The sequence below is a fragment of the Streptomyces sp. NPDC051582 genome, from assembly GCF_040681715.1.
Taxonomy (GTDB): Bacteria; Actinomycetota; Actinomycetes; order Streptomycetales; family Streptomycetaceae; genus Streptomyces.
This window is the reverse complement of the sequence record NZ_JBFAZJ010000017.1, coordinates 1-57671: the sequence shown is the minus strand read 5'-3', so window position 1 is coordinate 57671 and position 57671 is coordinate 1. Positions and strand designations below refer to the sequence as shown.

The 57671-nt window shown below is 70.5% G+C and carries 44 protein-coding genes and 1 pseudogene (1 of these 45 running past the window's edge); 15 read left to right on the top strand and 30 right to left on the bottom strand.

Going from position 1 to position 57671, the window contains the following annotated elements; all coding sequences use genetic code 11:
• Positions 1-636 carry the final stretch of a radical SAM protein gene (locus AB0M92_RS22335; protein WP_366104019.1) on the top strand. 813 nt of this gene lie to the left of the window's left edge, so 636 of the gene's 1449 nt are visible here — the last part of the coding sequence; its start codon lies off the left edge, out of view; its stop codon occupies positions 634-636.
• Positions 633-1718, top strand: coding sequence for a DUF1152 domain-containing protein (locus tag AB0M92_RS22330; protein ID WP_366104018.1), 1086 nt, complete (start codon positions 633-635; stop codon positions 1716-1718). Before AB0M92_RS22335 ends, AB0M92_RS22330 begins: the two co-directional genes overlap by 4 nt.
• 14 nt (positions 1719-1732) lie before the next feature.
• On the opposite strand, the gene AB0M92_RS22325 is transcribed toward AB0M92_RS22330, so the two are convergent.
• The 4 genes from AB0M92_RS22325 to AB0M92_RS22310 form a co-directional block, all read right to left on the bottom strand.
• Positions 1733-2047 carry a hypothetical protein gene (locus tag AB0M92_RS22325; protein ID WP_366104017.1) on the bottom strand — a complete coding sequence of 105 codons (315 nt, stop codon included), beginning with the start codon at positions 2045-2047 and terminating at the stop codon, positions 1733-1735.
• A gap of 134 nt (positions 2048-2181) precedes the next feature.
• Positions 2182-2583, bottom strand: coding sequence for a cofilin family protein (locus AB0M92_RS22320; protein ID WP_366104016.1), 402 nt, complete (start codon positions 2581-2583; stop codon positions 2182-2184).
• Between the two features lie 91 nt (positions 2584-2674).
• Complete coding sequence (locus AB0M92_RS22315) at positions 2675-2950, bottom strand: isoamylase early set domain-containing protein (RefSeq protein ID WP_366104015.1); 276 nt, start codon at positions 2948-2950, stop codon at positions 2675-2677.
• Positions 2951-3167: 217 nt separating this feature from the next.
• Positions 3168-3902, bottom strand: coding sequence for an SDR family oxidoreductase (locus tag AB0M92_RS22310; protein WP_366104014.1), 735 nt, complete (start codon positions 3900-3902; stop codon positions 3168-3170).
• 71 nt (positions 3903-3973) lie between these two features.
• On the opposite strand from AB0M92_RS22310, the gene AB0M92_RS22305 reads away from it, so the two are divergent.
• From AB0M92_RS22305 to AB0M92_RS22290, 4 genes are all read left to right on the top strand, one after another.
• The gene (locus tag AB0M92_RS22305) at positions 3974-4918 is read left to right on the top strand and encodes a LysR substrate-binding domain-containing protein (protein WP_366104013.1); all 945 of its coding nucleotides are present in this window, start codon (positions 3974-3976) and stop codon (positions 4916-4918) included.
• Between the two features lie 492 nt (positions 4919-5410).
• On the top strand, positions 5411-7006 hold the full coding sequence (locus AB0M92_RS22300; protein WP_366104012.1) for a prenyltransferase/squalene oxidase repeat-containing protein: 1596 nt from the start codon (positions 5411-5413) through the stop codon (positions 7004-7006).
• A complete protein-coding gene (locus AB0M92_RS22295; protein ID WP_366104011.1) occupies positions 6990-8282 on the top strand; it encodes a cytochrome P450 in 1293 nt (430 codons plus the stop codon). Before AB0M92_RS22300 ends, AB0M92_RS22295 begins: the two co-directional genes overlap by 17 nt.
• A 50-nt stretch (positions 8283-8332) precedes the next feature.
• Positions 8333-8926 carry an HAD family phosphatase gene (locus tag AB0M92_RS22290; RefSeq protein WP_366104010.1) on the top strand — a complete coding sequence of 198 codons (594 nt, stop codon included), beginning with the start codon at positions 8333-8335 and terminating at the stop codon, positions 8924-8926.
• Positions 8927-9579: 653 nt separating this feature from the next.
• Here the strand turns inward: AB0M92_RS22290 and panD are convergent.
• From panD to AB0M92_RS22275, 3 genes are all read right to left on the bottom strand, one after another.
• Positions 9580-10023 carry an aspartate 1-decarboxylase gene (panD, locus tag AB0M92_RS22285; RefSeq protein ID WP_366104009.1) on the bottom strand — a complete coding sequence of 148 codons (444 nt, stop codon included), beginning with the start codon at positions 10021-10023 and terminating at the stop codon, positions 9580-9582.
• A gap of 402 nt (positions 10024-10425) precedes the next feature.
• Positions 10426-12393 carry a B12-binding domain-containing radical SAM protein gene (locus AB0M92_RS22280; RefSeq protein ID WP_366104008.1) on the bottom strand — a complete coding sequence of 656 codons (1968 nt, stop codon included), beginning with the start codon at positions 12391-12393 and terminating at the stop codon, positions 10426-10428.
• An 816-nt stretch (positions 12394-13209) separates the two neighbouring features.
• Positions 13210-15558, bottom strand: a complete 2349-nt coding sequence (locus tag AB0M92_RS22275; RefSeq protein ID WP_366104007.1) for an amino acid adenylation domain-containing protein — start codon at positions 15556-15558, stop codon at positions 13210-13212.
• A 581-nt stretch (positions 15559-16139) separates the two neighbouring features.
• Between AB0M92_RS22275 and AB0M92_RS22270 the strand changes: the two genes are divergently transcribed.
• From AB0M92_RS22270 to AB0M92_RS22260, 3 genes are all read left to right on the top strand, one after another.
• Positions 16140-17348 carry an aminotransferase class I/II-fold pyridoxal phosphate-dependent enzyme gene (locus AB0M92_RS22270; RefSeq protein WP_366104006.1) on the top strand — a complete coding sequence of 403 codons (1209 nt, stop codon included), beginning with the start codon at positions 16140-16142 and terminating at the stop codon, positions 17346-17348.
• Positions 17349-17764: 416 nt separating this feature from the next.
• A complete protein-coding gene (locus AB0M92_RS22265) occupies positions 17765-17887 on the top strand; it encodes a hypothetical protein (protein WP_366104005.1) in 123 nt (40 codons plus the stop codon).
• On the top strand, positions 17880-19184 hold the full coding sequence (locus AB0M92_RS22260) for a condensation domain-containing protein (protein WP_366104003.1): 1305 nt from the start codon (positions 17880-17882) through the stop codon (positions 19182-19184). The genes AB0M92_RS22265 and AB0M92_RS22260 overlap by 8 nt, the downstream gene beginning before the upstream one ends.
• A 251-nt stretch (positions 19185-19435) precedes the next feature.
• Here AB0M92_RS22260 and AB0M92_RS22255 read toward each other — a convergent pair whose 3' ends face one another.
• The 23 genes and pseudogenes from AB0M92_RS22255 to AB0M92_RS22145 all read right to left on the bottom strand — a co-directional run bounded on the left by AB0M92_RS22255 (position 19436) and on the right by AB0M92_RS22145 (position 45672).
• Positions 19436-22090, bottom strand: coding sequence for an amino acid adenylation domain-containing protein (locus AB0M92_RS22255; protein ID WP_366104002.1), 2655 nt, complete (start codon positions 22088-22090; stop codon positions 19436-19438).
• A 4-nt stretch (positions 22091-22094) separates the two neighbouring features.
• Positions 22095-22347, bottom strand: a pseudogene (locus AB0M92_RS22250) (hypothetical protein); the annotation flags it as partial.
• Between the two features lie 73 nt (positions 22348-22420).
• Complete coding sequence (locus tag AB0M92_RS22245) at positions 22421-22996, bottom strand: cysteine dioxygenase family protein (RefSeq protein WP_366104001.1); 576 nt, start codon at positions 22994-22996, stop codon at positions 22421-22423.
• A 25-nt stretch (positions 22997-23021) separates the two neighbouring features.
• Positions 23022-26462 (bottom strand): amino acid adenylation domain-containing protein, encoded by a 3441-nt coding sequence (locus AB0M92_RS22240; protein ID WP_366104000.1) that lies wholly within the window; start codon positions 26460-26462, stop codon positions 23022-23024.
• 56 nt (positions 26463-26518) lie between these two features.
• Positions 26519-27271: an alpha/beta fold hydrolase gene (locus AB0M92_RS22235; protein WP_366103999.1), complete on the bottom strand. Its 753-nt coding sequence runs from the start codon at positions 27269-27271 to the stop codon at positions 26519-26521.
• Positions 27268-27483 carry an MbtH family NRPS accessory protein gene (locus AB0M92_RS22230; protein ID WP_366103998.1) on the bottom strand — a complete coding sequence of 72 codons (216 nt, stop codon included), beginning with the start codon at positions 27481-27483 and terminating at the stop codon, positions 27268-27270. Before AB0M92_RS22230 ends, AB0M92_RS22235 begins: the two co-directional genes overlap by 4 nt.
• Before the next feature lie 36 nt (positions 27484-27519).
• Positions 27520-28908, bottom strand: a complete 1389-nt coding sequence (locus AB0M92_RS22225) for a condensation domain-containing protein (RefSeq protein ID WP_366103997.1) — start codon at positions 28906-28908, stop codon at positions 27520-27522.
• A 92-nt stretch (positions 28909-29000) separates the two neighbouring features.
• The gene (locus AB0M92_RS22220) at positions 29001-29702 is read right to left on the bottom strand and encodes a 4'-phosphopantetheinyl transferase superfamily protein (RefSeq protein ID WP_366103996.1); all 702 of its coding nucleotides are present in this window, start codon (positions 29700-29702) and stop codon (positions 29001-29003) included.
• Positions 29699-29920, bottom strand: a complete 222-nt coding sequence (locus AB0M92_RS22215) for a hypothetical protein (RefSeq protein WP_366103995.1) — start codon at positions 29918-29920, stop codon at positions 29699-29701. Before AB0M92_RS22215 ends, AB0M92_RS22220 begins: the two co-directional genes overlap by 4 nt.
• Positions 29902-30630 (bottom strand): hypothetical protein, encoded by a 729-nt coding sequence (locus AB0M92_RS22210; protein ID WP_366103994.1) that lies wholly within the window; start codon positions 30628-30630, stop codon positions 29902-29904. Before AB0M92_RS22210 ends, AB0M92_RS22215 begins: the two co-directional genes overlap by 19 nt.
• The gene (locus AB0M92_RS22205) at positions 30630-32342 is read right to left on the bottom strand and encodes a non-ribosomal peptide synthetase (RefSeq protein ID WP_366103993.1); all 1713 of its coding nucleotides are present in this window, start codon (positions 32340-32342) and stop codon (positions 30630-30632) included. Before AB0M92_RS22205 ends, AB0M92_RS22210 begins: the two co-directional genes overlap by 1 nt.
• A complete protein-coding gene (locus tag AB0M92_RS22200) occupies positions 32342-32521 on the bottom strand; it encodes a hypothetical protein (RefSeq protein ID WP_366103992.1) in 180 nt (59 codons plus the stop codon). The genes AB0M92_RS22205 and AB0M92_RS22200 overlap by 1 nt, the downstream gene beginning before the upstream one ends.
• A 34-nt stretch (positions 32522-32555) precedes the next feature.
• On the bottom strand, positions 32556-33755 hold the full coding sequence (locus AB0M92_RS22195; RefSeq protein ID WP_366103991.1) for a cytochrome P450: 1200 nt from the start codon (positions 33753-33755) through the stop codon (positions 32556-32558).
• Positions 33752-33886 carry a hypothetical protein gene (locus AB0M92_RS22190; protein ID WP_366103990.1) on the bottom strand — a complete coding sequence of 45 codons (135 nt, stop codon included), beginning with the start codon at positions 33884-33886 and terminating at the stop codon, positions 33752-33754. The genes AB0M92_RS22195 and AB0M92_RS22190 overlap by 4 nt, the downstream gene beginning before the upstream one ends.
• On the bottom strand, positions 33880-34575 hold the full coding sequence (locus AB0M92_RS22185; RefSeq protein ID WP_366103989.1) for an alpha/beta fold hydrolase: 696 nt from the start codon (positions 34573-34575) through the stop codon (positions 33880-33882). Before AB0M92_RS22185 ends, AB0M92_RS22190 begins: the two co-directional genes overlap by 7 nt.
• Positions 34572-36239: a non-ribosomal peptide synthetase gene (locus AB0M92_RS22180; protein WP_366103988.1), complete on the bottom strand. Its 1668-nt coding sequence runs from the start codon at positions 36237-36239 to the stop codon at positions 34572-34574. Before AB0M92_RS22180 ends, AB0M92_RS22185 begins: the two co-directional genes overlap by 4 nt.
• 32 nt (positions 36240-36271) lie before the next feature.
• Complete coding sequence (locus AB0M92_RS22175) at positions 36272-37045, bottom strand: alpha/beta fold hydrolase (RefSeq protein ID WP_366103987.1); 774 nt, start codon at positions 37043-37045, stop codon at positions 36272-36274.
• A 47-nt stretch (positions 37046-37092) separates the two neighbouring features.
• Positions 37093-38850 (bottom strand): ABC transporter ATP-binding protein, encoded by a 1758-nt coding sequence (locus AB0M92_RS22170; RefSeq protein WP_366103986.1) that lies wholly within the window; start codon positions 38848-38850, stop codon positions 37093-37095.
• A complete protein-coding gene (locus tag AB0M92_RS22165; protein WP_366103985.1) occupies positions 38847-40583 on the bottom strand; it encodes an ABC transporter ATP-binding protein in 1737 nt (578 codons plus the stop codon). Before AB0M92_RS22165 ends, AB0M92_RS22170 begins: the two co-directional genes overlap by 4 nt.
• Positions 40584-40794: 211 nt before the next feature.
• Positions 40795-42060 carry a condensation domain-containing protein gene (locus tag AB0M92_RS22160; protein ID WP_366103984.1) on the bottom strand — a complete coding sequence of 422 codons (1266 nt, stop codon included), beginning with the start codon at positions 42058-42060 and terminating at the stop codon, positions 40795-40797.
• A 17-nt stretch (positions 42061-42077) separates the two neighbouring features.
• Positions 42078-43226, bottom strand: coding sequence for an acyl-CoA dehydrogenase family protein (locus AB0M92_RS22155; protein WP_366103983.1), 1149 nt, complete (start codon positions 43224-43226; stop codon positions 42078-42080).
• Between the two features lie 80 nt (positions 43227-43306).
• Complete coding sequence (locus AB0M92_RS22150) at positions 43307-44518, bottom strand: pyridoxal-phosphate dependent enzyme (protein WP_366103982.1); 1212 nt, start codon at positions 44516-44518, stop codon at positions 43307-43309.
• A 221-nt stretch (positions 44519-44739) separates the two neighbouring features.
• Positions 44740-45672 carry a TauD/TfdA family dioxygenase gene (locus AB0M92_RS22145; RefSeq protein WP_366103981.1) on the bottom strand — a complete coding sequence of 311 codons (933 nt, stop codon included), beginning with the start codon at positions 45670-45672 and terminating at the stop codon, positions 44740-44742.
• Positions 45673-45982: 310 nt separating this feature from the next.
• Between AB0M92_RS22145 and AB0M92_RS22140 the strand changes: the two genes are divergently transcribed.
• The 6 genes from AB0M92_RS22140 to AB0M92_RS22115 form a co-directional block, all read left to right on the top strand.
• Positions 45983-46222: an acyl carrier protein gene (locus AB0M92_RS22140; protein ID WP_366103980.1), complete on the top strand. Its 240-nt coding sequence runs from the start codon at positions 45983-45985 to the stop codon at positions 46220-46222.
• Between the two features lie 320 nt (positions 46223-46542).
• Positions 46543-48534 (top strand): carbamoyltransferase C-terminal domain-containing protein, encoded by a 1992-nt coding sequence (locus AB0M92_RS22135; RefSeq protein WP_366103979.1) that lies wholly within the window; start codon positions 46543-46545, stop codon positions 48532-48534.
• A gap of 227 nt (positions 48535-48761) precedes the next feature.
• The gene (locus AB0M92_RS22130) at positions 48762-49325 is read left to right on the top strand and encodes a class I SAM-dependent methyltransferase (protein WP_366104130.1); all 564 of its coding nucleotides are present in this window, start codon (positions 48762-48764) and stop codon (positions 49323-49325) included.
• A 64-nt stretch (positions 49326-49389) separates the two neighbouring features.
• Positions 49390-51948: an amino acid adenylation domain-containing protein gene (locus AB0M92_RS22125; RefSeq protein ID WP_366103976.1), complete on the top strand. Its 2559-nt coding sequence runs from the start codon at positions 49390-49392 to the stop codon at positions 51946-51948.
• Positions 51941-56554 carry an SDR family NAD(P)-dependent oxidoreductase gene (locus AB0M92_RS22120; protein WP_366103975.1) on the top strand — a complete coding sequence of 1538 codons (4614 nt, stop codon included), beginning with the start codon at positions 51941-51943 and terminating at the stop codon, positions 56552-56554. The genes AB0M92_RS22125 and AB0M92_RS22120 overlap by 8 nt, the downstream gene beginning before the upstream one ends.
• On the top strand, positions 56554-57671 hold a 1118-nt coding region (locus AB0M92_RS22115; protein WP_366103974.1), incomplete at its 3' end, for a polyketide synthase. The genes AB0M92_RS22120 and AB0M92_RS22115, both read left to right, overlap by 1 nt.

Genomic DNA, 57671 nt, shown 5'->3' with positions numbered 1-57671 from the left:
GAGCTGTACGAACGGTACGACTACGCGCGCCAGGTCTTCCTCGACCACGGCTACGTCCAGGAGGGCTCCGTCCGCTACAAGAAGCCCGGTCGCGGCGGCTACGTCCAGAAGGTGCTCACCTTCCACGGCGTGCCCCTGCTCGGCCTCGGTGTCGGCGCCCGCTCGTACACCAGCGTGCTCGACTACATGTGCGGCAGCGTGAAGCCCTCGACGGCCGAGGTCGCCGACTACATCAAGAGGGCCGGGAACCACGAGCTCGGGCCCGTCACCGGCTTCGAACTGACCGATGAGGAGACCGTGCGCAAGCGCCTCGTCCTCGACACGTTCGACCTCGACCTCGCGGAGCTCGACCGCTTCGGGTACCAGAAGCACGCCGCCGAGTTCGAACCCGTCCTTGAGGCGGCCGAGTCCAACGGGCTCGTCCACCGCCTCGGCCGGCGCGTCCAGTTGACCCCCAAGGGCTTCAAGTACCGCGACGTGCTGTCCTGGATGTTCTATTCCGGGACCGTCAAGGACCTCGACCGCGAGTACTACGAGAACCTCCACGCGGCGAACAAGCGCGCCCGGAAGAACATGGGGGCGACGCCGGTACGGATCACCGGCGTGGACCTGCGCGAGCGCGAGGGAGCCGCGTGAGCGATCTGTACATCGCGGCGGGCGGCGGAGGGGATCCGGTCGGGACCCTCATCGCCGCCCGCACCCTCGCGGCGGGCCCGGCGGGCCCGGCGGGCCCGGCCCGTCCGGCCGATCCGCCGCTGATCGCCACGTACGCGTGGGAGCGCCCCGAGGTGGACCCCACCTCCAGTCCCCTCGGAGAACGGAACTTCGACGGGCTCGTTCACGAGCGGGGCGGCTTCGCGGCCTTCACCCCCGCCACCCGGGCCCGCCCGCCGGCCGGGTCCACCATGCCCGGCCTCGCCCGGGACCTGCCGGCCCGGCTGCTGCTCCTCGACCCCGCCCGGGGGCTCCCCTCCCTGGCACGGCAGATCGCGTCCATGGCCGAAGCCGCGGGCGCCGGCCGGATCCACATCGTCGACATCGGCGGCGACATCCTGACCCACGGCGACGAGCCCGGCCTGTGCAGCCCGTTCGGGGACGCCCTCACCCTCGCCGCGTGCCGGCTCACCGGCGTTCCCACCACCGTCCACATCGCGGGGCCCGGTCTCGACGGGGAGATCGGCGAACAGCCCCTCCTCGAACGCCTCGCCGCGAGCCGCCCCCGCGTCCCCGACCGGGACGCGGCGGCGGCGGCCTCCCGCGCACTGGCCTGGCACCCCTCCGAGGCCTCCGCGCTGTGGGCCGCCGCCGTCCGCGGCGCCCGCGGCACGGTCCGTACCGTCAACGGCGTCATCCGCCTCACCGACGCCTCCGCACGGCTGTACCCGCTGCCGCTCCACGAGGCCATCGGCCACAACCCGGTCGCCCGGGCCCTCGTGGCCGAGCGGCCGGCGACCCTGAGCGCCGCCGCCGACGTCTCCCACCGCCTCACCGGCATCCCCGGCCTGGCGGGCGAACGCACCCGTGGGCCGCAACCGCAACGGCCCCGGCGCGTCTGCCCCGACCGGGACGAGGCCATGAAGACCCTCCGCGAAGCGGCCGACGGAGCCGAGCACATCACCCTCCGCCACGCCGCCCGCACCCTGGGCCTCACCTGGAAGGACATCCCCGCCCTCCGAACCGTCCTCACCGCGAACACCCCCCTCCTCCGCCTCGGCTGACCCCGCCGGCCGGGTCAGTCGGGTTCGCTCGCGAGATGCAGGGCGAGCTCCTGCAGGATCTCCTGCGAGGACGCCCCCGATTCCAGCTCGTCGAAGGCGTCCGCGACGGCCTCGAAGGCCATCACGAACCCGCTGATCAGGGCGCTGAGCGGGCCGGACAGCTGATCCAGCATGGCGAATCCGATCTCTGCGGCATCGGCTTCGGCGGGCACGAGGAACTCGGTGGGAGTCACCTCTCCGAGCAGCGAGGAGACGTAGTCGGTTCCGATGCCGCTGCGCACACCCGTGAGTGCCGCGATGGCCTTCAGCTTGATCTCGTTGCCGGTCATCCCGCGAGGGTACGGCGGGGCTCCCCGCGGGAGCTCTCGGCGCGCGATACGACGAAGGCCCCGGACCCCGGCATCCACCGGTCTCCGGTGGATGCCGGGGTCCGGTGCCCGCCGGTCTCCGGTGGATGCCGGACTCAGCCGGCCAGGGCGACGAGCCTTCGGTACTCCAGCTGGTCCGTCTGCCTGACGGTCAGGTGGACGCGCACGTCGGTCAGGAACTCCTTCAGCGCGGCGTAGCCGGCGCTGTAGGCCTCCTCCTGTCCGGCGGCCGCCGCAGGCGCCCAGAGGATCAGCACGCGTTCGTTCCTTCGCGTGCCCTCCGGGCTCGCGAAGGCCAGCTCGTGGACGACCAGGCGCACCTCCTCGGCGGGCAGGGCCTGGAGCAGCTCGTCGTGGGTGAGGTTGCCCTCGACCTCCGGGACCAGGCCCTCCGGAACGTCTCGGTGGCGCAGGATCACGGTGTTGATCTCGCGGGTCTCCTTGAGGCGCTGGAGGGCGTCGAGGCACCCTTCCAACGACCCGGCCGGGCTGGTCACACGGGCCTCGCTTCGCTCATGGGCGGACCTTGTCCTGCGGACCCGACCCGGTCACGGCCTCGGTTCCGGGCACCGGGGGCGGCGCCGGGGTTCAGGTGTGGAGGCGACTGTTCGGTCCGTCCTGGTCACCGGCGGTCTCGTCGTTGAACCAGTAGTCGCCCGCCGCCAGATACCGGAAGGAGTGGCTGCTCTTGCTGGGCAGCTCGACGGTGACGGCGCGCTTGCCGTCCTTGCGCGCCTGGAGGGTGTGGACGCCGGGCTGCCAGTCGTTGAAGTCGCCCACCACGCTGACCGGACCGGGGGGCGTGTCGGCCGGGAGGACGAAGGTGACCTTGGTGCGGTCCTTGCTCAGCGTGCGCTCCAGCATGTGGGCTCCAGAATGCGGGTGAGGGCGGGAGGAGGAGAGCCCCGGGAAGGGCTACGGGCCCATCCTCGGCGGCGGATGCCCGGGCTGCACGCCGACGCCGCTGCCCGAGTACCCGACATCACCCGCCCACCGCATCGCCGGGCGCCACCGGGGCTTTCGGCCGGGCCGCCGAGCAAGCCCGTCAGGGCCGCCCGGGCGGGGGCGGAGCGGCATGGTCTCACCAGGGAATCGGCCCGTCCTCGGCCAGAAGGGCGCCCGTCGGGCCGTCCTCACCCGCCGTCGCCAGGTCGACCGCCACGGCCGCGCCCTCCTCCGCCGTGCGCATACCGCTGTGGCGGTTGAGGTCGGTCGCGCAGTAGCCGGGACTCACCGCGTTGACCAGGATCCCTTCGGCGCGCAGTTCATTGGCGTAGAGCACGGTGATCGCGTTCAGCGCGCTCTTCGAGGTGCAGTAGGGGAAGAGGATCGAGTAGTAGGCGGACCACGGGCTCTCCGGGTCGGCCAGGTGCGTGAGGGAGCCGAGTTCGCTGGACATGTTGACGATGCGTGCGGCGGCGGAGCGGCGGAGCAGGGGCAGCATGGCGTGGGTCACCGCGATGACGCCGAACACGTTGGTCTCGTAGACCTGCCGGACGGTGGCGGCCGGGGTTTCGCTCGGCTTTTGCGGTCCGGCGGCGATCGCCGCGTTGTTGACGAGGATGTCGAGGCGTCCGAACGTGGAGTCGATGTGCCGGGCGGCGCCCTGGACCGAGATCTCGTCGGTGACGTCCAGCGGTACGAACCGCACGTCGGCGCCGTCGGCGCGAAGCTCCTCGGCCGCCGCCTCGCCGCGCTCGGCGTCGCGGGCGCCGATCAGCACCGTGATGCCGAGGGCCGCGAGCCTGCGCGCCGTTTCCTTGCCGATGCCCTTGTTCGCTCCGGTGATCAGAGCGGTCTTCTGCGAAGTCGTCATGGCACTCAGCCTCCCCTCTCCCCCGGGCCGCAGGGAAAGACCGGAAGGCTCTGGATCTATAGTCCACGGATATGAGTGAGCTGGAAGTGCGGGAGCTGAGGTACTTCATCGCGGTCGCCGAGGAACTGAACTTCAGCCGGGCCGCGCAACGCCTGGGGATGGCGCAGCCCCCGCTGTCGAAGGCGATCGCCCAGATGGAGTCGCGGCTCGGTGTACGCCTGCTGGAGCGCACCACCCGGCAGGTGAGGCTGACCACCGCCGGTCGGGTCCTGCTCGACCAGGCCCGGATCGCGGTCGACGCGGTGCACGCGGCGGCCCGGCGGGCACGCCGGGCCGGTCAGCCGGCACCCCGGCTCGTCGTGGCGGTCAAGCCGGCAGGCGACGGCGGGCTGCTGCGGGAGATCCTCGCCGCCTACCGGGAAGCGGGTTCGCATCTGCCGCCGCCCGAAGTCGTCGTCGGCGGCAGCGGGGAGCCGGTCGCCATGCTGCGGGACGGCCGTGCCGACGTGGCACTGCTGCGCAGCCCGTTCGACGGTCAAGGGCTGGATTCCCAGACGCTCGTGGTCGAGCCGCGGCTGGCCGTCCTGCCCGCCGCGCACCGCCTGGCCGGACGCCGGAGACTGCGCCTGGCCGACCTCAAGGGCGAACCGATCCCGCGCTGGAAGGGGTCCTCCCCCTCCAACACCGCCTACTACACGGGATCCGACGGGGCGGAAGCGGGCGACGGCCACACGGGCTCGGCGCCCGTCGAGACTCCGGAGGGGCCTCTCGTGGCGAGCGTCGAGCAACTCCTGGAGGTGGTCGCGCTGGGGGAGGCGGTGGCGTTCCTGTCACGCTCCACCACCGAGCGGTACCGGCGCCCGGACATCGCATACCGGCCGGTCACCGGCCTCAGCCCCAGCGCGGTCATGGTCGCCTGGCCGGAGACCTCGCGGTCCGCGGCCGTCGCCGCCTTCGTCCAAGCCGCCCACGACGTCGCCGCCCGGCACCCCGACCACATGACCGCACTGGCGTGACCGGTGTGAACCGTCACCACGTTCGGCATCGGGTCGGCACGGGTCCCGGCAAAGCCGACCCCAGCCGGTCCGGCATCTCACCCGCGCACCGTGCACGAGCGCGTCAGCACCCGTCGCCGAGCCTGATCCCCGCCGCGGCGGCCGCGTGGACGGCGTACAGCTGGATCAGTTCCCCGGGGCACCAGCAGCGCCGCCGTCACGGTGCCCGGCGTGACGGCACGCGGGCGCGCCGTGCCGTCGCTCGCGGCCGGGGAGGGCGCTCGGGCACGGTGGGCGCGCCGAACGGGCACGGCCACGCCCGCGCGTCGGCCGTGCGGAACGCACCACCAGCTGGCCGGTTTCAGCGGTATCGCGGCTGGAACAGCCGGTTTTGCGTGGGGCAGATCACCTGGGGGTATCTACGGTCCGTCTTGATCGCACAGCGGCCTGTCTCGCCGGTCAGGAACGTCGGCCGGCCCTGATGCGCGGCCCAGTAGGACGAGGAGCACGACGATGGCCAAGGACACGTCCGGGGCAGCGGGCCCGGACTCGACCGCGTCAGCCGAGCCGGGCCCGCGCCGGCTCGGCGCCGCGCGGGCTCACGTGGTCGCGCGCCTGAGCGCGGCCGTCGGCGCCGATGGCGCGGTGCGGCGGCCGTGCGCCAGCCGGACGCTGGAGTCGGCGTTGCTGCTCGTGCTGCTGCGCCGGCACGGGGGTCTGGCCCGGCAGGAGGAGCAGCTCGTGCGTTACCTGGCCGCTCCGCAGGCGCAGGCCACGGGGTTCGACGCCGCTCTGGCGCAGGCGGTCCTGCACGGCCGGACCGTGGACACCGATGTGGTCGCCGACGAACTGCTGGCCGGATTCGACCACTTCTCCGTCAGCCGCAAGCGTCTGCTCTTCGACGTCTACCTGGCCGTTGCCGGTGCGGCTGCGTTCCAGCCGTCGATGCTCCGCCCGGTCCGCACCGCCGGTCCGGGCGAGGACAACACGGTCACCTGGATCGAGATGATCATGCTCAGCGTCCGGGTCCTCGTCGCGCACGGGCTGGGCTCGGCCGCGGAGATCACAGAGGGGGAGAAGGGTCGGCTACTGGATCTCCTGGGCTCCAGCCGCGCTCCGGTGTGGGAGAACTACGCCGCCGCGCACCTGCTGGCGCTCCTGGCCGTCCAGCACCTGACTCCCGGCCATCCGCTGGTCGACACCGGCGTCGAGGCGCTGGTGGCGTGCCGGAACTCCGACGGCGGCGTGCCGAGCATGTCGAACCTTGACGTGTTCAACACCGGGCCGGCCGGACTGGCCCTGGCCCGCGCGAAAGCGGATCCGGCACTCCTGTACCGCATGTCCGACTACCTCCTCACACAGCAGATGCCGGACGGCGGCTGGGCGTTCGGGGAAGACATGCGCCACAGCGACGTCGATGCCAGCTCCTACGCCGCGGCCTGCCTGGCCACCGTCGACCCCGTCCGCCACCGATCCGCCCTGGAACGCGCCGCCGGATACTTCCGCGGCATCGTCGGCCAAGACGGCGGCTTCCCGACGTACATGGCCGGCGACCCGTCGGAAGTCGGGATGACCGGTGGCGCGGTCAGCTCCCTGGCCTGGGACGGGGTCGGAAACGCCGATCTGCTGCGCGGTGCGGCGCGCTACCTGCTGGACGCCCAGCGCGAGGACGGAACGTTCGAGCGGAGCTGGAGCCTGAGCGAGGCCAACACCATCTGGCGGGCGCTGTGGGCCCTGTACTCGATGCCCGATCCGACCCGCACGACTCTCAAACAGCGGATCGCCGACGCCGGCGCCGCCTCCGGCCGATTCCTCGCCCAGGCGCAGAACACCGATGGCGGCTGGGGCCACCGGCCCGGGGACGCCAGCGACATCGCGAGCACCTGCTACTCCCTGCTCGCCCTTTCCTCCATGGGCCGGCGCGTCGGTGCGGATGCGGCCGTGCGCTCCGGCGTCACCTACCTGCTGGCGCACCAAGACTCCGACGGAGGGTTCACCGCGCTGCCCGATCAGGTCGCCCCGCGCCCCCTGCTCTTCGACGCCCCCGTCTTCTCCGACATCTGGGCCCTGCTCGCCCTGACGAGCTGCGACAGTGACTGGAACTGGTGAGGGTCCGCTGAACGAGACACGGCTGGACACTGCCGGCACACCTCCGAGCGCCACGGCGGGGCCGGGCACCGGGCCGATCCCCCTGCCGGTCGACCGGCCCGGCCTTCTGGACCTCCCGGCCGATTTCCGGCTGCTGCGCAGCGACCTTCCGGTGGCGCCGCTGGCATTCCCCGACGGGCCGCCCGGCTGGCTGGTGACCCGCTACGACGACGTACGGGCCGGACTCGCGGATCCGCGGCTGTCCTCCCGGCGCCCTCACCTGAACTCCCATGTGCGGGCCAGTCTCATCACCTCCGAGGAGATGACCGCACTACGCCCCTCCGACCTGCTCACGAGTGACCCGCCGGAGCACACCCGGCTCCGACGGCTGGTGACCGGGCAGTTCACCGCCCGCCGCATCAACCAGCTGGCCCCGCGCATCCAGGCCATCGTCGACGAACACTGCGACGCCCTCGCCTCAGGCCCGCGACCCGCCGACCTGATCACCGCCCTCGCCCTGCCCGTACCGTCCCTGGTGATCAGCGAACTCCTCGGCGTGCCCTTCGCCGACCGCGCCCTCTACCAGCGCCTCACCGCCGAGCTGCTCTCCCTGGAGCGGACACGGGAGCAGCTCCTGGACAGCAAGGCGGAGATGAAGGCGTACCTCCTCGGTCTGGTGCAGGCCAGACGGACCGCGCCCGCCGACGACCTGCTGTCAGGCCTCGTCCAGGCGCAGTCCACCGGAACGCCGCTGACCGACGACGAGATCGCCGCCCTGGCCCAGCTCATCCTCATCGCCGGCCACGAGACCACCGCCAACGTGACCGGCCTGGCAGTCTTCCACCTGCTCCGCCCGCCCCGCCTGTGGGACGCCCTGCAACAGCGTCCGGACCTGATCGACGGCGTGATCGAGGAAACCCTCCGCATCGCGACCGTGCTGCAGTTCGGCCTGCTCCGCGTGGCGGCCGAACCCCTCACGATCGCCGGCCGGCCCATTCGAGCGGGCGACCGCGTCGTCCTCCACCTGCCCGCCGCCAATCAGGACCCCGCCCGGTTCGCCGATGCCGGCCGCTTCGACCCGGAACGCCTGAACGCGGGCAGGCACCTGTCCTTCGGCCACGGTCCCCACCACTGTCCGGGCGACCAGCTCGCTCGCGTCGAGCTCCGCATCCTGCTCACCACCATGCTGCGACGCTTCCCCGACCTGCGGCTGGCCGGCGACCCGCAGAACATCCGGGCCCATCGGACCAGGGTCGTCCACGGCCTCGTCGAACTCCCCGTGGACTTCACACCATGACGGGCGGCCCGCACGTCCCTGCGGCCCCTGAAGCGAAGGAGGCGTCCCCCGTGGAGGCGACGACAGGCGATGGTCACGGCCCTTACGCCGCCTACGCATTCGACTTCGACGGCACCCTGGCCGACACCGCCGCGATCAACCACGGCTCGGTCCGGGCCTCCCTCGCCGCTCACGGCATAGCGGTCTCCGCCGCCTGGGTGGCTGCCGAACCCGTCTTCACCGCCGCGGAACTCCGCCACCGACTGCAGATCGCGCCGACCGCCCTGCCCGACGACACGTTCGTCGCAGCAGCTCGGGCCTACTGGTTCGCGAACACCGACCGGATCAGACCGATCACCGCCGCCGCCACCGTCGTCCGCACCGTCGCGCAGCACTCCGCGGTCGCGGTCGTCTCCGCCAACTACAGCGACATCGTGCGCCACGGTCTATCGGTCGTGGGCCTCGACGACCTCCCGTGGATCATCGTCGGCCGCGACGATGTAGACCATCCCAAGCCGGCTCCCGACGCCTACATCCGCGCCGCCCAGCTCCTGGAGGTGGACCCCCGCCGATGCCTCGCCCACGAGGACACCGACGCCGGCGTCCGGGCGGCCACGGCAGCCGGCATGCACGTGATCGACATCAGACACCAGCCCTGGCAATGAACCTCCGAGCACGTCGCGCGGGTGTCGAGCCCCCGGTTCGGCCGGATCCGCCGCGTCCTGCCGGCCAGACATGACGACAGGAGTGGGCACGACAGGACGGCCTGCCCTCGGCCACCTCCGCCCAGCCCGTCGCCGACCGGACCGACCGCTACGGCACCTGCCTGCCGGCCCCGGACACCGACGGCGAACACGTCTGGGTGGGCTCACCGCTGCGGGTGCACCGCCGCTGCGAAGAGCCGATGTTCACGGTCGGCAACGAGGTCGCATACGACGGCCTCATGGTCCACGGCACCAGAAGCGAGGCGTTCCCCGATGCGGAACGGGACGGCCTGCTGCCCAGCCGGTGGCTGACGGAGTTCCACCACCTCCGCGACCGCGCCACCCCTGGCCGCCGGATGCCGAGTAACCGCCGACGAATCGGCGGAGCGGAGGGCCATACGCCACTCACCACACGACACCACGAGCCGCCACGCGGGCCCATGGCGCTGTCGCGTGCGAAAAGGCCTCGCGAGTGAACTCGCCGACGCCGTCCCCGGGCAGAGCCCGAACGGCAAGCGGCTCAAGCGGCATCGACGGGGCCGAGTCCCCCCTCGCCCCCGCCCCCGCGGTGCCACGCAGGTCCGGTCGGCGAAGAACCAGGCACCCTTGGCGCTCTACCGGCGCGCCATGTCCTGAGAGGAAGGAGGAACGATCCTGTCGCCACGCAGGAGTCCGCTGCCCTCTGGGGCCTCCGCGGGGTCATGGCCGGCACTGAGGATTCGGTTGTCCTCGTCAACGAAGACGACATGGGGCTTCATGTCGCGGGCCTCTTCATCAGGTACCTGTGCGTAGGCGATGATGATGACGAGATCTCCCGGGCTGATGAGTCGCGCAGCGGCACCGTTGATGCCGATGATCCCTGTGTTCCTCTGCCCTTCGATGACGTAGGTGGAGAGGCGGGACCCGTTGTTGATGTCGACGATGTCGACCTTCTCGCCGGGCAGGAGATCCGCGGCCTCCATGAGGTCGGAGCTGATGGTGAGCGAACCCACGTAGTGGAGGTCGGCCTGTGTGACCGTGGCTCGGTGGATCTTGGACTTCATCATGGTGCGATGCACGGCGGTTGATCCTCGTCGTTCCTGATTCAGGCAGCAGCTGGGAAAACGGCTGCGGTATGTACGTATGATCTTGGTCAACAGGCCGGCCGGCTCAGATGGTTGGAGCGCACCCTGATGACATCACACCGTCGGATATCGCCAGCACATCGCCGGTCAGAGCCGGCAGTTCAGTCTCGCCGATATCCAACCCGGCCCAGATTTCGGGCACGTCCTCGCCCGCCAGCTCGGCTCCATCGATCCCGCGGACGACCTCGCCGGCCGTCGTCCTGCAGCAGCGATCGAGCCGCGTATCCCGATCAGCGGTCGAGTCGTCACGGGGCTCCGGGCGGCCAAGTCCCTTAAGCCATCCAGCGGCTCAGCCCTCACAGCCGTGCCCGGGCCTCTGGGAGCATTGAGATGTCGTCATAGTCCAGCGTGGACGTGCTGGAGACTGTCGGACTGCTCTTCCTGGACAGTGACTACGGCAGCATCATTGCGGGCCCCACCCCAGCGTTTCTCGGTCTCCCTGTGAATGTGCCAGATGTCGTCCTCGGTGAGGAGGACGGAGACAACACCGGGAAAAGCTTCCTCGAAATAAATATAGGGCTTTCGGTTGTCGATGCGCGGGGAGTGGTAGTCGAGTTGGTCCTGCATGCCGTGCTGGCGCGTGACCGGTGTCGCGGGGTGATAGGTGAGTATATTCGGGCTGGCCAGATCGATCAGCTTGTCGTCGACGAGACGGCCCACCTCATGGATGGTCTCGTCGATACTGGCCCGTGTCTCACCGTCGAGGCCGAAAAGGACGGAAGTTCCCAGCTGCAGGTCCAGCGCCTTGACGAGGGCCGCAGCTTCCCTGACCTTTTCCCTCCAGGGCTTCCGTTCGTCCCGGCGGATATTCTTGTGGATGTTGTTCATGACTTGCGTCGACATGCTCTCGATGCCGATGTAGATGTAGCTGCATCCGGCATCCTTCATCTTTCGCAGGATCTTTGACGACTCCTCAGCCGAATGCAGCGCGACGAGGGTGTCGACGGTCAGCTGAGCACCCCACTGGAGGTCGCGCAGCCGCTGGACATCGCCTTCATCGTGAACGAATCTGCGGTAGCGCGGTTCGAGTGACCCACTCTCGTCCCGGCGGATCCGGCCGAGCTCGTCGCAGAAATTCTCGATGTCCCGGTAACGACCGCTCCAGAAGACGGAGTCGTCGAAGAAGAGCGACTCCGCTCCGTAGCTGACGTATTCACAGACCCGCTCCACCGCGACACCTATGGCATCGTTCTTGAACCGCTTGAGCCCGGAGCCAAGCTGCGACGACTCGGAGCAGAAATTACATCGGTACGGACAGGCGTTGGATACCATGAAGTGCGCGGTGCGCATCACCTCCCCCGTCCCGGGGCGAGTGAAGATGGGAAATCGGGATCGGATCGCGAACGCCTCGTACGGCGAGGGTAAAGTCGCGAGGTCGAGCGTGCTGCCACGGAGCGGAACGGCGTCGAAGGTCTCCCCCGCCGCCAGGACGACGACCGAGGTGCCGGGCACGGGACCCTCTTCAGCGAGCAGCCCCTGCAGGCACGGCAGAACCAGGTCACGGTCCACCCAACGCCGGTCGAGATCGGTGGCAAGGGCGAGGGCCCGCATGAGCAGGTCCACAGCGAAGTAGGCCTCGCCGCCGACGACGGCGTCGATCACCCTGGGAGCCTTGCCCTCCTGAATGACTGCCACCGTGCTGCTGGGTTTGAGCACGAGCGCCTGGCCATCGGGAGTGCACGTGATGGTCTCGTCCGCGTGACGGCCTCCGAGTATGACGAAGGCATCCGGGACCTCGCTCTTGACCAACCTCGCGATGTCGAGCGCGTAGCGATGCGCGGGTGACACGGCGCTGATGAGCACGACCCTGGGCTGGACCTCGCGCAGTAGCCTCAGCCATCTCGTGCGCGCGGCGTCGTCCCAGACCCGGGGGTCGAACACCGTCTGGTCGGTGTTGGGCGACGTGCCGTAGGACCGGTAGCCGTCGTCACTGGCGGAGAGCCGGTACTCCTTGGACGGGAACCGGGTCCACTCGGGCGCGAGGTCGCTGTAGTGCACGGCGTCCTCCAGCGGTCCGGCGTCCGCCACAGCACGGTGCACGGCAGCGCTCAGCGCCGTATAGAGACACATCGGGTCGCCCGGATAGGTGATTTCACCCTCGGATTGGGTCATGACGGGCGCCAGTACCGACAGCACAGGGAAATAGCGGGTGTCCGCTTTCGCACTCGCCAGGTCGTTCAACAGCCTGCGTCTGCGCGTCAGACGCCGTTCCCGGAACGCGTCCAGATCGGACATTTCCCCGGGGCGATGCATCTGGATGCCGCCGCCCCCCGAATGTATCTTCTGAATAGCGTGCGTGGCCATCAGTCCTCCGGATTCTGGTTCTTCCGGGATCTTATCCCCGAGCACGGACATCGACGACGCAATTATTCCGGCGGGCCATCGATGGACATGCCCGTCCTTCTGTCTCCCCGAAAAGCACATCACAATCCGTCACGGATTGGGACATCCTCAAAGCCTGGCCGCATTCTTGTGACGGTCCAGCAGCTCTTCAATCGAGGGGCCACCCGGCACGACCTCGATTTCCCCGTTGATCTTACTCGACCTTACTAGGTCGAGTCTTCGGATGTCACGTCCGAATCACTCCTCAATCATTCACGTGCGCACGCCGGCGTGAGGGCTTCGACCAGGATTTCCGCGAACGCGAACTGGCCGACCGAGCCGAGCGGTTCCGGGCCTGGCCGCCCGCCCCGAAGCCTGCGGGCCACCTCCCGCCCGCGACCAGTGGTCCTTTCCCAACCTCAACCAGGAACCGGACGAGGGCTCACGTTCCGCAGCAGTTGTCGAGGTGTCCCGTCGTCGCTCCGTGCCCGTGCCAGTGAGCAAGCCCCCTCTCTGACCACGCAGATCGCGCGGGCGGGCAACCCGGGCTGTAAGACGGCGATGTGGGTGAGGGGCCGGCGGGACGGCCTGTGGTGCGACGAGAACTTCACGGGCCGGCACCCGCGCGACGGACGCCCGGGCATCTGGCCCGCCGAGTCGACCGCCGTCTGCGCGCTTCCGCTGCCGCTGCCGCTGCCGCATCGATTTCACGTAAGCCCTGACCATGGTGCTGGACGATCCCGGCTTCCACGCCGACGACGAGGACGGGGAGCGCCGCTACGGCTGAGGCCCGTCCCGTTACGCCGCGCCGCTCTGCCCGGGGTCGGAGGTCCCCGCCACGGGCAGAGAGGCCGTGGCCTGGAGATACGCGGCCAGGCTCTGCAGCGTCGGGTGGCGGTACAGAGTCACCAACGTCAGCTCGGGCACCTGCGCCATACTGCGCATGGCCTTCATCGAGTCGCCACCCAGGGCGAAGAAGTCGTCGTCACGCCGGATCGCTTCGATGCCCAGGACCTCCCGCCACGCCGCAGCGATCCGCTTCTCCCACGGATTACTGGGCTCGGCCCCCACGGGTACGGTCCCGCCACGGCGCTCCTCGTGCGGTGAGGGGGCCGTGGGCAGTGACTTGCGGTCCAGCTTCCCGTTGGGGCTCAGCGGCATGGCCGGCAGCACGAGCACAGTGCCGGGAACCATGTGCGCCGGGAGGCTGGCCGCCAGGCTCCTGCGGATGTCCTCCGGGTCCAGGACTTCGCCGTCGCGCGGCACGGCATATCCGACCAGGACCGGGACCCCGACGGCATCGGTCTGTGCGGTCACCGCCGCTTCTTTGACCTGCGGATGGTCGCGGAGTACGGACTCGATCTCGGTCAGCTCCACCCGCAGCCCGTGAATCTTCACCTGGAGGTCGGTCCGGCCGATCAGTTCGATCAGTCCGTCGGCACCGAACCTCGCCAAGTCGCCGGTGCGGTACAGCCGCTCGTCGACCACGGTGCCATACGTCCACTCGATGAATCGCTCGGCGGTCAGGGCGGGCTGGTCCAAGTAGCCGAGCGCGAGGCCGACGCCGGCGAGGTACAACTCGCCTGTCACACCCGGCGGAACGGGCTGGAGTGACTCGTCCAGGATGTACGTGCGCTGATTGGCCATCGGGCGCCCGTACGGAATGCTCCTCCAGGTCGGTTCGGTGGCCTCGACCTCGAATATCGTCGAATAGATCGAGGCCTCGGTGGCCCCACCGAGGGAGATGAACCTGGCATCGGGCGCGGCTCCGCGGGCGCGTCCGGGCAGCTTCAGCGGGATCCAGTCTCCGGCGACCATGATCAGCCGCAGTGCGTTCACCGGCGAGGGCCCGCCACCCCCGCCGCGCTCGACATGATCGAGTACCAGTTCCAGCAGCGCCGGTGCGGTGTTCCACACCGTGACGCCGTGGTCCGCCGCCAGTTTGGCCCAGTGCGCCGGATCCTTGGCCCGACCGGGCGCAGGAAGGATGAGCGTGCCGCCTGCCGCCGTCATCCCGAGGTACTCGTAGACCGACATGTCGAAACTCGGGGAGGACAGGCCGAGGACGCTGTCGCCGATACCCACGGCGAAGCGGGAGTTGAGATCCTCGATGTTGTTCACCACGCCCCGGTGGCGCAGCGCGATCGGCTTCGGCTTACCGGTGGAACCGGAGGTGTGGATGACGTAGCAGAGGTTGTCCGGCCCGGCCTGGGCCTTCGGATCGTGATCGGGCTGAGCGGCCAGGGCGGCGCTCTCGCGGTCCAATAACACCAGGAGTTCCTGCCGTACGGAGTCCTCCCCGGTCAGAGCGGCAGCGAGCTTGCCATGGCTGATCAGAGCCACGCAGGAAGCACCGGTGATCATGGTGGACACCCTGGCCCGCGGATAGACGGGGTCGAGTGGCACATAGGCCCCGCCGGCCTTGAGTACCCCGAGCATCGAGATCAGGAGGTCGGGCGAGTGCTCAAGGTAGAGGCCGACGCGGTCGTCGGGGCCGACGCCCAGGTCCCGCAGATGGTGTGCCAGCCGGTTCGCCGCGACGTTGATCTCCTGGAACGTCAGCCGGGTCGTTCCTTGGATCACGGCGACGGCCTCGGGCGACCGCGCGGCCCGCTCCTCGAACGCCTCGTGCAGACAGCTCTCCTGGCGGGACAGCTGGACGGCGGTGTCGTTCCATTCCGCGAGGATCCGGTGCACCTCGGGCCCGGTGAGAATCACGAGATCCGCCAGCGCCTGGTCCGGCCGGTTCGCGCCGTCCTCAAGCAGGTTCTGGAAGTGGGCGAGCAGCCGGTCGCCGGTCGCCGTGTCGAAGAGCCGCTCGTCGAAGTGGAGAGCGGCCGACCGGGACGCCGCCTCGGCCACAGGCAGCACGAGTTCGACCTCGTACGGCTGATCGCCCTCGGTGGCCCGATCCGCACCGAAACGTACGCCGATGCGCGCGGGCTCCTTCCCGGGGGCCGCCACGGTGCCGGCCGCACTGGTCAGTCCGCGGAGCGTGCTCTGCCCGGTGACGGAGAAGCGGAGCAGCGAGTCCCCACCTCCTTCGCGGCGCACGTGGAACTCAACCTCGTTCTGGCCGGAGTACCGGTACAGCAGGGCGGCGAAGCCGGCGAGCAGCACACTCTCCGGGGCGGTCACACAGGACACCGCCACATCCCTGACGGCGCTGCCGAAAAGACCAGGAATGTCTCGGCGTACTACCCCCGTGCAACGGGGCGCGTCGACACCACGTGGCCGGTCCGCAGGGATTTGGGCGGCATGGGAGGACAATTCCTGTCTCCTGTCACAGATTCTCGACATCGCAGATGTAATTCGACTGTGAATATCGGATGGGCGCACGTGCGCACCGACTGCCGGGCCAGGAAGCTCCAAGCTCTGCGAGCGACCAGCCTCAGCGTCTGATCCGGGCCGAGGAAGGCGCTGTTGGCGACATTAACGGCGCGTTGCGGACGCCGCAATATGGCCGACGTCACACGTCGCGGCCGAAGGCTGCCGCATAACCTTGTGTGCTCCCCTCATAGGGCAACCATGACGCACTCGGGGAACTCCCCCTGTGGCCAACAGGACTGTGGGGATGCGACTGGAAGGCCGGGGGGATCCACGGGAGTTCGCCGAGCGATCGGTTTCCTTCCGCAGCCTTTCCGTACCAGCCTCCTCTCCGTCGTGCGGCACCGCACCGACATTGGTCCGCACAGCGCTGTGCCATCCAACCAACACGGAACAGGACTATGAACGCCGACACTTCGTCAGCTGCTCTCGACTCCCTCGATCTGAGCCGCCTGTCACAGCGGGACGGGGAGAAATGGGCTACCGCGGGCGACGGCATGCTGGCCTCTTGGGTCGCGGACATGGACTTTCCGATCGCACCCGCCATACGCCGGGCCCTGCTGCGCCGCGCCGACGGCGATCTCGGCTACCCCCCGTGGTTCGACGAGAGCCGCGGTGGCCCGCTCGGCGAGGTGTTCGCCGAGCGGACGCTGCACCGGTACGGCCATAGGCCTGATCCCACGCACGTGCGGCTGTTCACGGACATCAACCAGGCGATGCTCGCGACGCTTCAAGTCGCCACCGACCCCGGCGATGCGGTACTTCTGCACACCCCCGCATGCCCGCCGTTCGTCGATGTCATCGAGAAGATCGGCCGCAGGGCGCTGACCGTTCCGATCCAGGAGGGCGAGGACGGGTGGCAGTTCGATCCCGCGCTCATGGAGCGGACCGCGGCGGACGAGGGCGCGGGGCGCTGCCGCGTGCTGTTCCTCGTCAACCCCCACAACCCCACCGGCCGGGTGTTCCGCCGTGACGAGCTGGAGTCACTCGCGGAACTCGTGCTCAGGTTCAACCTGTTGGTGATCTCCGACGAGGTGCACGCGGATCTGACCCATGCCCCGCACCAGCACACTCCCTTCGCCTCGCTCAGCCCGGAAATCGCTGCCCGCACCGTCACCCTCACCTCGGGGAGCAAGGCATTCAACCTCGCCGGGATCCGCTGCGCGCTGGCGCACATAGGACCGCAGGCCGTACGGGATGGCGTCGACGCCCGGCGCGGGCTGCTCTTCGGCCAAGTAGGAGTGCTCGCGGTCGAGGCACTGAAGGCCGCCTGGACCTCGGGCGATGCCTGGCTGGACGAAGTGCTGGCCGTCTTGGACCGGAACCGGCGGCTGCTGACCGAGCGGCTCCCGGAGGGCATCCGCTGCCGGACTCCGGAGGCCACCTTCCTGGCCTGGCTCGACTGCCGGCAGCTGGACATCGGCCAGGACCCCATGCCCTTCTTCCGCGACGAGGCCAAGGTGCTCCTCTTCTCCGGTCCGGCCTTCGGAGCTGGCGGCGACGGATTCGTACGGCTCAATTTCGGTACGTCCCAGCAGGTCCTGGAAGAGACCCTGGAGCGTATGAGCGCCGCGTTGCGGCGGCGGGGACGTGTGGGAGAACCGCGTTAGCCTGGGCATGCGAGCCCGATCTCAATCGAACCCGTGGATCACGTCTCGCACGGTGTCCTCGTCCGCCCGGACGAAGTGATCTGCGCCACATTGATCATTTTCCCGGTACCGCTGTAGCGTGGAAGACCCGTTGAGGCAGGCCATGCGTCCTGCGGTCGTGAAAACCGGACGGATCCGACCATCTCCGGTGACCGTGGCGGAAGGTGACGCAGCGAGGGATGTCGGCTCGGGATTCCTGGAGAACGGCGGGGACTCATTCCGCGTGGCCCGGGAGCCCGGACCTCAGTGCCCGAGCCCGGGACCAGCGACCGCCTCGTCCGGCAGCTGCTGCAACCCGATGAGCGCCGCGCCGGTCGGCATCCTGGTGGAGGTCTGGGCGATCCACCGGCATCGGCCTGCGTCGGACCCTTCTCGCCTTGGGTGCGAGTTGCCTCGTCTGGGTCCTCATCGCCCTGCGCAACCGCGAGCTGCGCGACGTAGAGGTTCCGATCAGCACCAACAACCCCGCAGGCGCGGACAAGGAGCTTTCCTGTGACTGACCACGCGACGGTACGGGTCCAGCCGGCCTCCACTTTGGAAATGCAGCTCTGGCTCGGTGAGCAGATCGACCCGGCGAGCCACGCCGGCTGGGTCCTCGCCCAGGTCCGCGTCGACGGCCCGCTCGAACTCCCTGCCCTCGACGCAGCGCTGTCGGCAGTGGCGCGCCGCCAGGAGGCGCTGCGCACCGCCTTCGTCTTCGAGCACGAGCAGGTGGTCCGCAAGGTCCTCGCGGAGCCGGTCGCAGAGCCGCTGCTGCGCCTCGGGGCCGGCACCGGCTTCGAGGAGGCGGCCACCACCCTGCTGAACGCCGACACCTTCGATCTCGCCGCGGGCCGCGTCTACAGGGCCGCGGTCGCCCCGGACGCACAGGGCGCCACCGTCTTCCTGGCGGTCCACCACATCGCTTTCGACGGTCTCTCCCAGGAGGTGTTCGCCGCCGATCTGGCGTGCGCCTACGCACGGGCCGTCGACGGAGCCGCGACCGATCTGCCCGTACTGGAACGAGTGGAGGCCGCAGAACTCACACCGGTGCAACACGCCGAACTCGCGACACACTGGCGCGCCTTGCTGGCTGGTTCGGCCGACCTTCCCACCCCGGACGGCGGCCCGGCACCGAACCAGCACGAGCTCGCCGTGGGTGGGTCGGCCGAGCTCCGAACCACCTGTCCGCCCACCACCTGGCAGGCGGTGCGCGAGCAGGCCAGGCGCAGCGCCTGCTCACCCTTCGCGGTGCTGCTGGCCGCGTACGGCCGTGCTCTGGCCGAGATCACCGGCGGCTCCGACTTCTGCATCGGCACACCGGTGGCCGCCCGCTCGGCCGGGCAGGAAGACGAACTCGGCTGCCTGATCAACATCCTGCCGGTGCGGATGCCCGGGCTGTCCGGGCCCGGGGTGGTCGAGCGGGTCTGGGCCGCCGTGCGGGAGAGCATCCTGGGCTCCGCGCTGCCCCGTTACGAAATCGTCCGGGCCGTACACACTGTCGCCGGTGGTCGGATGCCCGTCTACCAGGCGCTATTCGCCTTCGAGAATTGGCGGCGCGTCGAGCATGCGGCCGGTCCGGTGCGGATGCACGCCGTTCCGGTGCCGCCGGTCGGCGCGGTCGCCGAGATTCAGCTCCAGGTGTGCGAACTGCCCGACGGGACCCTGAAGTGCATCGTCCAGGCTCCGCTGACCGGCTCCTGGCCGCAACGGCTCCGTGATCTGCTGCGCGCCTTCGACAGCCAACTCGCCGAGATCGCCCCGTCGGCCACGACGTCGGCCACGCCTCGCTCCTTCTCCTCGGAAGCTCCCGCATGACCACCGCGTTCAAGGTCGCAGCCGGTGCAGCGGAACCGGTGGCAGCAGGGCTGTCCGCCGGCCCGGGCCTCGCTGACTCGCCGCAAGGTCCGAAGGGGGCGACGGCGGCCCTCGCCGACCGGTAGTGGTGCAGTCGGGTGTGGGGACTGCCTGAACCGGTATTTCCGGCCCCCGAAGGGCTCCCGGGCCGGGACTGCCGGCCTACGGCACGTTGCCGTAGGCCGGCGGTCCAGACACGGTCGGTCGTCCCCTCATCCGTCGGATCCGTGGGCCAGCAGTTCGGCGAAGGCGGCCACTGTCGGGGCCTTGAACAGGCTCGGGACGGTCACTTCGACACCCAGCGCCTCACGGATCCGGGCCACCAGGCGGATCGCGTCGAACGAGTTGCCGCCCAGTTGGAAGAAGTCGTCATGGATCCCCATGCCGGGTGCGGCAAGCACCTCGGCGAACAAGGAGCAGAGCAGCACCTCGGTCGTGTCGCGCGGAGCGGCCGGTCTCCCGGTCGGCCGTCGCCGGGGCGCAGGCAGTGCCGCCCGGTCGAGCTTGCCGTTGGCCGTCAGGGGAAGCGCGTCGACGATCACGAAGTGGTCCGGAACCATCTGCGGCGGGAGCCGGAGCTCCGCTTCTCGCCGCACGTCCTGGACGTACAGATCCGGAGACGACCAACCCGGCCCGCGGTGCGCCGGTGCGGCGCCCTCCCCGCCACCGGAGGCCGGCCGGCCGCCGCGGACTGCGTAGAGGGTGACCAGACCGGTCTCGGAGAGCATCGCCAGCCCGTCGACGGTGACCCGGTACCCCCGCTCCTCCAGTCGGCCCCGGATCCAGTCGATCCGGCCCGGGGCGTTGTGCGCTTCGATCACCAGCTGGCGGACCAGGTCCCAGTGCTCCTCACGGAGCCCCAGAAGCACCGCGCGTTCGCTCTTCTCCGCGTCGATCTTGAGCAGGTCGATCCGTTCCACACCGGTCTCGTCGATGACGTCCGACAGCGTGCGCAGCTCGCAGGTCACTTCGGTGTGTTGCAGCCGCTCTGTGAGCAGACCGTCGAGATCCGCCGCACTGCTCTGCGGAAGGGCATCCCGCATCGGCTGCTCGTTGCGGACGAAGGCCTCCAGGACACCGCGCTCCTCGGCGGTGTCACCGAATCGCCCCGACATTATCGAAAGCTGCGGATAGTAGGTGAACGACGCCGTACCCGCCGCTTCGGCCAGGCCGCAGGGGAACAGTCTGGCGTCTACCCCGTGCAGCCGGGTGTTGAGTTCGAGCATGCGGAACAGCTGCGGAATCGGCTCGAACGAATGGACCACACTGCCGGGTCGGGAGCGGGCCACCGCGAGCGAGAAGAACCCGATGTGCGCGCCCACGTCGAAGACGCAGGCGCCGGATTCGGGCAGCGTGATCCCGTGCCGCAGGTACTCCCCCTCCTCGAAGATCTCGCGGTACAGGAAGTCCGCCTCCGACCGGTTGGACGCGACGACGGCCATGCCGTTCGGCAGGGTCTGCAGGTCCTCGGGGTCGAGGAGCCCCGCTTCTTCAAGGCGGCACAGGTTCCGCAGCGCGGCGGCCTCGTCGGGGTCGGGTACGAGGTAGGCGGTCAGCCGTGTCTCGCCGGCCTCGTCGGGCCTCGCGGCCACCACTGCGTCGGCGACCGCGGGGTGCCGGGCCAACGTCGCTTCGATCTCGCCGAGTTCGATGCGCACGCCTCCCACCTTGACCTGGTGATCGTTGCGGCCCAGGTAGTGCAGGACCCCGTCGGGGTCCCGCCGGGCTAGATCCCCGGTTCGGTACATCCGACTGCCTTCAGGGCCGTGGGGGTCGGGGACGAATCGCGCTGCTGTCAGCCCCGGCCGGTTGACGTATCCCCGGGCCAGCTGGACTCCCGAGATGTAGAGCTCGCCGGCCGCCCCGGGCGCGGCCTGGTTCAGTTGCTCGTCCAGAACGTAGAGCCGGGTGTTCCGCACCGGGGTACCGATCGGCACCGGGCCGGGTGGGTCGCCGGGGCCACAGCGCCAGTAGGACACGTCCACCGTGGCCTCGGTGGGCCCGTAGAGGTTGTGCAGCTCGGCGTTCAGTAGGCGGATGAACCGTGACCGCAGATCGGCCGAGAGCGCCTCGCCGCTCGCGAACACCCGGCGCAGCGAATCACATCGGGCCGCCGTCGGCTCTTCGAGGAAGTGTCGCAGCATGGACGGGACGAAGTGCACGGTCGTGATCCGCTCCGCCCGGATCAGCTCGGCGATCCGGGCGGGATCCCGATGCTCGTCCGGCCCGGCCAGGACGAGGCGCGCACCGACGCACAGCGGCCAGAAGAACTCCCACACGGAGACGTCGAATCCGGCGGGGGTCTTCTGCAGGACGTGGTCGTCGTGGCCCAGCGGATACTCCGCCTGCATCCAGCGCAGGCGGTTGACGATGGACTCGTGTGACACGGCCACCCCCTTGGGCCGGCCGGTGGATCCCGAGGTGAAGATGACGTAGGCGGTGTTCGACGGGTGCAGCGGGGGCCACCCGGTCTCGTCCGCCCCGGGCGCGCCCTCCTCCGACATCCGCCGGACGTCCTCGCTGTCGAGCATCAGCACGGGCCGTGCGTCGTCGGTCATCTCCCGTACACGCTCGGCGGGCAGCAGCGGATCGACCGGAAGATACGCGGCCCCGGCCTTGTGCACCGCGTAGAGGGCGACCACGAGTTCCACGGACCGCGGCGCCGCGACCGCCACGATCGTTTCGGGCCCCGCCCCCTTGGCCATGAGCAACCGCGCCAGTCGGCCGGCCCTGGCATCCAGCTCGGCGTACGTGAGAGTTGCGTCGGCGCCGACGAGCGCGACGGCGTCAGGGGTACGGGCCACCTGGGCCGCAAACAGATCGGGCAGAGTCTCTGCCGCCATGTCGTGAGCCGCGGTGTCGCTCATGACGTCACTTCCCATCGTTGTCGAACTGACCGTCGGACCGAACAGGCACCGACGAGGCCGAGAAAGATTCGTCGCCCCGCGGCGGACCCGCAGGTGCGTATGGCTTGCCGGGGACTCGGCTCCCGCCGTTCCGCGACCGCCACGGCTCGCAAGTACGGTCCGCCCGCGCCGACCGACTCATCGCGGGTGCCCGACTCGACGACGCGGCCGGCCTCCGGGACGGCGGCGCGGTCCGCGGGGTACACGGTCTGCAGCCGGTCCCGTTCCTCCGGAGACCGCCCCCGGCCCACTTCCGACGATGGCCCCCGAGCCTTCCCTCTGCTCCCCGCCTCAGACTACGAGCTCCGCCGCCCGCACCGGGAGGTCGTAGGTGCGCCTGATGCTGGAAGCGCTCCTGCTCAGGTCGGTTCCGTACACGTGGATGGACACGCTGGTGTGTCCGGCCGAGTTCCGGACCTCGTGGATGTCGCCCGGAGGAACGATGAAGTCCACCGATCCGGCTTCGTTCGCCGTGACGCCGGCGGGGACCAGATAGGGCTGCTCCGCGTCTGCCATCAGGTGGTAGCGGGTTTCCTGCTCGACACCGAGGTAGACACCCGTCACGCACCAGGCGAGGTGATCGTGAATGGCGGTCCGCTGCCCCGGCAGCCATACCAGCGCGACGACCGAGAACGTACCGTCGGGCTCCACATGCAGGACGTGCTGCCGGTACGACCGCCCGTCCGGCTCCAGCTGCTCCGGCGTCAGCAGGCCTTCGCTCCGCAGGTGGGAGGCGAAGGCCCGCGCGACGCGCCGACCGGTCTGCTCCGGGTCGCCGGTGCCTCCCGCCCGCACCGCGGCGCGGACGTCGGTGAGGAGCCGGGCCAGTGGCGACGGGGCGGTCCTGTTCTCGGGGTGTCCACTCACGCGGATCGTCCTCTCCTGAGGTCGGCTACGGAAGGGGCGCTGCGGCCGGACGGCAGGCCGCCCGGCGCAGTGCCTCGATGTGCTCGGCCAGCGTCTCGACGGTCGGCGCGTCGACCAGGGCGCGCACCGGGATGTCCAGCTCGAACTCGGCCCGCAGTCGGCTGACGACCCCCAGCAGGGAGAACGAGTCCCCGCCGGCCTCGAAGAAGTTGGCCCGCACGTCCACCTCGGCGATCCCGAGCACCTCCGCCCAGGCCGCCGCGACGGTGCGCTCCGTCTCCGTGCTCGGCGGCGTCACGGCCGTCGCAAGCACGGGAAGCGGCTCGGGCCGGGGCAGCCGCTGGCGGTCCACCTTGCCGGTCGGGGAGAGCGGCATGGCATCGAGCCACATGAACACGGCCGGCTGCATGACGATGGGCAGCTTCGGGGCGAGGTGGGCACGGAGCCCGGCCTCGTCGAGCCCGCTGCCCGGTGTCCTGACCACGTAGGCGACCAGCCGCTGGTCGGGCTCCAGGACCACCACGGCGTTCGCCACCTCCGGGTGACCGCGCAGCACCGATTCGATTTCCTCCAGCTCGACCCGCACGCCGCGGATCTTGACCTGATTGTCGACCCGGCCCAGGAACTCCATCTCTCCATTGGGCAGGCGGCGCACCAGGTCGCCCGTGCGATAGAGGCGTCGGTCGGGCCGGGCCGGGTCCGGGGCGAACCGGTCGGCGGTCAGGGCGGGCTGGTTGCGGTAGCCGCGAGCGACGCCGTCACCGCCGATCCAGAGCTCGCCGGGCACGCCGATGGGCTGCAGGTTCCCCCAGCGGTCGACCACCGCGCAGGAGGCGTTGGCGATCAGCTCACCCAGCGGCATGGAGCTGCGCTCCAGCGGCTCGTCGCCCATCCGGCCGACCAGGGCCGCGCCCGCGGTCTCCGTCGGCCCGTACTCGTTCCAGATCTCGCACCCGGCGGAGACGACCGCACGGGTCCGCGCCACCAGGTCGGCGTCCAGGTTCTCGCCGCCCATGGACACGTGCCGCAGCGTCGGCATGTCGAGACCGGCGTCGGTGATGCCGCGCATTTGGGTCGGTGTCAGGTACAGCATGTGGATCGACTGCTCGTTGATGAACCGGGCGGTGGCCCGGCCGTCGGCCTTGACCTCGCGGGGCAGCATGACCAGGCAGGCGCCCGCGGTCAGTGCGTGGAACATCTGCTCTACAGACCAGTCGAAGTGGTAGGAGAGGTTGTGTACCACCCGGGTGCCGGGCCCGATCGGGCGGATGTCCTGGGCCCACTGGATCCACGGGGTGATCGCGGTGTGCGGCAGGCCGACGCCCTTGGGCCGGCCTGTGGTCCCCGACGTGTACATCAGGTACACCAGCTGCGAGGGATGCAGCGCCGACCCAGGGGCGCCGCCGCGCGCGCCGTCCTGCGCGGTGCTCACCACGTCCACGCTCTCCAAGACGGCCGTCGGCAGCTGGTCCCGCAGCTCCGGGGTGGTGACCAGGATCTTCATCCCGCTGTCCGCGACGACGTAGGACATCCGGTCGACAGGGGCGAGCGGATCGATCGGCACGTAGGCGGCACCGGACTTCAGGATGCCGAGGATGCCGACGATGAGGTCCACCGACGGGTCCGCGCACAGCCCGACCAGATCGTCGGTGCCGATGCCGCGCGCCGTCAGCTCGTCGGCCAGCCGGGATGCTCTGCCGTCGAGTTCGTGGTAGCTGACCCGCTCGCCGCCACTCTCCACCGCGTCCGCGGCCGGGGTCCTGAGCGCCTGAGCCTCGAACAGCCGGTGCAGGAAGAGGTCCGTGGGGTAAGGGCCGCAGCCGGCGGTGGACCACTCCTCAAGCTGACGACGCTCCTCCTCGGGAAGGATGGTGAGCTCGGAGAGGCGCTTGGCGGGAGTGGCCACCGCGTCGGCCGCGAGCACGGCCAAGTGGTCGAGGATGCGCCAGGCCTTGTCCTCCAGGAACAGGTCGGTGTTGTAGTCGACCGCGAGCCGGTACGTGAATTCGGTCTCGACGACCCGGAACACCAGGTCGAATTTGACCGCCTTCAAGTTCAGGCCCAACTCGACGTCGCTGACGGTGATCCCGGCCAGCTCCGGCGCCGGGACCTCGTGCTGGTACGCCAGCATGACCCGGAACGGCCCCTGCCGGGAGGAACGGTCGGTCGAGACCGCGTTGGCCACCCGCTCATAGGGGACGTCCTGGTGGGCGAAGGCCTCCAGGATCCTGCCCCGGACCCGGCCGAGCAGCTCGGCAAGCGTCGGATCGCCGGACAGGTCGCTGCGCACGGCGAGGGTGTTGAGGAAGCACCCGATCATGGACTCCAGCTCCGGCAGATCCCGGTTGGCGCTGGGGATGCCGACCACGATGTCCGTTTGGCCGCTGTACCGGCTGAGCAGCACGTTGAGCAGCGTGAACATGGTCATGAACGGGGTGGCGTTGTGCTCCCTGGACAGCTCGCGGATCCTACGCGACACCGCTCGGGGCAGCTCGATGTCCACCGACGCCCCCTGGCTCGTGGTGGTCTCCCGGGGCGGCAGATCGGTCGGAAGGTCGAGCACGGGCAGCGGGCCGCGCAGCCGGTCCTTCCAGTAGTCCAGTTGACGTTCAAGCGTGGTCCCGGTGACCGTGCGCCGTTGCCAGGCGGCGTAGTCGGCGTACTGCACCGGCGGCTTCACGGCCGCCGGGATCCCGCCGTCGTCGGCGGCGGCGTAGAGCTCCAGCAGCTCGGCCATGGCGAGTTCGAAGGAGTACACGTCGGTGATGATGTGGTGCAGGTTGATGAGCAGGACGTGCCAGTCCTCGTCCAGCCGGTACAGCTCGACCCGGAGCAGCGGCCCCCGCTCCACGTCGAACGGCCGCTGGGCGGAGTCCAGGAGCAGGCCGGCCAGCACCTGCTCCTGCTTCTCCTCCGGCTCGTCCCGGAGGTCGACCACGGTCAGCGGCAATTCGGCCTTGGCCTGGATCACCTGCTCGGGGATGCCGTCGACCGCCTCGATGGTGGTGCGGAAGACCTCGTGCCGGTCGACCAGCTCCTGGACGGCCTGCCCCAAGGCCGTGATGTCGAGCGGGCCCACGAGCTCGTTCGCCACCGGGATGTTGTAGCGGGAGCCCGGCCCCTGGATGTGCTCGTCGACCCACAGCCGCTGCTGGGTGAACGAGGTGGGCGCGTGGAAAACCTCGCCCGAGCGCCCCTCGAACGGCTCGATGGTCTGTTCGGCCCCGGGCTCCGTCTCCCGCATCGCCTCGATGGCCGCGGTCAGCTCGCCGAGGGTCTGCGCATCGAAGAGCACGCTGAGCGGGATCCGGATGCCCAGCTCCCCGCGCAGCCGGCTGATCGCTCTGGCACCTTGCAGTGAATTTCCGCCCAGCGCGAAGAAATTGGCGTCAGGACCGGATATCTCGGTGTGCAGGACAGCCGTCCACACATCCGAGACGACGTCCATCACGGACCGCTGCGACATGTCGTTCCACCTAAATCCGTCAATCGAGAGGATGGTTGTTTCGAAGGGGCTTCGGGTCAGTGACCGTTCTGCCAGGGCACGGCAGCGAGCCGCCCGGCGATCTCGGCGAGCACGGCCGGACGGGCGGAGTGCAGGAAGAAGTGGCCGCCGGGAAACATCCGCAGGTCGAAGCCGCCGGCCGTGAGCTCGCCCCAGCGCGGCATCGCCGCGGTGCCCGCGGGATCGTCCTCGGTCCCACCGAACGCCGTGACCGGGCAGGTCAGCAGCGGCCCATCGGTGAACCGGTAGGTCTCGACCACCGCGAGGTCGGCCCGGATCACCGGGAGCATCAGGCGCATCAGTTCCGGGTCCGCCAGAACCGCTTCCGGTGTCGCGGACCAGGAGCGCAGCTTCCCGATCAGCTCCTTCTCCGGAGCGGCGTGGTATGCGGTCTCCACCCGGGCCTGGGGCGGTACGCACCCCGAGACGAACAGCCGAGTGGGTGAGCCGATCTCCATCCGCTGCAGGCTGCGGGTGAGGCTCCAGGCCACCAAGGCGCCCATACTGTGTCCGAAGAAGGCGAACGGGCGGTCCAGGTGCGCAATGACCGAGGGCACCAGGGCGTTGAGGACCGCGCCCATCCGGTCGAGCGGTGGAGCACCGAACTCGTCTTCCCTGCCCGGAAGTTGTACCGACCACGGCTCGATCTCGGCGGGCAGGGCGGCGGCCCAGTCGCGGAACACCGAGGCACCGCCGCCGGCGTACGGGAAGCAGAACAGCCGCGTGGCCGCCTGTGGCCGCTCGGCCAGCGGTCTGACCGTCACCCTCATCGGCCGTTCCCGCCCGCCATCTCCCGGCGCAGGGTCAGCGGACGCATGTCCGTCCACACCTCATCGACGTGCGCGAGACAGGCCTCCTTCGAGCCCCGCTCGCCCGTCTCCCGCCAGCCGGCGGGCAGCTCGCGGCCCTGAGGCCAGATGGAGTACTGCTCCTCGGAGTTGATCACCACGACATGGCCGTCGTCGTCACGCTGTCCGTCCATGGGTCCTTCCTTTCGGTGAGATGGCGGAATACCGGCTCAGGCGTTGGGCGTCCCGGGCCGGGAGGCGCGCAGGGCCCCCAGCCGACGACGGCCGGCGGGTACGGTCCGCGCCGCCCGCCGGGCCCGCGCCAGCGGCTCCGCCAAGGCGGCCAGCGGGACCGTCGCGTCCTCGATGACCGTCCGCAGGACAGCCAGAAAGGCCGACCGGACCTCCTCGGCCTCGGACTTCGCCAGCCGCCGGGAGTTGTAGTTGAGCCGCAGACTGAGCCGGTCGCCGTCCGGCTTGCCGAACAGACAGAGGTCGAGCTGCGAGGTCTGCCGGGCCGGGGGCAGGAAGTCCGCGAACTGGAAGGAGGTCGAGAAGACCGGGTTCCGGCCGGGTCGGGATTCCACATCGAGCTTCTCGACCAGCAAGGTGAACGGATAACGGCTGTGCGCATAGGCGCCGACACTCACGGCCCTGGTCCGGCGCACGACCTCTTCGAAGGGGTCCGCACCCGACATCCGCACCCGGACGGAGAGCGGGTTGACGAAACTGCCGAACATGCCGTCCAGCTCCTTGGTGTCCCGGCCGGAGAACGGGACGCAGACCACGATGTCGTCGTCGGCGCTGATGTCTCGCAACGCGACCGCGTAAGCGCTGAGCAACAGGATGTGCGGCGTGACGCGCAGCTTCTTGACCAGTGCCGCCAGCCCTGCGGCCGTGTCGGCCTCGACGTCGAACTCCAGCATCTCGTTCACCACCGCATCGGCGGGCGCATCGTAGTCCCCGATGCGCAGCCGTGGCAGCGGGGCGGCCAGCTGGTCGAGCCAGTACACCTCCATGGCCTTGCTCTGGTCGCTCGCCAGCCACTCCCGCCGACCCCGCACGAAGGCGTCGTAGGTCGTCGGGAGCGGGGGCAGCTCCGGCTCTCCGTCTGCGGCGAAAGCTCGATAGCAGAGCAGCAGTTCGCGTATGAAGATGCCCATGCTGGTGCCGTCCGTGATGATGTGGTGCACGTTCACGTAGAGGCAGTGGTGGTCGGCAGCCAGCTTGAACACCTTGAGCCGCACCGGCGGGGTGGCGAGTTCGTCGAAGGGGGTCGCGTTCTCGGCCCGGACGCACCGGTTCAGTTCGGCCGTCGGGTCAGCCGCGCCGGTCAGGTCGACGAGCGGCACGTCCAGCTCGACATCAGGCAGGACACGCTGGCGCGGACCCTCAGGAGTGTCCCGGAAGGACAGCCGCAGCGCTTGATGCCGCTCCATCAGGAAGGCTGCGGCACGACGCACGGCGTCCATGTCCACCGCCTCGCACAAGTGCTGCCAGTACGGAAGGTTGGCTTCCGCCCGGCTCTCGTCCAGCTGGTGCTGGAGCCACAACCCCCTTTGGCCGTTCCACAGTTCGAACCAGGCCCTATCACCCTCGAAATCGCAGGGGTCTTCCACTTGGCCAGCCAATCTTCAAATCAATGACTTACAAAATGCCCGGACCGACGAGACCAATTCAGAGAGACTTTCTTTCGATTCTCTTCGCTCTGTCAAGATTCCCATTTACCGTCTTCATTGGACGGGCCGGACGTGCCCATCCGACCCAGAACGGCGCTCGCGGCCTGGACCAGCCCGTCCGCCACCCGCCACCGCCCCTCGAAGGAGAGCGGGCCGGCCCCGTCGGCCATCGACTCCGAAGCCAACAGCCGGGCGGTGAAGGTCCCGTCCTCCGGGTCGAGGACGACTTCGGCGTCGATGAAGTCGAGCACGACGCCGCCCAGGGGGTACCACGCCTTGTAGACGCTCTCCTTGACGGCGAAGAGCAACGTGTCCCAGTGCACCTCCGCGTCCCGGCGGAGGAGCTCCGCGAGATGGCGCCGTTCGGCTTGCGACGTGATCAGGCGCAGGCCCCCGTCGGGCAGCGGCTGGTGGACCTCCGCGTCGATGCCGAGGGAGCGGAATGCCCCGGTCCGCGCGACCACGGCCGCCCGGTAGCCCGAGCAGTGGGTCATGCTGCCGACCGCGCCGCGCGGCCACTGCGGTGCCCCCGCCGCGCCCCGGAGGATCGGGGCCGGGGGGATGCCAAGCCGACCGAGCGCGGTTCGGGCGCAGTGCCTGACGGTGGCGAACTCGCGGCGCCTGGCGACCGGTGACCGGGCAACCGCCTCGGCCTCCCCCGGCTGCAGGGGCGCGTCGGGCAGATCACCGTACGCCTCCTCGACCTCAACACCGGGCGGCAGGAGGGTAATCACGAGGCGGCCCCGTCGAGTTCGGCCCCCCGCATGACCTGCTCGACGGCGAGCGCCTGGAAGCCGTGCACGGGCCGGTCGGCCAGGTTGCCGCGGAAGGTCCGCAGCTCGTGGATCCGCTGCGGGGAGATCTTGGCCCCGCAGGCGCCCCGCAGGGCGTCGGCCGGCTGGGCCGCCACCAGAGGGGCGACGGCGTCACGCTCTACGAGGGCAGGCTGCACGGCTCTTCCTTCTCCCCGGTGGCCAGCAGGTTGGTGAGCCGGACCTTCACAGCAGGCGCGTGGAACAGCTCCGCCGCCGTCACGTCGACCCGGTGCACCGCCCCGGAGCCCCGCCAGTCGAGCGCCTTGCTCAGCAGGACGTGGGTGGGAGCCGGCGGGGCCTGCGGGGGCACCGCCGCGGTCAGAGTGAAGCTGAGCCAGGCCCGTTGTCCCTCGGTCAGTTCGACCAGGATCTCCTCGTCGAGCCCGGGCGAGCAGCCGACGATCACCGAGAGCAGGAAGGAGCCGGCCAGGGTGAGCGCGTCGCCGGGCGGCAGGCCGGTGATCGATGGCACCTCGGCGGACTCGTCCATGGCCAGGGCGAGGTCGTCCAGCAGTTCCTGAGGAGTCTTGGGATCGGCCGGTGCCGGGTCGAGCACGATGAGTGGGACGTCCGGCCCGGGCAGCGCCTCCACCAGCGCCGAGGCCAGGCCGACGGCCGAACAGTAGGCCAGCACCGCGACCGGGAGCGGCCCGGCGGCGGTGATCCGCTCGGCCCAGTGGGCGGCCTGCTCAGCCGTCCCGACGACTCGGTCGGCGAGGCCGGGGTAGTGCAAGGGGTCGATCCTGAGGGTCCGCTCCTGCCAACCGTCGGGCAGGATGCCGCCGAAGGTCCTCCGGGGCACCTCGTTCCCGAACTCCAGTATCACGAGCGGCCGTTGGTCCTGCATCACCGTGCACTCCTGACGGCTTCGTCGACCTCGGCGGAGAAGTCCGCGAGGACCGGATGGTTGAAGAGGGCCTGCAGCCCGATCTTGATGCCGAACTGCTCACGCGTCCGGGACACCGCCCGGGCGGCGATCAGGGAGTGCCCACCGATCTCGAAGAAGCTGTCCCCGGAGCGGGGGAGGTTCCCGGTCAGCTCGGACCAGATCTCGGCGACCCGCGCCTCGGTGGCGCCGAGGGCGGAGGGCTCGGCCGCGGCTTCGACCGGAGTGTCCGGCAGGGCCTTCCGGTCGATCTTGCCGTTGGGCGTCAGCGGCATCGCGACGAGCCGGTGCAACCCGGTGGGGAGCATGTACGCGGGCAGCCGAGCGGTCAGTGCGGCGCGTATGTCGCCCGGCTCGGCCTCGCCGCAGAAGAAGGCGCGCAGCGATCCGCCGTCATCGTCCGGCACGTGGACGACGGCCGTCTGGTCCACTCCGGGAACGGCCAGGATCTCCTGCTCGACCTCGGTCGGCTCCACCCGGTGACCGCGGATGCTGACCTGGGCGTCCCGCCGCTCGACGAACTCCAGTTCGCCGCCGGCCGTCCAGCGACAGAGGTCGCCGGAGGAGTACCAGCGGTTCTCGTCCTGGTCGGCGACGAACTTGCGGCCGGTGAGCTCCGGGTCGCCCCGGTAGCCGAAGGCCAGGACATCTCCTCCGATCAGCAGTTCCCCGGGCACACCGGGCTCGGTGACCTCGGCCCCGTCGACATCCACCAGCCGGACCTTCGCGCCGGCGATGGGGCGTCCGATCACCGGTGCGCCCTCGGTGCGGCAGTGGCGCAGGTCTGCGCTGGCGGTGGTCACCACGGTGGCCTCGGTCGGCCCGTAGTGGTTGAAGACCGCGGCGGGGAAGCCGGCCGGCGGGCTCACCCGAAGACGGTCCCCGCCGGTCAGCAGGACGGCCAGGCCGACGGGCGGGGCCGGGAGGGCGAACAGTTGCTCGGCGAGCGGGGTGCTCAGGAAGCAGTGCGTGATGGCGCTCCGCTCGATGAACTCGGCGATCGCCCCGCTGTCGACGATCAGCCGCTCGGTCGGCAGCACCAGTGTCGCCCCGCTCGCGAGCGCCGCCCAGACCTCCCAGACCGTGGCGTCGAACCCCAGCCCGGCGAAGGCTGCGACCCGCACCCCGGGCCGGGTGCCGTAGGTTTCCCCGTGCCAGGACACCAGGTTCGCCAGGCCCGCGTGGCCGACCTCGACGCCCTTGGGCGTACCGGTCGAACCGGAGGTGTAGATGACATAGGCCAGCGGGGCCGGCGACACCGACGCCGGGGCCGGGGCCGCGCCGGTGCTGTCGAGTACCGGAACACCCGCGGGCACCCGTCCGGCGAGCCCCTCCTGCGCGAGCACGGCCACCGGCCGGGCGTCGCGCAGGATCGCCTCCACCCGGCCGTCCGGCAGTGCCGGGTCGAGCGGCAGGTACGCGGCACCCGCGAGCCAGCTTCCGAGCTGCGCCACGATGCCCTCGATGCCGCGCTCGAAGAGCAGGCCGACGAGGCGACCGCTCGGGTGGTCCTCGGCCTGCCGTACGCGTCCGGCCACCGCGGCAGCCGCGTCCCAGAACTGACGGTAGGTGAGCTTCCGCTCGCCGCACTCGATCGCAACCACGTCCGGATGCGCGTCGACGATCGCGCCGAGCATCCGGACCACCGTCCGTTCGTTCACGATGCCCTGCATCAAAGACCACTCCTATCCCCGGCAAGCAGTTCCTGGTCCGCCCGGGCGATGCGCTCCACCACGTCCCTGTCGACCCGGTGATCCCGGTGGGTGAGGAACCGGCGGACGCGTTGCTGCGACACCCCGTGGATCAGCCCGCTGTCCACCGGCTCCGGGGAGCCGCTCGTCACTCGTGTCATCCCAACTCTCCTTTCTGGGATGTGCGGTCGGCCGTCAAGAGGCGGCCGTGCCGCGCACGGCCAGGCTTTCCAGGATGGTGACGCCGAAGTGCTGCCTCGTCACCGGCGGCCCGTCGAGGGCGAGATCCGCCCAGCGGCCGGCGAGGCGCTCCAGTACGATCTCGGACTCCATCCGCGCCAGCCCCGCCCCCAGGCAGTAGTGCGCGCCGAAGCCGAAGCTGAGGTGCCGCCTGATCTCGCGGTCGCGGTCCAGAAGGTCCGGGTCGGCGAAGACGGCCGGGTCGCGGTTGGCCACGCCGAGCATCAACAGGACGAGATCCCCCTCCGCGATCAGGTGACCGGCCACCTCCACCGGCGCGGTGGCCACTCGGGCCACCTGCTGGACGGAGGTGTCGAATCGGAGCAGTTCGTCGACCGCCGAGCCCGGTTCACCGTTGCGCAGGTCAGACCAGGCACCGGCGTGCAGCGCGGCCCGAACGGCCTTGCCGATGAAGGTCGAGGTGGTCTCGAACCCGGCGTAGATCAGCAGGCTCGCCGTGGCCGAGATGTCGGCGGCCTCGATGACGCCCTCCTGGCGGGCGTTCTGGAGGAGCCAGAGCCCGGTGCCCTCGCGGACCTCGGAGCGCAGGGCCTCGTCCACCACGTCCGCGATTTCCCGCAAGGCGCGATTTCCCCTGGTCCTGACCTCCGGCAGGTAGTCCGCCAACAGCAGCGCCGCGATGTCGGGAGACCAGTGGTGCAGCCGGGGCGCGACCTCCTCGGGCAGGCCCAGGAGCCGGCAGATGACCCGGCTGGAGAGCGGGACGGCGAGTTCCGCCATCACCTCCAGTCCGTCCGTCCGCCCCGCCAGGAGCTCGTCGACCAGCTCTTCGACGACGGGACGCATCTCGGCGAGCCGGTTGGCCGCGAAGAGCGGCGCGACGACCTGGCGGGCCGCCGCGTGCTCGGGGTCGTCGTTGAACATGAACCACCTGCGCACGATCCCTGCGGCCCGCTCCCCACCCTCTCCCTCCCGGTGCAGGGTGGTGGCGCCCCACTGCGGCCAAGCAGCCGACAGAGCGGGGTGCCGCAGCAGGGCCGTCGTCTCGCGGAACCCGGAGACGATCCACACCTCCAGGTCCTCGTCCCAGCGGACCGGCTCCTCCTCCCGCAGCGGAAGGTAGTCCGCGCAGGGGTCGGCCGCCGGACGGTCGTCGTCGCGATAGGGGCAGCGCGCGGCCTGACTGACGGTCACTTGGCACTCTCCGGGTTCCGGTCGACCCGGCGCAGCGGGGCGTACTCGATCTCGTCCGGCGCGGACGGCTCCAGGTCGCGGATGAGCGGTGACCCGCCACAGGTCACCGGTGCGACGGCCGGACTCAACACGGCTCCCCCTTCGTACAGACCGCCGCGACGGCGGCCACGAGCTCACGCTCGGCGGAGTGCAGGAAGAAGTGGTCGCCGCGGATTTCCTCCACTCGGAAGGGACCATCCGTGTAGTCCGCCCACGCCTCGACCGAAGGCAGGTCCGCCTCGTCGTCCGTGTCCCCGTAGAACGCCACCACCGGGCAGCCGACCGTACCTGGGGTGCCGGTGCCGTACTCGCCGAGGATCCGGTAGTCCGCGCGGATGACGGGGAGGTAGATCTCCATCAGCTCCTCGTTCTCCAGGAGCTCCTTCGGAGTCCCGCCCACCGCGGCCAGTCGCTCTGTGAGTTCGGCGTCGGAGAGTGTGTGGCTGTCCGCGTCGGGGGCTGGCAGCCGGGGTGCGCGGCTGCCCGAGACCAGCAGCGCCGACGGCTCCGGAGCACCCTTGGAGCGGAGCAACTTGGTCAGCTCGAAGGCGATCACAGCACCGTAGCTGTGGCCGAACAGCACGTACGGCGAGCCCGGGTCGAGCTGCTGGTACAGGTCCGCGAGCAGGGCTGCCAGCTCGTCGATCGGCTCCTCCACGCAGCGTGAGCCCCGGCCGGGGAGCTCCAGCGGCACGACGGTGACGCTGTCCGGCAGGTGGCGCTGCCACGGGTCGTAGACGCGTGCCGAGCACCCGGCGTAGGGAATGCAGTAGAGATTCACTTGGGCATCTCCGTACGGAGGATGTGGTCGGTCAGCGAGGCGACGGTCGGGTACCGGAAGATCTCCTTGATCGGCACCCGGATGCCGAGGCCGTCGGCGAGCCGCTTCTGAAGCATCGTCAGGAGGATCGAATTCCCGCCGGCATCGAAAAAGTTGGTGTCCTCGTCGACGGAGTCCGCGGCGAGCGTCTGCCGCCACGCCTCGGCCACGCGTGCCCGGACGTCCCCCGGGGGCGCTGCGGCGGGCGCATCGGCAGCCTGCACCACCCGGTCGCCTACGGTCAGGCCGGCCGCCAACCCGATCCGGTCCACCTTTCCTGTGGTGGTGCGGGGCAGCGCGGACAGGGCAGTGATCCTGGCGGGGTGGTGGCTCGACGGCAGCCGGTCCTTCAACCAGCCCTGGAGGTCCGCCTCGGCGCGCTGTACCACGAAGGCCACCAGCGCCGCGGTGTCGGGCCGGTCGGCGTCCTGGACCAGCACGACGGCCTGTGAGACCTCCGGGTGCTCCTCCAGGACGGCCTCCACCTCGCCCAGCTCGATCCGGTGTCCGCGCAGCTTGACCTGGCTGTCCAGGCGGCCGAGGAACTCCAGTGCGCCGTCCGGCCGCCGTCCGACCCGGTCCCCGGTGCGGTAGACGCGGCGGCGGCCGTCGGGGGTGTCGCAGTGCAGGAACCGCTCAGCCGTCAGCTCCTCTCGGTTGAGGTAGCCGTGCGCCAGCCCCTCCCCGTAGAGCAGGAGTTCACCGCTCTCCTCGGTGAGGAGGCCCACCCCGGCCAACGGCTCGCCGAGCGAGATCCGCTCGGCGGAGTCGACCCGCGCCGCCGTGGCCCACAGGACTCCCTCGGTCGGGCCGTACACGTTCCAGAGTTCACCGCACCGGGGCAGCAGCTCCCGGGCGAGGCTCGGGGTGAGCGTCTCTCCGCCGGTCCACAGTCGGCTGCCGGGCGCACCCTTCCAGCCGGAGGCCGTCAGCATCCGCCAGAAACTGGGGGTGGCCTGGACGATGTCCGGCGCGGCCCCCGCCACCAGCTCCGCGAACGTGAGCGGATCCGCCCGGATCTCCTCCGGGACCACCGTGAAGGAGGCCCCCACGGTCAGCGGAAGGAGCAGCTCCACCAGCGAGATGTCGAATGACAGCGCGGCCATCGCCAGCACGCTCTCGCCGGCCGCCAGCCCCGGCCGCTCAGCCAGGGCGGCGAGGCGGTCGATCAGGGCCTCGTGGCCCACCATCACGCCCTTGGGCTGCCCGGTCGAGCCGGAGGTGTACAGAATGTAGGCGATCTCGCCCAGGTCCGGTTCCCTCGGCGGCGCCGGAAGTCCGCTCCTCTCCAGGGCGAACTCGCCCTCGGCCAGCTCGCGCAGCAGCAGAGCAGGGCGGGCGTCGTCGAGGACCCGGGCCCGCCTGGCCGGCGGACTCTGCCGGTCGAGCGGCAGCACGGCGCAGCCCGCGGCATTCGCGGCGAGGAGGCCGATGGCCCCACTGAACCGGCTGGACGCGTCGAGCGCCACGACGGAGCCCGGCCGGACCTCCGCCGCCATCCGCTCGCCGAGGTCTGCGGCCAGCACGGCGACCTCACGGTAGGTGTAGGTGCGTGCCGTCCGCGCTGCCACGGCCTCGGGCGTCCGCTCCACCTGAGCCTGGACGACGTTCCACACTGTCTCCACGCGAGCCCCCTAAATTCGAAGAGAAGTACTGCTCAGTGGCCGACGACAGGGAGCGCCCGGGACACGCTCCGGAGCACGGCCTCCCGCTCGTCGTTGAGGAAGAGGTGGCCACCGGGGAAGACCTCCACCTCGGTCCGGCCGGTGGTCAGCTCGGCCCAGCCCTCAAGGTGCTCCTCGGCGACCCTGGGGTCCGCGTCACCACCGAAGGCCGAGACCGGGCAGGTGAGCAACTCGCCCGGCCGGTAGACGTAGCCGGCGAACAGCGAGAGGTCGGCCCGGAAGGTCGGCAGGATGAAGGTGGCGAAGTCCGGGTTCTGCAGCAACGTCTCCGGCGTGCCGTTGAGACGTCGGAGCTCGTTGATCAGCTCCTCATCGGAGAGGTCGAGTTCACTCAGCTTCCTGGACTCGTGGGCCGGTAGCGCCCGGCAGCCGGACACCATGATCCGGACCGGCTCCAGTCCCTGCTCACGCTGCAGCCTGCGGGCCAGCTCCCAGCTGACGATGGCGCCCATGCTGTGCCCGAAGAAGGCGAACGGCCGGTCCAGGTAGGGGAGCAGGGCGGGGAGAAGAACCTCCAGCAGCTCTTCCAGGTCCGCGATCGGCTGGTCGAAGAACCGGTCCTCCCGACCCGGCAGCTGCACGGCGAATGCCTCGACTCCTTCCGGGAGTCCGGCGCCCCACCCCCGGAAGACCGAGGCGCCCGCCCCGGCGTACGGGAAACAGAAGAGCCGGAGGGCGCCGGGCTCGGTCCGGCCGGGAATCGGCCGGACCCAGCTCTGGGCCGTCTGCGGTGGTGCCGAGTGCATGGGGGTTGCGCTCCTACTGGTCGAGAGGGGTCGGGAGGACTGGGCGCTCATGCGCCGTGCCAGGACTTCCACAGCGCGGCGTACCCGCCGCCGGCCGCCAACAGCTCGTCGTGACTGCCCAATTCGGTCACCCGGCCGCCGTCCATGACCGCGACCCGGTCCGCGTCGTGGGCGGTGTGCAGGCGGTGGGCGATGGCGATCACGGTGCGTTCCTTGAGCACAGCCGCCAGCGAGCGCTCGGTGTGCCGGGCCGTGGTCGGGTCGAGCAGGGAGGTGGCCTCGTCCAGGATCAGCGTGTGCGGATCGGCCAGGACCACCCGGGCCAGAGCGAGTTGCTGGGCCTGCTGGGCGTCCAGACGGAGCCCACCGGCACCGAGTTCGGTGTCCAGCCCGTCCGACAGCTCGTCCACCCAGTCGATGTCGACGGCGGCCAGCACCGCGTGCAGGTCCTGGTCGGTCGCGGCGGGCGCGGCGATCAGGAGGTTGTCCCGGACGGTGCCGAGGAAGACGTGGTGCTCCTGGGAGACCAGGACGACGTGCCGGCGCAACTGGGCCGGGTCGAGCTCGGCGACGGGCACCTGCCCCACCATCACCCGTCCGGTGCGGGGCCTCTCCGTCCCGGCCAGCAGCCGGCCCAGAGTGGACTTGCCGGCTCCGGACGGGCCGACGATGGCCAGCCGCTCGCCCGGACGGACGGTGAGGTCGACGCCGTGCAGGACGTCCCGCTCGCCCTGGTAGGCGTACCGGACGTCGACCACGTCGATCCGGTCGTCCTCGGGCCGGCCGCCGCCGGTCACGGCCGGGGCGTCCACCTGGCCGATGCCCTCGACTCGGGCGAAGGAGGCGTTGCTGCGCTGGAGCTGGTCGAGCCAGAGCAGGACCTTGTCCAGCGGCTCGGAGAGCTTCCAGAAGTAGAGGGCACAGGCGACCACCGCACCGGTGGTGACCGCGCCGGTGTCGCGCAGGGCGGCGCCGAGCAGCAGGATGCCGGCGACCGGGGCGACGTACGAGAACTCGACCACGGGAAAGAGCACGGTGCGCAGCTTGAGGGTGTACGTACGGGTGCCCCGGCAGTGCTCGACCGCCTCGGCCGCGGCGGCGATCCGGCGGCCCTGGAGGCCCAGGGCCTCGACGGTGCGGGCCCCTGCCGCGGTGGAGGTGAGGATCTCGATCAGCGCGGAGTTGGCGGCGCCTTCGGCGAGGTAACCCGCGTGTGCACGGTGCAGGTACCAGCGGGTGGCGAACCAGATCCCGGAGAGGCAGAGCAACCCGCAGACGCCGAGCAGCGGGTTGACCGCGAGCATGGCGACCAGGATCAGGAGGATCTGGACGAGCGCCACGGAGACCTCCGGCCCGGCGTCGCGCAAGGTGGTGCCGACGGCGCCGACATCGGCGGTGCCGCGCGTCAGCAGGTCACCGGTTCCGGCGCGTTCGGCCACCGAGGCGGGCAGGGCGAGGGAGCGTTCGACGAACCGCTCTCGGATCCGCGCCAGAGTCCGCTCGCCAAAGCGGTGGGCGGCGTAGCGGGCGAAGCGGCCGAGGAGCAGCTGCGCGAGCGCGAAGCAGAGGATGCCGAGGGCGAGTCGGTCGACGTGTCCGGTCCCGGCGCCGCCCCGTACGTCGTCGATGATCCGGCCCAGCAGCCAGGGGCCGCCCAGACCGGCGGCCGCGGCCAGTCCGTTGAGGGTCAGCATCACGGCGACCGCACGGCCGTCCTGCCCCATCAGACGCACGGCGGCCCGGCGGACCTCGGCGGGACCGGCGATCGGGAGCCCTCCGGGGGCGGTCTCGGTCTGAGCAGTCATCGGACGGCCTCCTCGGCGGGCGTGGACTCGGTGGCGGATTCGCCGCGGGCCACCAGCACGCGGTAGCCGGGCTCTGTTGCGAGCAGCTCCTCGTGCGGGCCGGCTGCCGCCAGACGGCCGTCGACGAGGTAGCAGACGGTGTCGGCCTGCTCCAGGAGGACGGGGGAGGTCGAGGTGAGGGCGGTGGTGCGCCCGGTCCGCGCGCGACTCAGCCCAGCGGCCATGGCGGCCTCGGTGTGGGCGTCCACGGCGGAGGTGGGCTCGACCAGCAGGAGCACCTCCGGGTCCGCCAGCAGGGCACGGACCAGCCGCAGCCGCTGGCGCTGACCGCCGGAAAGGTTGCTGCCCTGGGCCTGGATCCTCGTGTCCAGGCCATCGGGCAGTGCCTGCACGATGTCCTGCGCCGCGGCATCTTTGACGGCCTGGGCGATGGACGGGCCGGTGTGCTCGGACCGGCCGTCGACCACGGTGCGCAGCGTGCCGGAGAAGAAGTCGGCGTCGTTGTCCGCCACCACGATCCGCCTGCGGATCTCGGCCAGGGGGACCTCGGCGAGCGGCACGCCGCCCCAGGTCGCGGCGGATGCGCTGTACCGGCCGAGCCGGTCGACCACGGCCGCGGAATCGGCCGGGCGAGCGCTCACGATGGCGGTCAGCCGGCCCGGGACCAGTTCCACACCGGTGTCGGCGTCGTACAGTGCTGACGGCTCGTCATGGGGCGGCCGCAGTGTTGCGGCGTCTTCGAAGGCCGGCTTCAGGTCGAGCATCCGGACCACCCGTCGAGCGGCCACCAGGCCCCTGGTCAGGTCGTATCCGCCCTCGATGAAGTTGGAGACCGGTACCACCAGGACGGCGACGTAGCCGTAGACGGCGACCAGCGTGCCGATCGTGATGGTGCCCTCGGCTGCCATCCGGGCGGCCAGCCAGGTCACCAGCGCGAGGAAGAGGGCGGGCAGGCCGACCGAGAGCGCTTGGATCCAGCTGGTCACGGCGCCGACCCGGTAGCCCTCGGCCTGCAGGTCCTGCGATCCGCGCTGGTAGCGGCCGGCCAGCATCTCCTTGCCGCCGATGCCGTTGAGTACGCGCATGCCGCCGACGATGTCCCCGAGCCGGGCGGTCAGCGCCCCCTGCTGCTCGCGGTACTTGGACTCCGCGCCCTGGAGGCGTTCCAGCAGCGGCCCGACCACGACCGCGAGCAACGGCACCCCCAGCAGGACCACGAGGGCGAGCGGGACGGAGACCGACAGCAGCAGCGCGGCCGCCACCAGGTACGCGACGACAGCGCCGACGCCCGGGCCGGTGATCGTCAGTGTCTGGCTCATCTGCGCGACGTCGCCCACACCGATGCTGGCCACCTCGCCGGCCGTCACCCTTCGGGGCAGTTCGGCACCCAGCCGAGTGGAGTGCGCGACCACGACCTTGATGGTCCGGAAGGTCGCGTCCATCCGGACTCGCGTCATGATGCGGTGGCGCATGATGCCGAGCCACGCGTTGAGGAGCGCGGCTCCGACCAGTGCGGCCACCCAGCCGACCAGGACGCCGGTCTTCCCCTGCTGGAGCCCGTCGTCGATCGCGCGCTGCATGAGGTACGGCGGCAGCAGGAGGCAGACCATCCAGAGGGTGCCGATCACCGCACCACCCGCCACCCGTCGGCGCTGACTCATGGTCAGCCACCACAGGTAACGCGCAGCACTTCGGTGATCCGGGGTTCCCGGGTCGGCATACGAATCCGTCATGAGTGAAACCCTAACCGTATTTCCTGGGCCTTATCCAGATTTTCCTTCCACCTCCCGACCGCCTGTGGCTATAGTCACCACGGAAAGGAGGTGGTCATGATGCAGAAGCAGCTTCGGGGAATCTGTGCAGGCTTCTAGAACCGGCTCGACCAAGCCCCGGGATGCCGCAGTGCGGGGGGAAGAAGCGTTTCTCCCCGCATTCTGCTGCCCTTCAGAAAATTCGCAAAGGATTATCCAGCGAAACTTCCGCCAGAGAGTTCTCAAATCCCTTGGACATATTGATCAGACCAGCCTCGATCGACGCCGCGAGAACGGCTGGGAGATTTCCGTCGAGATAATTGCGACTCGCGCCCACTCCGATGAGGATTCCCTTCCCCGTGGCCACTGCCAGGTGGAAGTTCGGCCCTGACCGCTGGGTGGACGCACGCCACTCGATCCCGGTGCGCAGGGAGGACCCGGCGGCCGGCTCGGCGTCCACATCGCCGAGGAAGTTGTAGTGCTTGGCGAAGGCGGTGGGGTCCGTCTCCGGCAGGCCGGCCTCCCAGAGACTCGCCTTCAGCGCATCGACGTCGTAGCAGCCGTTCATGTACGCCGTCATGGACTGGACGTAGCAGGCCCGCAGATACTCCAACGGGTGGGCCTCCTCGTCGACCGTGACGGTCACCGGGACGAACTGGTTGAGCGAGCTGACCAGCGGCACCCACCGGGTGGTGAGCCGGTTGGCGGCCATCAGCGCGAAGGTCATCCGCTCGGTGCCCTTGAGCCGGGACAGCGCGAGCGCGCCGACACCGAGCACCACCGACTGGACCGAGATCTTCAGCCGGTCGGAGAGCTCCTGAGCGGCGGTCAGTCCCTTCAGGCTGTAGAGCGAGGCCCGGCGTCGCTCACTGGCGTCCTGCGGATCCCGGTCCGCCGGGACGAGCCGGCTCCAGGCCTCGGTCCAGTGCCGGAGGCTCCGGATGCCCCCTTCCTCCTGCTGCTCCTGCGCCATTTCCAGCGGCTGTACCACCGGCGCGAGCGCCCCGCCCTCCAGGAGGAAGCCGAATTGCTCCTCCAGCACCCGCAGCGCACCGTTGTCGGCCGCCACGTGGTGGATCACGGTGACCAGGTGGAGCGCATCCCCCTGGTGAGTGGTGACGAACGCGCGCCACGGCAACTCGGTCTCGATGTCGATCGGCTCGACGGCAGCCTCGGCACCCAGCCGGAGGGCCGCCGCGAAGCTGTCCTCGGCCAGCTCCAGCGCAGCCACCCGGGACGGGCGGTGCGGGTGGACCGTCTGGGTCGGCATCGGGCCGCTCAGGTCGTAGGTGGTCCGCAAGGACTCGTGATTCGCCACCAACTGGAGCCAGGCGTCCATGACTTGGGCTGCGCCGATACCGAACGGAACCTCCCAGACACTGACCAGATTGGCGACCGCCCGATGGTCGGGTCCGTGTGTCTCCAGCGAACGCAGGACCGACAGCTGACCGTAGGTCACCGCCCCCGCCCGGACGCTCACAGCCGGGCCGCCCTGACGGCGAACTGACCGAGCATGGTCTGCTGGATCTGCGTCGTGCCCTCGATGATCTCCATCACCTTGGCGTCCCGGTAGTGACGCTGAACGGAAGCCTCCGCCCCGATGCCCTGGGCACCGTGGATCTGCACCGCGTCGGCGGCCGCCTTGACGGCGACCGTAGAAGTCCGGTACTTCGCCAGCAGGGTGTGGTTGACGGACTCCATCTCCCCCCGCTCCTTGCTCACCCCGGCGTGGTAGCAGAGCAGCCGGGCCGTGACGGTGTCGGTGAGCATGTCGGCCAGCAGCTGCTGGACCAGCTGGTGGTTGCGGATCTCGGTGCTGTACTGGGTGCGGCGGCCGGCGTACTCCGTCGAGGCCTCCAGGCACGTCTGGGCCAGACCGACCGAGCCCCAGGCGGTGCTGTAGCGGCCGAGGTCGAGGGCGCTGGAGGCGACGAAGGTGAGGCCGAGGCCGGGGCGCCCCACCAGGTTGGCGGCGGGGATCCGGCAGTCGTCGAAGGCGATCCGGCCGAGCATCGAGCCGCGCAGGCCGAGCAGGCCGTCGAGCGCCTCCACCGTCAGGCCGGGGGTGTCCCGCTCCACCAGGAAGGCCGTGTGCTGCCCCTCGAACTTGGCGAAGACGAGGAAGAGGTCCGCGATCTGCGCGAAGCTGATCCACTTCTTGGTGCCGCGCAGGACGATGTCCGTGCCGTCGGCCGTGGCCGTGGCCGTGGTCTCGACCGCGGCGGCGTCGCTGCCGACCTCCGGCTCGGTCAGGGCAAAGGCGGCCAGTGTGCGGCCCGAGGTGATCCGGGGGAGCCACTGCTGCTTCTGCTCCTCCGTTCCCCACTTGTGGATCGAGTGGGCGACCATGTCGTCCACGGCCACGAAGTTGCGGATCGACTGGCAGCCGCGGCCCAATTCCTCGGTGAGCAGACCGTATTCGATCCAGTCCATGCCGAGACCGCCGAACTCCTCAGGGATCAGCGCACCGAGGTAGCCCTGCCCGGCGAGGTCGGCGACGACCTCCCGCGAGATCGACTGCTCGCGGTCGAAGCGGTCCGCCTGCGGCACCAGGGAGCGGTCGGCGAAGGCTCGGAACTCGGCGTGGCGCGCGGCCTGCTGCGGGGTGAGGTGACTGAGTATCAACGGAATCCTTGCGAAAGTGGGGGCGGGCGGCCGCGGCGCTCCGGTGGGAGCGACGGCATCCGGCCCGGGGAGCAGCGGGCTCAGCCGACGGTGGCAGCGGCAGCGAGAGCCGGTCCGGCGCCGGAGGCGGTGTACCGCTCGCGGCCGGTCAGGTTCACCAGTACGACCTCGTCCGGGGTGATCCGGCGGGCTGCGGCCTCGTTGCGCAGCGCGGCGATGGTCGCGGCCGAGGAGTGGCAGACGTCCAGCCCCTCCAGCTCGCGGAGCATCGTACGGGCCTGGACCAGCTCGTCCTGGCTCACCGAGACGATGGCGCCGCCGCTCTCGGCCGCGATGTCCCGCATGTAGGGGTACGTGGCCCGGCCGTCGCCGAGCAGGATCGCGCGGGCCAGTCCGGTGGGGCGCTCGATGACGTCGTCCTCGGTCAGCTCCGCCCGTCCCTCGCTCCAGGCCGCGGCCATGGGTGCGCAGGTGTCCTGTTGGACCATCAGGAGGCGGGGCGCGGAGGCGAGCCGGCCGCAGGCGAGGTACTCGGCCACGCCCTTGCGCACGGCCATCATCCCCATGCCGCTGCTGATGGCCTGGACGACGACGTCGGGCTTGTCGTCCATGGCGTCGAAAGCTTCCAGGTAGGTGAGCTTCAGGCCCTCGCGCCGGGCCCAGTTGAAGAACCCGCCCTCCCAGACCAGGCCGTTGCGGGCTGCGAACTCCTTGGCCACCTGGCTGGCCTGCGCGTAGTTGCCGTCCACCACGGTGAGGGACACCCGGTCACCGGTCTCGATGTCGTGGTCGCCGGTGAAGTCGCGGCCGCAGAAGAAGTGGGCCCGCATCGAAGGGTCGCGCTGCACGGCGCGCGCCAGGGCGGTGGAGCTGTTTCCGGTGCTGGAGGCGACGAACTCGTTGATCCCGAACTGCCGGAACACCGCCAGGACCACGGAGGCCAGCCGGTCCTTGGTGGTCCCGGTCGGCTGCCGGGACTCGTCCTTCACCCAGAGGTGGGGCAGACCGATGGCCGCTCCGAGGTGCGGGGCCGGCCGGCAGGGGGTCCGCAGACTGATGTCGGCGTCGAGGAAGTGCTCGGATTCGACGGGGAGGAAGTCCAGGTAGGCCAGCTCGGGCCGGCCGCTGTCACGCTCGGTGGCGTGCTCCAGATTGATCCTGGGATCGAGGGCACCCGAACACCGGGGACATCGGAGCCTGAATTCCGGATCGGACTCCCAGCCGCAATCGATACAGGACAGACGGTACTTGGGTGATGCCTCGGATTTTTCACGGTGGTTGACGACCGACATTTTTCCTTCCCCCACAGAAGGTCCCGGAGAATGAACCGACCGGCCCGAATCTATGTCGGAGCCGCAACGCCAGCACATCTGCATACGACCGGCTTGACTGTACATGGACTGCCTGGCGGTAAATCGAATACGTTCTTCCGAACGGTCTTCGCGGAATCCGGCCCGGGCCCGGTACAGGAATCCCGGCCCCCGCGGCGGCCGTGGCGTCACGGCGCGGCCGCTCAGACCAGCGCCTCGAACCGGCCCCCCATGAGGGCGCGCGACTTGAAGCCGTCGGGCCCGCAGGGCACGTCGCCGACGACGGTCGTACGGTGCACGATCCGCTCTTCCTCGAACATCAGCCCGTCCACCGGCCCGGCATGGGCCACGGCACGGTTGTCCCACATGACCAGCGTGTCCTGCTCCCAGCGGACCCGGGCGTGGATCTCGTCCCGCCCGGCGAGCTCGTCGAGGAGGAAGTCGAGCAGGGCTGCGCTCTCCCGCGGCTTGAGACCGCGGATGGCCTGGAGGAAGACGGCACTGACGAGCAGGCTGCGCACACCCGTCTCGGGGTGCACCTGAACCAGCGGATGGACGGCCGCGAAGGGGCCGGCCGGCTTGCCGTCGAACCGGGGCGGCGCCGACGGAGCGTGCCGGGAGTGTATTGCCTGCAAGGTGTCGAGGTATCCCCGCAGGGATGGCGACAACCCCTCGTAGAGCGCTTCCAGATTGGCGAAGAGAGTATCGCCTCCAGCCGGCGGGATTTCAACACCCCGCAGAATGGTGATGGCGTTGGGATTGACGACGAAAGTGCTGTCGACGTGCCATTCGGTCCGCAGGCGCCGCAGCGTCCGTTCCTTCAGGGGATGGCTGAGGCCGGCCTCGGCCTCGATGAGTGCCTTCCGCTCCTCGGAAAGAGCGGTCCGCAGCACGGCCGGGTTCTCGGGAAGGCCATTCACGATGGGGTGCGCTGCAGTGGCTCCACCGAAGGCATTGGTGAGTTCGACGTGCCGCTCATCATCCATCGGCTGATTCCGAAAGACAAGGACCTTGTGGCGCAGCAGGGCCTCGCGAAGGCGGGCGACGACAGCCGGAGACAGGTCCGAAGCGAGATCGGCGCCTTCCACTTCGGCGCCCGTTATTGGTGTGAGAGGCCGAATCCTGATTCCTAACACCACTACCCCCGTGAACTGTGACTGTGCGATGAAACTTCGAGCACCCTACCCCAGGGTAGGCACGACCTGTCGAGCCCCGACCTGGGCGAACTCCACGGCTGGCAAACGATTTCAGCCACGCAACGGACGTTGGCTCGATTCATACTTGCCTCGGGCCGTGCAGCCCTGACTTCATCCATCCCGTTGCGAAGGAGAGCAACTCGGACACCCGCAACCACCGCCCCGGAAAAAGGTCTTGACGCTGCTTCACCAGCGTCATAGGGTCAATTGCCTGATAGGGCTTGACAAATAAGAGACCTGGGAACAAGAAATGTCGAACGAGCAGCCCGGCGGCTTGATGTCGGTGATTTCCGAAGTATTCGACCCGCTTGAAGTCACGCTGGAGAGCACTTTCGACGACCTCGGAGCCACCTCCGTGTCGCTGCTCCGCTTGATGATCTCGATCCAGAGCGCGTTCGACGTCGATCTCGACGTCGTCGACATGTTCACCGTGTCCAACGTCGGCGAACTGGTCCAGCTCGTCGAGGAGCGGATTCCCGCTTCGAAGTAGTTCCGGTACGCACGGACCCGAGCGATCTCGTCGCTCGCCTCGGGACTGGCTGCCACCGCTGGGGGACCGAGTCCGTCCCCGCCGTTCCCACCCCGAGGCCCTCGCAGACGGCCCAAGTCCCGTGCATGCGCGCCCGCCGGCATTCCGGCCCGAGGCCCGAGCGCCCCCGACCGGGACGGTCTGCCGCATCCGACGTCACCAGTGGACACCCGGGTCCGGTCGCACCGACCCGGACAGCCCGGCGACCGCCCGAGCGGACCGCACCGGACCGTCTGCCCAAGGACCAGTGCAGCCACTGTCCCACCGCCGAAAGAGACATCGTGACCGCGTACCCAGCCGCGAAGTACTTCCTGTCGAGCTACATCTCCCCGCCCGGCGGCCTGTCCGTGATAGCACCGCGCCATGACCAGAACATCGCACTCTGGCGCAGTCACGACGCGCGGGTCGAACTGGTCAGGGTCTGGGAGCTGGAGCGCTTCAGCGGGCAGAAGCACCACTTCTGGCCACTGTTCACCGTCGACCGGTACACCAAGGTCCTGAACGAGCTGCTTGCGGCCGAGGGACTCTCCCTGGACGACGTGAGCCTGTCCTGGGGCACCCCCGGTCTGCCGCACCACGCCGACGTCAAGGTCCCGTCGGGCGCCGAGGACTTCCCGATCCACAGCCTCGCCCACCTCTACAGCGGACTGCTGCTCGACTCCGAGACCTTCCGCAACGAGACGATCATCGGGCTGGCCCTGGACGGCCGGCCCGACTTCGGCCTCGACCAGACGGGCAAGAAGCACTGGTACACCGGCTGCGTGTCCACGAGGGGCGACGTCGAGTTCGCCCCGGTCGAGTCGCCGGCCCCCATCTACGACGCCGCCTCCTCGGAGTTCGACAAGGAGCCGGGCACCCTGATGGCCCTGGCTTCGGCCTGCCCCACGGAGATCGCCTTCGACACCGAGGCGGCGGTGCGGGAGCTGCAGCTGTTCGGCGGCCGGCGGGTACCGCTGGTCGACACGCTCCCCTTCGTCCAGGCCGTGATCCGCGCAGCCGAGTCGCAGCTGCCCGCCATGGAGCTGGACAGCCGCTTCGGCGAGCAGGAGCACCTGCAGTCCGCGGTCATGAAGGTCGTCCAGACGGCCTGCGAGCTCATCATGGTGCGCAACGTCGACCGGCTCATCGAGTCGTCCGGGGTGGACCCGACCCAGGCGTACCTCTCCATGAGCGGGGGCTTCGCCCTCAACTGTCCGACCAACTCCTTCCTCCTGCGCCGCTACGGGTTCAAGGGCCTGCTCACTCCACCGAGCGCGAACGACTCCGGCCAGTCGCTCGGGATGGGCCTCCTCGGCCTGCTCGGGGAGGGCCTGCTCCCGGACGGCGGCTTCCGGCTCGGGTCCGCCTACCACGGCGCCGAACTGACCGACGTCGAGAGCGCGCTGCGGCACTTCGCGGACTTCATCGAGGACGTCCAGGACTTCTCCGAGACCCGGTTCGTGGAGGACCTCTCCGCCGGACCGGTGGTGTGGGCGGACGGAGCGGCCGAAATCGGCCCGCGTGCGCTGGGCCACCGGAGCATCCTCGCGGATCCGCGCTCACCCCGGTCGAAGGAGCTGCTCAACGACTGGAAGAGCAGGCAGTGGTGGCGCCCCGTCGCCCCGATCGTCCTGGAGGAGTACAGCGGCGAGTGGTTCGAGGACCCCTGGCCCTCGCCCTACATGCTGGAGACGGCGTACGTGGTCGAGTCCAAGCGCGAACTGGTCCCGGCCATCCTCCACCTCGACGATTCGGCCCGCCGCCAGACCCTGTCCGCCGGGACCAACCCCCTGCTCCACCGGGCGATCGAGGCGTTCCGGCAGGCCACAGGCGTGCCGATGGTATGCAACACCTCGCTGAACGACAAGGGCGAGCCGGTGGTGGACACGGCGGCGCAGGCCCTGAACTTCGCCATCCGCAAGGGCGCCGCCGTGGCCTACATCGCGGGCCGCCGGGTCGCCCTGCGCACGGAGGCCGAGGGCCGGCCCCCGGTTCCCACCCGCCGGCACGAACGCCGCGAGGACCTGTTCGCGGGCCAGGAGGAGGACCGCGACGCGATCTGGGCCTCCTGGATCGAGTCGGGCTACACCACTGCGGCCATGGTGCTGATGTCCCGCTCCCCCGAGCTGCGCGACCAGTCACTGGCGAAGCCCGCCATGGTCAACCAGCTGGCCGAGGTCGCGAGCGCCCGGGACGCGAGCGGCACGCTCGCCCTCGCCGCGGCGAAGCACGCCAGGATGTTCGGGCCGGCCGCCGTCTTCGACATCGAATCCGCGGAGGGATCCGTGTTCTGAGGCGGCATCGGTCACAGCGCCGGGGCCGCCCGTTCGACAGCGGGTCCGCCCCGGCGCACGAGACAGATGTCACCTTGCTCATCGCCGGGTTACGGCCCGCTCTCCGACACACCAGCCTTCAGCCCGACGACGGCCGTGCTGTCATGACGGGCTTTGCTTCAGCATTACGGGGGATCGACACAGTGAACACGGGATCGCTCTGGGCGCAGACCTCTGACGTGACCCACATGGGTGAGGAGTACAGAGCCGCGCACCCCTCGCACACGGTCGTGACCGAGCGGATCGCAGCGCTGCACCCGGAGGCGCCGTTCGAGATGCTCGACTGCGGTGTCATCTCCGGAGTCACCTACCTCCACCTGCTGACGGCGGGCCTGGAGGTGGACTACACCGGCATCGACATCGGCGAGGCCGCCATCACCGACTGCCGCAGGCTGTACCCCGGGGCGCGGTGGCAGCAGATGAGCATCACGGACCTCGCCTTCCGCGACGGCGCGTTCGACGTGGTGAACTGCCGTCACGTGCTGGAGCACCTCCCGTACTACGAAACCGCCGTCCGCGAGCTGTTCCGGGTCGCCCGCCGCACCGTGGTGATCTGCATGTTCCAGGTGCCGCAGGAGTCCGAGGTACTGCTGCGGCGGGAGACCGCCAACGGCTACATCTGGCTCAACCGCTACGCCGCCGGCCCGTTCGAGGCGCTGCTGCACTCCCTCTCGGACTCCGTCGAGGTCATCGACGTCCCCGCCGACCACCGCCGGAACCAGATCTACCTCTGCACCAAGCGCTCCGCGTAGCCGTGGCCCGCTCCAGCAGGACGGATGACGTACGTCCTCCCCCGAACTCCTCAAGGCATCCCTCATGACACTCGCGCACCCCGCAACGCCCGTGCCCGATCCCGAAGCCGGCGGGCGCATCGCCGAGCTGCCCGCCGCTCCGGAGCTTCCCCTTGACCGGCCCCGTCCGACCCGGCGCGACCACCGGGCCGGCTCGGTCCCCTTCACCGCCCCCGCCGCGGCAACGGCCGCGCTGCACCGGGTGGCCCAGGCCTGCGGAGCGGACCTCCCCTCGGCGGCCTTCGCCCTCTACCTGGCACTGCTGCACCGGTACGGCGGGCAGGCCGAGTTCGCGGTCGGGGTCGGGGTCGGGGTCGGGGTCGCCGAAGGCTCCGGATCGGCCACGCCCGTCCGCGTCGAGGCCGGCGGGAGCTTCCGCGACCTGGTCCGCTCGGCGGGCGCCCGGCTCGCGGAAGCCGGGCAGCCCGGCGACGCCGCACCGGCGCACCTGTGGCCGGGCTTCTCCTGCCTGTCCGCGCCGCGTGCCGCGCCCGAGGCCACGTATTGCGACCTGGACCTGCAACTCTCATGGCACGACGGTGAACTGACGGGGCAGCTGGTGTTCGCGAGCGACGTCCTCGATGCCTCCACCGCCCGCCGCGCGGTGGACCACCTGCTCCGGCTCCTCGAAGGCGCGACGGCCGATCCGGACCGACCGGTGGCCGAACTGCCCCTGCTCACCCCCGAGGAGGAGCGCACCATCGCCGCGCTGAACGGCGTGGCCGGCGAGCCGGCCGGCCTGAGCTTCCACCGGCTCTTCGAGGAGCAGGCGCGCCGCACCCCCGAGGCGGTCGCGGTCCGGTCCGAGGGCGCCTCGCTCAGCTACCACGAGCTCAACTCGCGTGCCAACCAGCTGGCCCACCTGCTGCGCGAGGCCGGCGTCGGCCCCGAGGTGACCGTGGGGCTCTGCGCCGATCGCGACGTACGGCTGATGGTCGCCGTGCTGGGCATCCTCAAAGCCGGCGGCGCGTACGTACCGGTGGACCCGAACGACCCCGTCCAGCGGCGGGACGGCATCCTGGACGACGCGGCCGTGCACGCCGTGGTGGCGACGGCGCCGCTCGACACCGGGCACCGGGTGATCGAGCTCGACGCCGAGTGGAAGGTGCTGGCAGACCGCCCGGCGCAGAACCCGCCCCCCGAGCACTCGGCCTGCGGGGACGCCGCGTACCTGCTCTACACCTCCGGCTCCACCGGCAAGCCCAAGGGCGTCGTGATCGAGCACCGCCAGCTCGTCGCCTACACCCGTGCCATCGTCCGGCGGCTCGGCATCGACAGGCCGCTCAGCTTCGCGATGGTGCAGCCGCTGACCGTGGACTCCTGCGTCACCGCCTTCGCCCCGCCGCTGTGCACGGGCGGCGAGGTACAGCTGATCTCGCGGGACGTCGCGCTGGACGCCGGGAAGCTGGCCGACTGGGTGCAGACCTGGGGGGTCGACTGCCTGAAGATCGCCCCCTCGCACCTGCGCGCCCTCCAGTCCGCCCCGCGCTTCGCCGAGCTCCTACCGCGCCGCCTGCTGGTCGTCGGCGGCGAGGCGTCCGACTGGCGCTGGCTGCGCGCCCTGCAGCGCCTCGTCCCCCACTGCCGGGTCTTCAACCACTACGGCCCGACCGAGACCACCGTCGGCGTGCTGACCCTCACCGTGGCCGACCACCCGGAAGCGGAGTGGGAGACCGCGCCGATCGGTGTGCCGCTCCCGGGGACCCAGGCCCACGTCGTGGACCCCGCAGGCCGCCCCACGCCCGTCGGCGTGGCCGGGGAACTGCTGATCGGCGGTGCCACCCTCGCCCGCGGCTACCACCGCCGCGACGACCTCACCGCCGCTGCCTTCGTGCCCGACGCCCTCGGCGGCGGGCCCGGCTCCCGCCTCTACCGCACCGGCGACATCGTCCGCCGCCTGGCCGACGGGACGATCGCCTTCCTCGGGCGGCGCGACGACCAGATCAAGGTCCGCGGCTTCCGGGTCGCCCTGGGAGAGATCGAGGCCGCGCTGAAGAGCCATCCCGCTGTGCGCCACGCCATCGCCGTCGTACGCGAGGACGTGCCCGGCGACCGGCGGGTGGTCGCCTACATCGAGCCGCACGACGCCGGGACCGCCACCGCCGAGCTGGAGCGCCACCTGCGGGAGAGGCTCTCCCCCCACATGGTGCCGCAGGCGCTGGTGACGCTCGACCGGCTGCCGCTCAGCGGGCACGGCAAGGTCGACCGCAGCAGGCTGCCCCGGCCCGCGGAACCCGCCGCCACACCGCTGCCGCCGCGGAACGAGCTGGAGCGGCTGGTGGCCCGGGTGTGGCAGGAGCTCTTCCGCACCGACGCGGTCGGCACCGACCAGAACTTCTTCGACCTGGGCGGGCACTCCCTGCTCATGGTCGAGCTGCACCACCGGCTCCGGACGGCGACCGGCCGGGAGATCGAACTGCTCGACCTGTTCCAGCACACCACCGTCCGAGCCCAGGCGGGCCTGCTCTCGCAGCAGAGGCAGGGCGCAGCCCCTGGCACCGCCCGCGGCGGAGGAGCTCAACAGAACGCCCTGCTCAGGCGCCGCCAGCAGCAGTTGCAAGCGAAGCGAGGTCACCATGAGTGAGCACTCCCCGGAAGTCGATTCCGCCATGGGCGTCCGGCCCGGCCCCGAGCCCGCCGACGGCTTCCCGGAGTACGAGGACAGCCTCGACATCGCCATCGTCGGCATGGCCGGCCGCTTCCCCGGCGCCCGTAAGGTCGAGGAGTACTGGAGCAACCTCAAGGCGGGCGTCTGCTCCCTCACGCGCTTCGGCGAGGAGGAACTCGCGGCGCGCGGCGTCGACGCCGCCACCCTGGCCGACCCGAACTTCGTCGGCGCGAGCTACGTACTGGCAGACAGCGAGAAGTTCGACGCCGCCTTCTTCGGCTACTCCCCGCGCGAGGCCGAGCTCATGGACCCGCAGCACCGGGTGCTGCTCGAATGCGCCTGGGCGGCACTGGAGAGCTCCGGGTACGACGCCGAAGGCCACGAAGGCCTCGTCGGCGTCTACGCGGGAGCCGGCAACAACACCTACCTGATCCACAACATCGCCACCCAGCCCGCCGCCGCGCAGATCCTCGGCGACAAGCAGACGGTGATCGGCAACCGGCCGGACTTCCTCGCCAGCCGCGTCTCCTACAAGCTCGGTCTGGAGGGCCCCGCCCTCAACATCCAGTCCGCCTGCTCCACCTCGCTGGCCGCCGTGGTCGAGGCATGCCAGGCGCTGCTGGCCTACCAGTGCGACACCGCGCTGGCCGGCGGCGTCGCCGTCGACGGGTCCAGGAGCAAGGGCTACGTCTACCGCCCGGACGGCATCTTCTCGCCGGACGGCCACTGCCGTACCTTCGACGCCCGCGCCCAGGGCACGGTGGGCGGCGACGGCGTCGGCATGGTGGTGCTCAAGCGCCTCAAGGACGCGATCACCGACAACGACCACATCCATGCGGTCATCAAGGGCTCGGCGCTCAACAACGACGGCTCCCGGCGGGCCGGCTTCAGCGCGCCCAGCGCGGCCACCCAGGCCGCCGTCATCTCAACGGCGCTGGCCAACGCGGACGTCCCGGCCGAGAGCATCGGCTACGTCGAGCTTCACGGGACGGCCACCATCCTCGGGGACCCGATCGAATTCTCCGCGCTGGCCTCGGCCTACTCCGGGGTCCCGGAGCACAGCTGCGCCCTCGGATCCGTCAAGACCAACATCGGCCACCTCGACTCGGCCGCAGGCGTCGCGGGCCTGATCAAGGCAGTGCTGGCGGTCGAGCACGGGCAGCTTCCGCCCACCCTGCACTTCGAGAAGCCCAACCCGCGCATCGCTCTGGACGGCAGTCCGTTCTACGTCAACACCGAGCTGCTGCCCTGGCCCGAGGGCGACGGCCCGCGCCGCGCAGGGGTCAGCTCCTTCGGGCTCGGCGGCACCAACGCCCACGTCATTCTCGAACAGGCCCCGCAGGTGCCGCGCGAACCCCGGCCGGCCGGCGGCACCGACCAGCTGCTCGTGCTCTCCGCCAAGAGCCCGGAGGCCCTGGAGGCGGCCACCGACCAGCTGCACGACCACCTCCGCGCCCATCCCGGCATCGAACTCGCCGATGTCGCCTTCACCCTCCAGCAAGGCCGCCGGGCCTTCCCGTACCGGCGCACGCTGGTCGCCGGGAGCAGCGAGGAGGCGGTGGCGGCGCTCGACGCCCGCGACGACGGACGGCTGCTGACCGGGACCGCGCCCGAGGCCGCGCACCGTCCCGTGGCGTTCATGTTCACCGGGTTCGGCACCCAGTTCCCCGGCATGGCCCGCGAGCTCCACGCCCAGGAGGCCGTGTTCAGGTCCGCCCTGGACGAGTGCGCCGAGCTGCTGCTGCCGCTGCTGGGCACGGACATCCGCGAGTTCCTGCTCGCCGTCGGCGAGTCCGCGGCCGCGCCCGAGCAGCCGTTCGACTTCCGCAGGCTGCTGCTGCAGCCGGAGCGCAGCGAGCACCCGCTGGACCAGCCCCTCTTCGGGTACCCCGCGGTGTTCGCCCTTGAGTACGCCCTCGTCAGGCTCTGGTCCGCCTGGGGCGTCGAGCCCGAGGTGATGATCGGCCACAGCCTGGGCGAATACGTCGCCGCCTGCGTGGCCGGGGTCTTCTCGCTGCCCGACGCCCTGCGCCTGGTCGTGGAGCGCGCGCGGCTGATCGAGGAGCAGGGCGAGGGCGCGATGCTCGCCGTACCGCTCGGCGAGGAAGCCGTCGCGAGGTACACGGACGAAGACGTCTGCCTCGCCGCGGTCAACGGCCCCCAGACCTGTGTGCTCTCCGGAACCGTCGAGGGCATCGAGCGGGTGGCCGGCGAACTGCTGGCCGCGGGTGTCGCCACCCGCCGGCTGACCACCCGCTTCGCCTTCCACTCCCCCATGATGGAGCCGGTCGTCGAGCGGTACGCCGAACTGGTCCGCTCGGTCCCGCTGAACGCTCCGGCCGTGCCGTTCGTCTCCAACCTGACCGGCACCTGGATCACCGACGACGAGGCCACCAGCCCCGAGTACTGGGCCCGGCACGTCCGGGAGAGCGTGCGGTTCGCGGACGGGATGGCCGCCCTGTGGTCCGTCCCGGACATCGCGATCGTCGAGATCGGCCCCGCGCCGACGCTGACCCCCGGCGCCCTCCAGCACCCCGCCGCCGCCGACACCGACCGGGTCGTCGTCCCCTCCCTGCCCGGTGCCATGCTCGGGCAGAGCGCCCGCACCGCACTCCTCCGCGCCGCCGGCCGCCTCTGGCTGGCCGGACGGGAACGCCCCTTCCCCGCCCCGGCCGGCGCCAGGCGGGTCCCGCTCCCCACGTACCCCTTCGAACGGCGCACCTACTGGCTCGCGCCCGGCACCGCCCGGCCCGGCAGCGGTTCGGCCCAGCAGCGGCGCGGCGATCTGCCCCAGTGGTTCTACACACCGTCCTGGCAGCGGCTGGCGGACGCACCCCGGTACGCCGAGGCCGGCCTGGCCGCCGAGCGCTGGCTCGTCTTCGCCGACGAGACCGGGGTCGGCCGCCGCCTCGCCGACCGCCTGGAAGCCCTCGGCGCCACCGTGCGCGTGATCTCCCGCGGGGCCGACTGGCACCGGGAGGGCGAGCGCGAGTACGTCCTCGACCCCGCCCGCGCGGAACACTTCGGCCGGCTCGCCGAGGCACTGCGCGCCGAGGGGCCGCTGCCCGGCCGGGTCGTGCACTGCTGGAGCGTCGGCGACGACGCGGACCGGGCCGCGGCGCCCGAGGACGTGCGGGCCCTGCTGCACCGCTCCTTCGACAGCCTGGTCCACTGGGCCCGGGCCGTCGAGTCCGAACTCATGACGCAGCAGCAGCGCTGGGACGTGCTGTCCTCCGAGGTGCATTCAGTCCTCGGCGACGAGCCGCTCTGCCCGCCGAAGGCCGCCGTCCAGGGTCTGTGCCGGGTGCTGCCGCAGGAGTACCCCACGCTCAGCTGCGTCCAGTTCGACCTCCGCCTCGGGGGCCCGCAGTCCGTGCCCGACCTGGTCGAACAGCTGCTGGCAGACCTCTCCTCCCCGCCGGGCGAGCGCACGATCGCCCTGCGCGGCCGACACCGCTGGGCGCCCGCGTACGCAGCCGGCGAGCCGCCTGCACGAGACGCCTCACCGGTCCGCGACGGCGGGGTGTACCTGCTCACCGGCGGTCTCGGGAAGATCGGCCTGCTCATGGCCCGCGCCCTCGCGGACCGGGCGAAGGTGCGCCTGGTGCTGCTCGGGCGGACGGGCCTGCCGCCCCGGGAGGAATGGGCCGATCCGCATCACCCGGAAGCCGTCCGGTCCGCGGTCCGCGCCGTCCGGGAGATCGAGGCCCTCGGGTCCGAGGTGCTGGTGACCGCCACGGACGTCTCCGACCGCGCTGCCATGCTCGCCCTGAAGGCGCGCATCCTGGAGGAGTTCGGACCGGTCGACGGCGTGCTCCACTGCGCCGGCACGACCGGCAAGGCAGCCCACCGGGAAATATCGGTCCTGGGCGAGGAAGAGGCCTCTTGGCACTTCGGGCCCAAGCTGTACGGCACGCAGGTGCTGCACGAGGTACTCGCCGACCAGCGGTTGGACTTCGCCCTCATCTGCTCCTCGATCGCCTCGCTGCTCGGCGGACTCGGTTTCGGCGCCTACGCCGCCGCGAACGCCGTGCTCGACGCCTTCGCCCAGAAGCACCACAGCGCGGACCTGCCCTGGACCAGCGTCAATTGGGAGGCTTGGTACTTCTCCTCCGAGGACCGGGCGGAATCCGAGCTCGGGGCCGCCGTACGCGACCTGGCGCTCACTCCGGCCGAGGGCCGGCGGGTCTTCGACGCCCTGCTCGACGCGGCGCCGCAGGCGCAGATCATCACCTCCACGGGTGACCTGGCGCTGCGCCAGGAGCTGTGGTCCGACCCGTCCGCCGAGGTGGCGGCGCCCGTCACCCGGCATGAGCGGCCCAACCTGCGGAACCCGTTCGTCGCACCGAGCGGAGAGACCGAACACCGGGTGGCGGAGATCTGGCGGGAGCTGCTCGGCGTGGAGAGCGTCGGTGCCCAGGACAACTTCTTCGAGCTGGGCGGCAGTTCCCTGCTCGGCCTCCAGGTCGTCCACCGACTGCGTCAGGAGTTGAGCGTGGCTGTACCACTGACCATCGTGTACGAAGGCCCCACGGTGCGCACTCTCGGCGCCCTCGTCGACAACCTCCGGGCGGCCCTGTGATGGCGGCGCGCGGCGGTGTCGCGATCGTCGGGATGGCGGGGCGCTTCCCCGGCGCGGGGGACCTGGCGGAGTTCTGGTCGAACCTGCGCGACGGTGTGGAGTCGATCCTTCCGCTCACCGACGAGGAACTGGCGGCGGCCGGGGTGCCGGCCGAGGTCTACGAGCAGCCGAACTACGTCAAGGCCGCGCCGGCCTTCACCGGCAGCGACCTGTTCGATGCGGAGTTCTTCGGGTACACCGCCCGCGAGGCCGAGGTGATGGACCCGCAGCACCGGCTCTTCCTGGAGACCTCCTGGCAGGCGCTGGAGCACTCCGGCTACGACGCCGAGCAGTACGACGGCAGCATCGGCGTGTTCGGCGGTGCGGGGGCCAACCGCTACGTCCAGCACGTCTACTCGAACCAGCAGATCGTGGACACCCTGGGCCAGACCCAGATCCTGGTGGCGAACGAGCTCGGCTTCCTGGCCTCCCGGGTGTCGTACAAGCTGGACCTGAAGGGCCCTGCGGTCTCGCTGCGCGCCGCCTGCTCGACCGCGCTGCTCGCCACCCACACCGCCTGCCGCAGCCTGCTCGCCGGGGAGTGCGACCTCGCTCTGGCCGGCGGTGTCCACGTCGACCCGGACCCGGGCACGGGATACCTGCACCAGGACGGGTCCTTCGTCTCTCCGGACGGGCACGTCCGCCCGTTCGACGCGGATGCCCGGGGCACGGTCTTCGGCTCGGGCGTCGGCGTGGTGGTGCTGAAGCGGCTGGAGGACGCGCTGGCCGACGGCGACACCATCCACGCCGTGATCAGGGGTTCGGCCGTCAACAACGACGGCGGGGTCAAGGTCGGCTTCACCGCCCCCAGCGTCACCGGCCAGGCCGCCGTCATCTCGGCCGCGCTCGGCAGCGCGGGCCTGACCCCCGAGGACATCGACTACGTCGAGGCACACGGAACGGGTACGTCGCTGGGTGACCCGATCGAGGTGCAGGCGTTGTCGCGTGCGTTCGGCGGTGCCGGCTCCTGTGCTCTGGGATCGGTCAAGGGCAACATCGGCCACCTCGACGCCGCCGCCGGCATCGCAGGCCTGATCAAAACCACCCTCGCCCTCCAACACGAACTCCTGCCCCCCTC

Coding starts and splice junctions, on each gene's coding strand:
- AB0M92_RS22325 (WP_366104017.1), bottom strand. CDS start 2,047: ATGACCGGCAACGAGATCAAGCTGAAGGCCATCGCGGCACTCACGGGT.
- AB0M92_RS22315 (WP_366104015.1), bottom strand. CDS start 2,950: ATGCTGGAGCGCACGCTGAGCAAGGACCGCACCAAGGTCACCTTCGTC.
- AB0M92_RS22310 (WP_366104014.1), bottom strand. CDS start 3,902: ATGACGACTTCGCAGAAGACCGCTCTGATCACCGGAGCGAACAAGGGC.
- AB0M92_RS22305 (WP_366104013.1), top strand. CDS start 3,974: ATGAGTGAGCTGGAAGTGCGGGAGCTGAGGTACTTCATCGCGGTCGCC.
- AB0M92_RS22300 (WP_366104012.1), top strand. CDS start 5,411: ATGGCCAAGGACACGTCCGGGGCAGCGGGCCCGGACTCGACCGCGTCA.
- AB0M92_RS22280 (WP_366104008.1), bottom strand. CDS start 12,393: ATGGCCACGCACGCTATTCAGAAGATACATTCGGGGGGCGGCGGCATC.
- AB0M92_RS22270 (WP_366104006.1), top strand. CDS start 16,140: ATGAACGCCGACACTTCGTCAGCTGCTCTCGACTCCCTCGATCTGAGC.
- AB0M92_RS22255 (WP_366104002.1), bottom strand. CDS start 22,090: ATGAGCGACACCGCGGCTCACGACATGGCGGCAGAGACTCTGCCCGAT.
- AB0M92_RS22240 (WP_366104000.1), bottom strand. CDS start 26,462: ATGTCGCAGCGGTCCGTGATGGACGTCGTCTCGGATGTGTGGACGGCT.
- AB0M92_RS22235 (WP_366103999.1), bottom strand. CDS start 27,271: ATGAGGGTGACGGTCAGACCGCTGGCCGAGCGGCCACAGGCGGCCACG.
- AB0M92_RS22230 (WP_366103998.1), bottom strand. CDS start 27,483: ATGGACGGACAGCGTGACGACGACGGCCATGTCGTGGTGATCAACTCC.
- AB0M92_RS22210 (WP_366103994.1), bottom strand. CDS start 30,630: ATGCAGGACCAACGGCCGCTCGTGATACTGGAGTTCGGGAACGAGGTG.
- AB0M92_RS22205 (WP_366103993.1), bottom strand. CDS start 32,342: ATGCAGGGCATCGTGAACGAACGGACGGTGGTCCGGATGCTCGGCGCG.
- AB0M92_RS22200 (WP_366103992.1), bottom strand. CDS start 32,521: ATGACACGAGTGACGAGCGGCTCCCCGGAGCCGGTGGACAGCGGGCTG.
- AB0M92_RS22175 (WP_366103987.1), bottom strand. CDS start 37,045: ATGCACTCGGCACCACCGCAGACGGCCCAGAGCTGGGTCCGGCCGATT.
- AB0M92_RS22170 (WP_366103986.1), bottom strand. CDS start 38,850: ATGACTGCTCAGACCGAGACCGCCCCCGGAGGGCTCCCGATCGCCGGT.
- AB0M92_RS22165 (WP_366103985.1), bottom strand. CDS start 40,583: ATGACGGATTCGTATGCCGACCCGGGAACCCCGGATCACCGAAGTGCT.
- AB0M92_RS22150 (WP_366103982.1), bottom strand. CDS start 44,518: ATGTCGGTCGTCAACCACCGTGAAAAATCCGAGGCATCACCCAAGTAC.
- AB0M92_RS22140 (WP_366103980.1), top strand. CDS start 45,983: ATGTCGAACGAGCAGCCCGGCGGCTTGATGTCGGTGATTTCCGAAGTA.
- AB0M92_RS22130 (WP_366104130.1), top strand. CDS start 48,762: ATGGGTGAGGAGTACAGAGCCGCGCACCCCTCGCACACGGTCGTGACC.
- AB0M92_RS22125 (WP_366103976.1), top strand. CDS start 49,390: ATGACACTCGCGCACCCCGCAACGCCCGTGCCCGATCCCGAAGCCGGC.
- AB0M92_RS22120 (WP_366103975.1), top strand. CDS start 51,941: ATGAGTGAGCACTCCCCGGAAGTCGATTCCGCCATGGGCGTCCGGCCC.